This is a genomic window from Gammaproteobacteria bacterium, assembly GCA_021647245.1.
In the GTDB taxonomy this organism is placed as follows: Bacteria; Pseudomonadota; Gammaproteobacteria; order RBG-16-57-12; family RBG-16-57-12; genus JAFLJP01.
In genome coordinates this window covers 1-57,671 of sequence record JAKIVC010000010.1, presented here as the reverse complement: position 1 = coordinate 57,671, position 57,671 = coordinate 1, and the positions used below count along the sequence as shown (strand labels likewise).

The 57,671-nt window shown below is 49.2% G+C and carries 44 protein-coding genes, 1 tRNA gene and 1 riboswitch (1 of these 46 running past the window's edge); of the genes, 23 read left to right on the top strand and 22 right to left on the bottom strand.

Annotated features, from left to right (window positions below; translation table 11 throughout):
• Positions 1 to 464, top strand: partial view of an oligoribonuclease gene (orn, locus tag L3J94_04415; GenBank protein ID MCF6218000.1) — the 3' portion only. 85 nt of this gene lie to the left of the window's left edge; only the last 464 of its 549 coding nucleotides appear in the window; the start codon falls outside the window, past its left edge; its stop codon occupies positions 462 to 464.
• Positions 465 to 500: 36 nt separating this feature from the next.
• On the opposite strand, the gene L3J94_04410 is transcribed toward orn, so the two are convergent.
• Positions 501 to 1,385 (bottom strand): HDOD domain-containing protein, encoded by an 885-nt coding sequence (locus L3J94_04410; GenBank protein ID MCF6217999.1) that lies wholly within the window; start codon positions 1,383 to 1,385, stop codon positions 501 to 503.
• Positions 1,386 to 1,736: 351 nt separating this feature from the next.
• On the opposite strand from L3J94_04410, the gene parC reads away from it, so the two are divergent.
• The 6 genes from parC (at position 1,737) to ppk1 (ending at position 12,133) form a co-directional block, all read left to right on the top strand.
• Complete coding sequence (gene parC / locus L3J94_04405) at positions 1,737 to 3,986, top strand: DNA topoisomerase IV subunit A (GenBank protein MCF6217998.1); 2,250 nt, start codon at positions 1,737 to 1,739, stop codon at positions 3,984 to 3,986.
• 4 nt (positions 3,987 to 3,990) lie between these two features.
• Positions 3,991 to 5,736, top strand: coding sequence for a hypothetical protein (locus L3J94_04400; protein ID MCF6217997.1), 1,746 nt, complete (start codon positions 3,991 to 3,993; stop codon positions 5,734 to 5,736).
• 127 nt (positions 5,737 to 5,863) lie between these two features.
• Positions 5,864 to 6,748, top strand: coding sequence for a protease HtpX (htpX, locus tag L3J94_04395; protein ID MCF6217996.1), 885 nt, complete (start codon positions 5,864 to 5,866; stop codon positions 6,746 to 6,748).
• A gap of 69 nt (positions 6,749 to 6,817) precedes the next feature.
• A complete protein-coding gene (locus tag L3J94_04390; GenBank protein MCF6217995.1) occupies positions 6,818 to 7,918 on the top strand; it encodes an acetate/propionate family kinase in 1,101 nt (366 codons plus the stop codon).
• Between the two features lie 204 nt (positions 7,919 to 8,122).
• On the top strand, positions 8,123 to 10,042 hold the full coding sequence (locus tag L3J94_04385) for an ATP-binding cassette domain-containing protein (GenBank protein ID MCF6217994.1): 1,920 nt from the start codon (positions 8,123 to 8,125) through the stop codon (positions 10,040 to 10,042).
• A 12-nt stretch (positions 10,043 to 10,054) separates the two neighbouring features.
• Complete coding sequence (gene ppk1 / locus L3J94_04380) at positions 10,055 to 12,133, top strand: polyphosphate kinase 1 (GenBank protein ID MCF6217993.1); 2,079 nt, start codon at positions 10,055 to 10,057, stop codon at positions 12,131 to 12,133.
• A 14-nt stretch (positions 12,134 to 12,147) separates the two neighbouring features.
• On the opposite strand, the gene L3J94_04375 is transcribed toward ppk1, so the two are convergent.
• The gene (locus L3J94_04375; protein ID MCF6217992.1) at positions 12,148 to 13,584 is read right to left on the bottom strand and encodes a Ppx/GppA family phosphatase; all 1,437 of its coding nucleotides are present in this window, start codon (positions 13,582 to 13,584) and stop codon (positions 12,148 to 12,150) included.
• A gap of 178 nt (positions 13,585 to 13,762) precedes the next feature.
• Between L3J94_04375 and L3J94_04370 the strand changes: the two genes are divergently transcribed.
• Positions 13,763 to 14,173: a hypothetical protein gene (locus L3J94_04370; protein MCF6217991.1), complete on the top strand. Its 411-nt coding sequence runs from the start codon at positions 13,763 to 13,765 to the stop codon at positions 14,171 to 14,173.
• Positions 14,174 to 14,178: 5 nt separating this feature from the next.
• Here the strand turns inward: L3J94_04370 and L3J94_04365 are convergent, their stop codons facing one another.
• Together L3J94_04365 and L3J94_04360 are read right to left on the bottom strand one after the other, a co-directional pair.
• Positions 14,179 to 15,462, bottom strand: coding sequence for a TolC family outer membrane protein (locus tag L3J94_04365; GenBank protein ID MCF6217990.1), 1,284 nt, complete (start codon positions 15,460 to 15,462; stop codon positions 14,179 to 14,181).
• A 133-nt stretch (positions 15,463 to 15,595) separates the two neighbouring features.
• Complete coding sequence (locus L3J94_04360; protein ID MCF6217989.1) at positions 15,596 to 16,261, bottom strand: protein-L-isoaspartate O-methyltransferase; 666 nt, start codon at positions 16,259 to 16,261, stop codon at positions 15,596 to 15,598.
• Between the two features lie 326 nt (positions 16,262 to 16,587).
• Positions 16,588 to 16,685: riboswitch (TPP riboswitch) on the top strand.
• 57 nt (positions 16,686 to 16,742) lie between these two features.
• Between L3J94_04360 and thiC the strand changes: the two genes are divergently transcribed.
• Entirely contained in the window at positions 16,743 to 18,632 is a 1,890-nt protein-coding gene (gene thiC / locus L3J94_04355; protein ID MCF6217988.1) for a phosphomethylpyrimidine synthase ThiC, read from the top strand.
• 551 nt (positions 18,633 to 19,183) lie between these two features.
• Here the strand turns inward: thiC and dxs are convergent.
• From dxs to L3J94_04340, 3 genes are read right to left on the bottom strand one after another with little or no spacing between them, the layout of a single operon-like run.
• A complete protein-coding gene (dxs, locus tag L3J94_04350) occupies positions 19,184 to 21,073 on the bottom strand; it encodes a 1-deoxy-D-xylulose-5-phosphate synthase (GenBank protein ID MCF6217987.1) in 1,890 nt (629 codons plus the stop codon).
• A gap of 41 nt (positions 21,074 to 21,114) precedes the next feature.
• On the bottom strand, positions 21,115 to 22,011 hold the full coding sequence (ispA, locus tag L3J94_04345) for a (2E,6E)-farnesyl diphosphate synthase (protein ID MCF6217986.1): 897 nt from the start codon (positions 22,009 to 22,011) through the stop codon (positions 21,115 to 21,117).
• 15 nt (positions 22,012 to 22,026) lie between these two features.
• Complete coding sequence (locus L3J94_04340) at positions 22,027 to 22,272, bottom strand: exodeoxyribonuclease VII small subunit (protein MCF6217985.1); 246 nt, start codon at positions 22,270 to 22,272, stop codon at positions 22,027 to 22,029.
• 157 nt (positions 22,273 to 22,429) lie between these two features.
• Here L3J94_04340 and parE point away from each other — a divergent pair, with 157 nt between their 5' ends.
• The 12 genes from parE to L3J94_04280 all read left to right on the top strand — a co-directional run bounded on the left by parE (position 22,430) and on the right by L3J94_04280 (position 36,815).
• Entirely contained in the window at positions 22,430 to 24,313 is a 1,884-nt protein-coding gene (parE, locus tag L3J94_04335; protein ID MCF6217984.1) for a DNA topoisomerase IV subunit B, read from the top strand.
• Positions 24,314 to 24,592: 279 nt separating this feature from the next.
• Positions 24,593 to 24,967 carry a response regulator gene (locus L3J94_04330; GenBank protein ID MCF6217983.1) on the top strand — a complete coding sequence of 125 codons (375 nt, stop codon included), beginning with the start codon at positions 24,593 to 24,595 and terminating at the stop codon, positions 24,965 to 24,967.
• 55 nt (positions 24,968 to 25,022) lie between these two features.
• Positions 25,023 to 29,036: a PAS domain S-box protein gene (locus L3J94_04325; GenBank protein ID MCF6217982.1), complete on the top strand. Its 4,014-nt coding sequence runs from the start codon at positions 25,023 to 25,025 to the stop codon at positions 29,034 to 29,036.
• Positions 29,037 to 29,316: 280 nt separating this feature from the next.
• Positions 29,317 to 31,230: a threonine--tRNA ligase gene (gene thrS / locus L3J94_04320; protein ID MCF6217981.1), complete on the top strand. Its 1,914-nt coding sequence runs from the start codon at positions 29,317 to 29,319 to the stop codon at positions 31,228 to 31,230.
• Between the two features lie 21 nt (positions 31,231 to 31,251).
• Entirely contained in the window at positions 31,252 to 31,776 is a 525-nt protein-coding gene (gene infC, locus L3J94_04315; protein ID MCF6217980.1) for a translation initiation factor IF-3, read from the top strand.
• 45 nt (positions 31,777 to 31,821) lie between these two features.
• On the top strand, positions 31,822 to 32,019 hold the full coding sequence (gene rpmI, locus L3J94_04310) for a 50S ribosomal protein L35 (GenBank protein ID MCF6217979.1): 198 nt from the start codon (positions 31,822 to 31,824) through the stop codon (positions 32,017 to 32,019).
• Between the two features lie 24 nt (positions 32,020 to 32,043).
• Entirely contained in the window at positions 32,044 to 32,403 is a 360-nt protein-coding gene (rplT, locus tag L3J94_04305) for a 50S ribosomal protein L20 (GenBank protein MCF6217978.1), read from the top strand.
• A 209-nt stretch (positions 32,404 to 32,612) separates the two neighbouring features.
• Complete coding sequence (gene pheS, locus L3J94_04300; protein MCF6217977.1) at positions 32,613 to 33,629, top strand: phenylalanine--tRNA ligase subunit alpha; 1,017 nt, start codon at positions 32,613 to 32,615, stop codon at positions 33,627 to 33,629.
• A 21-nt stretch (positions 33,630 to 33,650) separates the two neighbouring features.
• A complete protein-coding gene (gene pheT / locus L3J94_04295; protein MCF6217976.1) occupies positions 33,651 to 36,026 on the top strand; it encodes a phenylalanine--tRNA ligase subunit beta in 2,376 nt (791 codons plus the stop codon).
• 5 nt (positions 36,027 to 36,031) lie between these two features.
• On the top strand, positions 36,032 to 36,331 hold the full coding sequence (gene ihfA, locus L3J94_04290; protein MCF6217975.1) for an integration host factor subunit alpha: 300 nt from the start codon (positions 36,032 to 36,034) through the stop codon (positions 36,329 to 36,331).
• Positions 36,312 to 36,668 carry a MerR family transcriptional regulator gene (locus L3J94_04285; GenBank protein ID MCF6217974.1) on the top strand — a complete coding sequence of 119 codons (357 nt, stop codon included), beginning with the start codon at positions 36,312 to 36,314 and terminating at the stop codon, positions 36,666 to 36,668. The genes ihfA and L3J94_04285 overlap by 20 nt, the downstream gene beginning before the upstream one ends.
• A 70-nt stretch (positions 36,669 to 36,738) precedes the next feature.
• Positions 36,739 to 36,815 (top strand) — tRNA-Pro (locus L3J94_04280).
• Between the two features lie 143 nt (positions 36,816 to 36,958).
• Here L3J94_04280 and L3J94_04275 read toward each other — a convergent pair.
• From L3J94_04275 to L3J94_04245, 7 genes are all read right to left on the bottom strand, one after another.
• Complete coding sequence (locus tag L3J94_04275; protein ID MCF6217973.1) at positions 36,959 to 39,673, bottom strand: ATP-binding protein; 2,715 nt, start codon at positions 39,671 to 39,673, stop codon at positions 36,959 to 36,961.
• Between the two features lies 1 nt (position 39,674).
• On the bottom strand, positions 39,675 to 40,625 hold the full coding sequence (locus tag L3J94_04270; protein ID MCF6217972.1) for a hypothetical protein: 951 nt from the start codon (positions 40,623 to 40,625) through the stop codon (positions 39,675 to 39,677).
• Positions 40,626 to 40,686: 61 nt separating this feature from the next.
• Positions 40,687 to 42,621: a TonB-dependent receptor gene (locus tag L3J94_04265; GenBank protein MCF6217971.1), complete on the bottom strand. Its 1,935-nt coding sequence runs from the start codon at positions 42,619 to 42,621 to the stop codon at positions 40,687 to 40,689.
• Between the two features lie 272 nt (positions 42,622 to 42,893).
• Entirely contained in the window at positions 42,894 to 45,698 is a 2,805-nt protein-coding gene (locus L3J94_04260) for a valine--tRNA ligase (protein MCF6217970.1), read from the bottom strand.
• Positions 45,699 to 45,726: 28 nt separating this feature from the next.
• On the bottom strand, positions 45,727 to 46,056 hold the full coding sequence (locus L3J94_04255) for a hypothetical protein (protein MCF6217969.1): 330 nt from the start codon (positions 46,054 to 46,056) through the stop codon (positions 45,727 to 45,729).
• A gap of 9 nt (positions 46,057 to 46,065) precedes the next feature.
• Positions 46,066 to 46,524: a DNA polymerase III subunit chi gene (locus L3J94_04250; GenBank protein MCF6217968.1), complete on the bottom strand. Its 459-nt coding sequence runs from the start codon at positions 46,522 to 46,524 to the stop codon at positions 46,066 to 46,068.
• Positions 46,525 to 46,532: 8 nt separating this feature from the next.
• A complete protein-coding gene (locus tag L3J94_04245; GenBank protein ID MCF6217967.1) occupies positions 46,533 to 48,005 on the bottom strand; it encodes a leucyl aminopeptidase in 1,473 nt (490 codons plus the stop codon).
• 153 nt (positions 48,006 to 48,158) lie between these two features.
• On the opposite strand from L3J94_04245, the gene lptF reads away from it, so the two are divergent.
• Positions 48,159 to 49,253, top strand: coding sequence for an LPS export ABC transporter permease LptF (gene lptF / locus L3J94_04240; protein MCF6217966.1), 1,095 nt, complete (start codon positions 48,159 to 48,161; stop codon positions 49,251 to 49,253).
• Positions 49,250 to 50,311, top strand: a complete 1,062-nt coding sequence (gene lptG / locus L3J94_04235) for an LPS export ABC transporter permease LptG (GenBank protein MCF6217965.1) — start codon at positions 49,250 to 49,252, stop codon at positions 50,309 to 50,311. The genes lptF and lptG overlap by 4 nt, the downstream gene beginning before the upstream one ends.
• Here lptG and L3J94_04230 read toward each other — a convergent pair.
• The 8 genes from L3J94_04230 to L3J94_04195 all read right to left on the bottom strand — a co-directional run bounded on the left by L3J94_04230 (position 50,291) and on the right by L3J94_04195 (position 56,707).
• Positions 50,291 to 50,773 carry an RDD family protein gene (locus L3J94_04230; GenBank protein MCF6217964.1) on the bottom strand — a complete coding sequence of 161 codons (483 nt, stop codon included), beginning with the start codon at positions 50,771 to 50,773 and terminating at the stop codon, positions 50,291 to 50,293. The two genes, lptG and L3J94_04230, sit on opposite strands and share 21 nt — an antisense overlap.
• Positions 50,774 to 50,789: 16 nt before the next feature.
• On the bottom strand, positions 50,790 to 51,605 hold the full coding sequence (gene soxA / locus L3J94_04225) for a sulfur oxidation c-type cytochrome SoxA (GenBank protein MCF6217963.1): 816 nt from the start codon (positions 51,603 to 51,605) through the stop codon (positions 50,790 to 50,792).
• Positions 51,606 to 51,653: 48 nt separating this feature from the next.
• Positions 51,654 to 51,962, bottom strand: coding sequence for a thiosulfate oxidation carrier complex protein SoxZ (gene soxZ, locus L3J94_04220; protein MCF6217962.1), 309 nt, complete (start codon positions 51,960 to 51,962; stop codon positions 51,654 to 51,656).
• 1 nt (position 51,963) lies between these two features.
• Positions 51,964 to 52,410, bottom strand: a complete 447-nt coding sequence (locus tag L3J94_04215) for a thiosulfate oxidation carrier protein SoxY (protein ID MCF6217961.1) — start codon at positions 52,408 to 52,410, stop codon at positions 51,964 to 51,966.
• Between the two features lies 1 nt (position 52,411).
• On the bottom strand, positions 52,412 to 52,747 hold the full coding sequence (gene soxX, locus L3J94_04210) for a sulfur oxidation c-type cytochrome SoxX (GenBank protein ID MCF6217960.1): 336 nt from the start codon (positions 52,745 to 52,747) through the stop codon (positions 52,412 to 52,414).
• Between the two features lie 312 nt (positions 52,748 to 53,059).
• Positions 53,060 to 53,818 carry a YdcF family protein gene (locus L3J94_04205; GenBank protein MCF6217959.1) on the bottom strand — a complete coding sequence of 253 codons (759 nt, stop codon included), beginning with the start codon at positions 53,816 to 53,818 and terminating at the stop codon, positions 53,060 to 53,062.
• An 8-nt stretch (positions 53,819 to 53,826) separates the two neighbouring features.
• Positions 53,827 to 54,747, bottom strand: coding sequence for an oxygen-dependent coproporphyrinogen oxidase (hemF, locus tag L3J94_04200; protein MCF6217958.1), 921 nt, complete (start codon positions 54,745 to 54,747; stop codon positions 53,827 to 53,829).
• Between the two features lie 1,165 nt (positions 54,748 to 55,912).
• Positions 55,913 to 56,707, bottom strand: a complete 795-nt coding sequence (locus tag L3J94_04195; protein ID MCF6217957.1) for a response regulator — start codon at positions 56,705 to 56,707, stop codon at positions 55,913 to 55,915.
• Positions 56,708 to 57,671 lie beyond the last annotated feature (964 nt).

The following is a 57,671-nucleotide window of genomic DNA, read 5'->3' as shown; positions in this document are numbered from 1 at the left end:
CAACAATCGTCACCGACACTAACTTGAAGCTATTGGCTGAAGGCCCTGTGCTGGCGATTCACCAGCCGGCTGAGGTTTTGGCGCTGATGGATGAGTGGAATCAAACCACCCATGGTAACTCAGGTTTGATCGATAGAGTTAAAGCCAGTACCACCACAGAGCAAGATGCCGTTGCAGAGACGCTCTCTTTTTTACAGCGCTACTCATCAAAAGGGTGTTCACCGATCTGTGGTAACTCAGTGGGCCAAGATCGCCGTTTTCTTTATCGCTGGATGCCCGAGCTTGAAGCCTATTTTCACTACCGTAATCTGGATGTCAGTACGCTTAAAGAGCTGGCGCGTCGCTGGCACCCGAAAATGTACAGTGGCTTGAATAAACGGGGTACCCATAAAGCGCTGGATGATATTCGCGAGTCGATTGAGGAGCTGGCTTACTATCGTAAGCACTTTCTCAAGCTGCCTTAACGCGGGCGGGGTGGCGGTGCGTGCAAAGTTCTCTATCTATGCGGCCATCTCCTTGACCATTGCCATGAACTCACTCTGTTGTGATTGAACCCGCTCGAGCACCTCTATTGCCTTCTCTTTCTCAATGCCAAGCTCTGCTAGTAGCTTCTCAGTGGAGAGTTTGGCGCTGTTATCCTGCATGCCAGGCATCTTCAGTAGACGATTGCTGAGGGCAACCAATTTTCCGTAGAGAGCATGCTCTCCGTCATAGTCGGGGAAATGGTGCTCTGCCACCGCTTGGATGATCTCTTCAGGCATATCCCAAGCGCGCATCAGCTCCATGCCGATCATGTCATGGGATATGCCAAATGAGTGCAATTCGAGGGCGCGAATTTCTGTATCCGGGTAGCGCTCTACCATCTTGTTGAGGTAAACGTACTCTTCTGGGTGTAGATGGCCAAAGAGTAGATAACCAAAGTTATGGAACAGCCCACTAAGGTAACTGATTCCACCGTTTGGTCTGTTTTTGATGCGGCACTTTGCAGCTAGCAGCTGGCTCAACTCAGCACATGCTAATGCTTGTTGCCAAATAATAGTGCGGCCAAGTGGCCCGGTATTGGTGCATTGCAGCGCCTTACCCGATGCGAGTCCAAGGCAGAAATGCAGCGCAACATTAAAGCCCATTACCAGCGCAATGGAATCACCGATACTTTTTATCCGTTCACCGTAGCCGTAGAATGACTGACGTCCGTAGCGCAGTACTTGCGCGGCCAGACTGGGGTCTTGCTCTATCACATTGATCAGCCCTTCCAGCTGCGCATTCTCGTTGTTACGCAGGGCAAGTAGCTTGCGAGCCGTCTCAGGCAGAGGCGGTAGCTGCTGGGTCTGTTGGAGCTGTTGACGGAACGAGGCGTTAAACTCCGCTTTATTGACAATTTCCACTCTGAAGTCTCTCTCCGGGGTTTGAGCAATATTTTTTAAGCGACTATTTTTAGAGTAACTTTAGGTTTATATTAAATTTTCCATGCTTTAACCTTCGTACAGAAATGTGTATGTAGCGCAAACTATAGGCCTCTGCAGCAAAACTAAAAACAGCCATTTAGCCCGCGTGGACGCAATACATCTCTTTTATTTCGCTGTGAAACCAACATCTTACACGTCACTACAGGTTCCCATCTGAGAGTTAGGGTGTTATTTCGTTTGGCATACCGCATGTTGTAGTGTTTTAATGAGGGTAATGCCTATACCTTCCAAGATAACCTGGATAGTGATAACCAAAATGAACTCAGACAGATGAACCAGATTGTTCACTATGATGAAGGTGGTGTCGAACGCCAACCACTAAAAACGTATGCTGAATCGGCTTACCTTAATTACGCGATGTACGTAATTATGGATCGAGCATTACCGAATATTGGTGATGGTCTAAAGCCGGTGCAACGGCGCATTGTTTACGCCATGTCGGAGCTGGGTTTAAAAGCGGGCGCTAAATATAAAAAATCTGCGCGTACAGTCGGCGATGTATTGGGTAAGTTTCACCCCCATGGTGATTCCGCCTGTTACGAGGCGATGGTTATTATGGCGCAGCCTTTCACATACCGCTACCCACTGGTAGACGGGCAGGGCAACTGGGGCGCTCCAGATGACCCTAAGTCGTTTGCGGCGATGCGTTATACAGAGTCACGGCTCTCCGCTTTTTCAGAGCTACTGCTAAGCGAAGTGAGCCTGGGAACGGTAGATTGGCTGCCTAACTTTGATGGTACCTTGGAGGAGCCTGCTATTCTTCCGGCGCGGGTGCCTCATGTCCTGTTAAATGGCACCACCGGTATCGCGGTGGGAATGGCGACCGATATTCCTCCCCACAATCTTCGTGAAGTGGTTGCGGCTTGCATCATGTTGCTGGAAAAACCTAAAACCACACTGGAAGAGTTGTGTGAGCATATTCAAGGGCCCGATTACCCAACCGAAGCCGAAATAATTACCCCACGAGCCGATTTGTTGAAGATGTATGCAACCGGGCATGGAAGCGTGCGTATGCGTGCCTGTTGGGAGAGAGAGCAGAGTGATCTGATTATCACCGCGCTTCCTCACCAAGTTTCTGGTGCCAAGGTGTTAGAGCAGATTGCGGCACAGATGCAGGCTAAAAAATTACCCATAGTGGAAGATCTGCGTGATGAGTCAGATCACGAAAATCCTACTCGATTGGTGATTGTGCCACGCTCAAATCGTGTCAATGCTGAGCAGTTGATGGCACACCTGTTTGCAACCACTGATCTTGAGCGTACATATCGAGCCAATATGAATGTTATTGGCTTGGATGGACGGCCTCAGGTTAAAAATTTGCGTACGATGCTGAGTGAATGGCTCAGCTTTCGTACTGTTACGGTACGCCGTCGCCTGCAGTACCGCCTGGATAAGGTGAATTCACGCCTGCATATTCTTGATGCGCTATTAATCGCATTTCTAAATATTGATGAAGTGATTCATATCATTCGCACCGAAGATAAGCCAAAGCCGGTGTTGATATCCCGTTTTAGTATTACGCCTGAGCAGGCGGAGGCTATTCTTGACCTTAAACTGCGCCACTTGGCAAAACTTGAAGAGATGAAAATTCGCGGTGAGCAGAGTGAGCTGGCAACAGAGCGGGACTTTTTAGAGAAAATTTTGGCTTCAGAGCGTCGCTTGAAGACGTTGCTGCGTAAAGAGCTTGAGTCAGATGCTGAAAAATATGGCGATGATCGCCGCTCACCGATTGTCGAGCGTAGCGCGGCTAAGGCGCTGGATGAAACCGCTCTGATCAGCTCTGAAGCGATTACCGTAGTGCTTTCAGAAAAAGGCTGGGTGCGTGCCGCGAAAGGGCATGAGGTGGAGCCTTCGTCATTAAGCTATAAGGCGGGGGATGGATTTTTGTCTGCCGCAAAAGGCAAAAGCAATCAGCAGGTATTTTTCCTGGATGACCATGGACGTAGCTATTCGCTTGCCGCCCACACCCTGCCTTCAGCGCGAGGGCAGGGCGAACCGCTGACCGGGCGCTTGAATCCAACTGAGGGTGCTCGATTTAGTCATGTGTTGATGGGCCAGAATGAGCAGCTATGTTTGGTTGCATCGGATGCGGGGTATGGCTTTGTCACTAAATTGAGCAACCTACACACCAAAAACAGAGCAGGCAAGGCGCTTATGACGCTGCCTGATGCTGCCCGGCCACTTGCTCCCCTGTTGTTTGGATCCCCTGACCTTCTGGTTGCGGCTATCACCAATGAAGGGCGGCTGCTGATCTTTCCTGTGGCAGAGCTGCCTGAACTGTCTAAAGGAAAGGGGGTTAAAATTATCAGTATTCCAGCCAATCGGGCATCCGAGCGTGAAGAGTTGCTGATTAACCTTCAATTGATCAAACAAGGTGCCACCGTTGTTATTTTTGCAGGGCAGCGCCACTGTAAGCTGAGAGGGCGTGATTTAGAGTACTACTTTGGTGAGCGGGGTCGCCGTGGCAGTAAGTTGCCCCGGGGTTTCCAGAAGGTAGATAGAGTTGAGGCTGTAGAGTAACTTTATGGCATTAGGCGTTGTAGATCGATTATTAAGTGTAAACTTTTCGGGGCGTGATGCGTTACCGCCGCGTGATCTTGCACTGCAATTTAGCCTGCCGCTGCAGCTGAGTGATAAGCGCTATCGCCCCGAACAAAATCTGAGCACGCTACAGAAAGAGTTCCGCTCTCATGGTGATACCTCTTTCATTCAACTGGAGCTGGCAATCGCACAGCTCTCGCTGCTTGTTCGTTACAAGTGTTCAATAAAAAAACGGCTGGCGATGTTAGAGCTGGTGGGTGCCGAAACATCGGCGTTAATTCGCCACATTTATATGCAATACCGGGATGAAGCGGGCGTTGTCGAGAGTAATGCACGTAAGCATAACCTAGAGCATCTCTTGGAGTTGTTGCGCTTGTTGAATACTGGATTTCAACAGGTGTTTAGCGCTCTTTATCAGCTGCCGGAATATCGTTATCAAAGGCAACGAAACACTCTGCGTATCGTTGGAATGCGAATACTTGAGCTTTTTTACGTTGAACAGCGGGTTTGCGCGCTGCGTTACCAGCTCTTCCCCCCACAAAGATGGCGGGGCTTGAATCAGGTATTTTTTGTGCTTTGGCTGTGCGGCGAAGTTGATGAACCTCTGGCGTTGATGATCGATCTGCCGTGTCACCTGCGTGGTGCGGGGCTAGTGAAGAGTAAGATCGGGCAAGCTAGATCACGTCAACTATTTGTTTTGTTACAACTTTTTGGTTTGGCTGATTGTTATGCCTGGCCCAGTGATTTTGTCCAGGTTTTGGATAGCTACATAAAACTGCTGGAGCCAGAGATAGCACTTAAACCCGATGAGGGGGGTGAGGTCCCCAGCGGCCACCTGCTGGTTTTTTCAAATTCAGGTCGCCCCCCCTTCTATCATCGAGTGGCGTTTCAAGGGGTGGCTTGTCTGATTGATATATCAGCTTTAAAACAGCAGATCAGTCGTGACGCTGCCTGCCTTAATGCCTTGACAGAGAGTGAAGCTCTGCAACAGGTTTCGGCACCACTCTCTGTTCTGAATCAAACTCAGCGGCTTACCTTTGTGGAGCTGCTGCAAAACAAACTGCAACCTCAGCAGCGACAGGATAGTCGTGACTTGATTGATGGTTACCGTGACTTCTCCATTGTTTCCGGTTTTATGAACTGCTACAAAAAACTACCCAAGAGTTGTAAAAAACCAACCAAAAAGGGCACGGTATTTGAAATTACACTTGATGCGATGCTGGATGGGCGTTCATCAGCACTGGCTGACGATAGCCGTGATATAAAAGAGGGACAGTGGTATGTCATTAATGACTGTAAAGGGGGCGTACTGGTTCGTGCTAAAGAGTCACGCTACCTGGTAGCTCTAGATGTGGGTCAGCTTGCACTCTTCAGTCAAGTGGTTGACCCGGCCGGCCCACCACAATTGGGCTGTATCTCACGTCTGTTGCGATCAGGGCAGGGGGAGGTTGCGGTGACACTGCAAAAATTGACATCACAGGCTGAAAATGTGGTGTTACAAACGGCCTCAATGCATCAGTCAGGGGAGGCAGTGCCCGCTTTTTTGGTGCGTGCGATAAGAGGGATGGGCTGGCAACTTCTGGTTCCCTCTAAATATACCGATATATTGAGTGAAAATAGGTTATTTATGCGCCGCAGTAAGCGGCTGTTTTCAGTGACGGTGATTCAGGTTGTGCGACGCCATAAGGATTACGCTCTGCTTGATATTCAATCAACCAGCAGTGATTGACCCGTCAATCCAAACAGGCTTACTCAGCGCCTCCTAAAACAGTCGCTCAACCCTTGAACTTTTTATTTTTATCCCCACCTAATGGCATCTCAGTACATATATTTAATGGTCGTTTTTGGAGTTAAAAATGAAGCGCATATTGTTATTTCTGGCAACTAACCTTGCTATTATTCTTATTTTGAGCATCACGCTTCGCCTGCTCGGTGTCGACTCCATCCTGGCTCAGAATGGCACTCTCAACCTGAATTCGTTGTTGATCTTCTCTGCGGTGTTTGGCTTTGGTGGCTCCTTCATCTCCCTGGCTATCTCCAAGTGGATGGCTAAACGGGCCACGGGTGCTCAGGTGATCACCCAGCCCAGTAATGAGATGGAAAAATGGCTGGTTGATACCGTTGCGTGTCAGGCACAGCAAGCGGGCATCGGTATGCCAGAGGTGGCGATATACGACTCACCAGAAGTGAATGCCTTTGCCACGGGAATGTCACGCAACAAAGCACTGGTAGCGGTGAGCACAGGCCTGCTCAATAACATGAGTCGTGATGAAGCTGAAGCCGTTATGGCACATGAGGTGAGTCATGTGGCGAATGGTGACATGGTTACACTCGCACTGATTCAGGGTGTGGTTAATACCTTTGTTATCTTCTTTGCCCGGATCATCGGTTACTTTGTTGATCGAGTCATTTTGAAAAATGAAAATGGTCACGGAATTGGTTTTTTTATCGCTTCATTTATTGCCGAAATTATTCTCGGTATTTTGGCCAGCACCATTGTTATGTGGTTCAGCCGACAGCGTGAATTTCGTGCCGATAATGGCGGGGCCGCGCTGGCGGGGCGTGAAAAAATGATCGCGGCACTGGAGCGTTTGCAGTTGCAGTCTGGGCAGCCCTCGCAACTGCCAGAGCAGATGGCGGCATTCGGTATCTCTGGTGGCTTGGCGACAGGTTTGAAGAGGTTGTTTATGACCCACCCACCACTGGAAGAGCGGATTGCCAGCCTGAAAGCGATGCGTTGAGCTGTTTTTTGATCAAGGGGATCTGGCTCAGGTGTTTCCTGTGGAATCAATAGACAAGCCTGAATCCTTATGCTGATTTTAACCATAAATGCCGGTAGCTCTTCACTACGTTTGAATCTATTTGAGCAGTCAGGCGTGGAGCGGGTGAGGCTGGCTGCGGCTCACTATGATGACAATGAAGCTTCACGATTAAGTGACTTTTTAGCTTCGATTGATATTATTCAGATCGGTCGGGTGGTGCACCGTGTGGTTCATGGCGGTGCAGAACTAACGACACCGACACTGATTAATGCTCGGGTAGAAAAAGAGATTGAACGACTGATTCCGCTGGCACCCCTGCATAACCCTATCGCTTTACGTTGGATAAGGGTTTGCCGTGAGCTGTTGGGTGAAAAAATCCCTCAGGTGGCTCTATTTGATAGCGGTTTTTATCAATCTCTGCCGGATGTGGCGCGTCACTACGCATTGCCACGCCAGTTGAGTGAGCGTTATGGGATTCGTCGCTATGGTTTCCATGGTCTTGCCCACCGAGCGATGTGGTTGCGCTGGTGTGAAATCAAGCCTGCATTGACGAGAGGCGGCCGGGTCATCTCGATACAGTTAGGTTCTGGTTGCTCTATCACAGCGATTAGAGATGGGCGGGTGGTTGATACCTCTATGGGCTTTTCACCGCTTGAGGGCTTGGTGATGGCAACCCGTTCGGGGGATCTTGATCCGGGGGTTGTACTGTTTTTGCAGCGTGAGGCGGGCTTGGATGTGCGGGCAGTTGAGCAGCTATTGTCTGAAGAGAGTGGCCTGTTAGGGGTATCAGGTTGCAGCGGTGATATGCGCGAATTACTGGCATCGAATAGCCCGGATGCACAGTTAGCGGTTGATCTTTACTGCTACCGCATCCGTAAATACATCGGTGCTTATCTGGCTGTGCTGGGGGGCGTGGATGGGGTGTTGATTGGCGGTGGTGTGGGTGAAAACAGTGCACGGGTGAGAGCTGAAATTATCAGTGAAATGGCGTGGCTGGGTATCACTTTGCAGGTGAGCTCCAATGAGCAGAGAGGCGGGGGTGAGCGTTGTATCAGCCTGCCAGAAAGCGCAAGTGAAGTGTGGGTGATTGCTGTGGATGAGGCGAGTGTAATGGTCGAAGAGGCATTGACGGTGTTTGAGAGTGCCTGAGCTGATAGTGCATGCCCCACTATGGCTGCTAACCCGGGCACTTCATTAATTCGCATATCACATAACATATTGATGTTACAGGTGAGTTTGTGAAGTGGCTCTGTATTCATGATGGTGAGCGATAGAGAAAATATACCCTGTGGAATCAATAGAACAAGTAAGATTGTGCATAATTCATGAACTATTCGGGTTAAACTCTGGTTTATGCTGAATTTTTCAAATATCTCTTTACGACGTGGTCCCCGTTTGCTGTTTGAACGGGTCTCTTTCATGATTCACCCCGGCCAGCGGGTGGGTGTTACCGGTGCTAATGGTACGGGTAAATCCAGTCTGTTTGCCATGGTGCGGGGTGTTCTGCATGCCGATACCGGCGATTTTAGTATGCCCAGTGGCTGGGTGGTGGCCCATGTAGCACAGGAGACGCCAACGCTGACCAGGGCGGCGATTGACGCGGTAATGGATGGTGACCACGAGTTGCGTGAGGTGCAGGCGCTGCTTGCGGCTGCCGAAGCGGCAGATGACGGTCATCAGCAGGCGCTACTGCATGGTCGACTGGATGCTATTGATGGTTATACGGCTCGCTCGCGTGCGGCGCGCTTGATGCAGGGGCTCGGTTTTACGGTGGCGCAGGAAGAGAACCCGGTACAGAGCTTTTCTGGTGGTTGGCGTATGCGTTTGAATTTGGCGCAGGCGCTGATGGCGCGCTCAGATTGCCTGCTGCTTGATGAGCCAACCAATCACTTGGATCTGGATGCGGTGATGTGGTTGCAGGAGTGGCTGACCGGTTACCGTGGCACACTACTGTTGATCTCCCATGATCGTGATTTTCTGGATAGCGTTATAAACCATGTTGCCCACCTGGAGCGTCAGGGCGTGACGTTCTATAACGGCAACTTCAGCTCATTCGAACAATATCGTGCTGAGCAGCTGACCCAACAACAATCCGCTTATGAGCGACAGCAGCGCGAAATCGCCCATGTGCGCAGCTTTGTCGACCGTTTTCGCGCCAAGGCATCCAAGGCCAAGCAGGCGCAGAGTCGCTTGAAGACGCTTGAGCGTATGGAGTTGATTGCCCAAGCACATGTTGACTCACCTTTTACGTTTAAATTTTTCCCACCAGAGAAGCTGCCAAACCCTCTGCTGACGTTAGAAGCGGCGGCTGTTGGTTATGGTGAAACACCGTTAATCGGTGATGTGGGGTTGACCATTAATCATGGCGATACCATTGGCTTGCTGGGGGCGAATGGTGCAGGTAAGTCGACACTGATTAAACTACTGGCGGGTGAGTTGCCACTGTTGGCGGGTGAGTTTCAGCCTGCCAATGATTTGCGGATTGGCTATTTTGCCCAGCATCAATTGGAACAACTACACCCTGAAGAGAGCCCACTGTTGCATATCCAGCAAGTTGCCAAAAAGCTCGGTAAGCCGTTGGGTGAACAGGAGGCGCGGGATTATCTGGGTAGCTTCGGTTTTCTGGGTGATCGTGTTAACGACCTAGTGGCCGTCTTCTCGGGGGGTGAAAAAGCGCGTCTGGTGTTAGCGATGCTGGTTTACCAGCGTCCCAATTTACTTTTGCTGGATGAGCCAACCAACCACCTGGATCTGGAGATGCGCACCGCCTTAAGCCTTGCCATACAGGATTATGTGGGAGCGGTGGTGATGGTGTCTCATGATCGTCATATGTTACGCAGTGCCTGTGACCGGCTGCTGTTGGTGGCGCACGGTAAGGTGGTTCCGTTTGATGGTGATCTTGATGATTATGCCCGCTGGTTGCAGCAGCAACGCAGTGAGGAGCGGGCCAAAGCTGCACCCGTGGGAGAGGACGAAGGCCTGGCTCAAAGCAAAAAGGCACGTCGTCAGCAGGAGGCAGAACAGCGTAAGCGACTACAACCACTGAACCGTAAAATCAAAAAACTTGAGCAGCAGCTTGAGCAGCAGAGTATTGCGCTTGGGGAGGTTGAAGCCCAATTGGCGGATGCTGGAATTTATCAGGATGGCGAAAAAGAGCGACTAAAAGAGCAGCTATTGCTGCAAAGTGCCCTGAAGTTGCAGTGCGAACAGACCGAAACAGAGTGGATGGCGGTGTGTGAAGCACTGGAGTTAGTGGCGCAGGAGGCGGTCTAGGAGGTTGTGGTAATGAGTGAAATTGATCTGAAAAATCCTGAATACTATATTAACCGGGAGTTCAGTCTGCTGGAGTTTAATCGCCGGGTGCTGGCCCAGGCAAAAGATTCCACTATCCCGTTGTTAGAGCGATTACGTTTTTTAACGATCTCCTGCACCAACCTGGATGAGTTTTTTGAGGTGCGGGTGGCGGGCCTAAAAGAGAAAGAGGCGGCTCGTTCGGTGCGTCGTGGCCCGGATAATATGTTGGCAAACGAGGTGCTCTCAGAGTTGGCAATACGCAGCCATGCGTTTGTTGATGAGCAGTACCGGGTGCTGAATGAAGAGCTGCTTCCGGCACTTAAAGAGCAGCAGATTAACTTCATTCGCCGTACCGAATGGAATGCTTCCCAGGCGAGTTGGTTGAAGCGCTACTTCCATGAGGAGCTGCAGCCGGTGTTGAGCCCGATGGGACTCGATTCGGCTCACCCCTTCCCCAAGGTGGTGAACAAGAGCCTCTGTTTTATTGTCTCGCTTACTGGTAAGGATGCTTTTGGGCGCAATAGTGGCCTGGCGGTATTGCAGGCTCCTCGTTCGGTACCACGGGTTATTCAACTGCCTGCCGATGAGACCGAAAGTGGTGAACACGACTTTGTGTTTCTCTCTTCGGTTATTCACGCTTACATGGATGAGCTGTTTCATGGCATGAATGTGCAGGGAAGTTACCAGTTTCGGGTAACACGTAACTCAGACCTGTTTGTGGATGAAGAGGAGATGCTTGATCTGAAGCGGGCAATTGAAGGTGAGCTGGCTTTGCGCCAATACGGTGATGAGGTGCGAATCGAGATTGCCGATAACTGCCCCCCGGAGATGGTGACCTTTCTACAGGAGCAGTTTCAACTCAGCGAAGATGATATCTATCTGGTCAATGGGCCGGTTAATCTGAATCGCTTGCAAAAGGTGTTTGACCTGATCAGCCGCCCTGACCTCTCTTTCCCCCCATTTACCCCGGGTATTCCCAGTCAGGTCAGCAATAAAGATAATATTTTCAATACGATCGCTAAGCGTGATGTGCTGCTGCATATGCCGTTTGATTCATTTTTGCCGGTGATTGAGCTGTTGAGTCAGGCGGCAGTTGACCCCCAAGTGCTGGCGATTAAACAGACACTTTATCGCACGGGGGCAAAGTCTACAATTGCCGATGCCTTGGTAAAGGCAGCGCTTGCGGGTAAAGAGGTGACGGTGGTGGTTGAGCTGCGGGCACGCTTTGATGAGGAGGCGAATGTTACGTTGGCGACACGCCTGCAGAAGGCCGGCGCACATGTGGTATATGGCGTGGTGGGCTATAAAACCCACGCTAAAATGATGCTGGTGATTCGCCGTGAGGGGAAGCGACTGCGTTATTACACCCACCTGGGTACTGGAAACTACCACCCGGGCACGGCGCGGGTCTATACCGATTATGGGCTATTTAGTGCCAATAAACAGGTGGGGGAAGATGTCGTGAATGTCTTTAACCAGTTAACAAGTCTTGGCAAGGTACCCAAGTTGAACAAACTGCTTCACGCACCTTTTACGCTACAAAAGACCCTTCTGGAAAAGATTGAACGTGAAGAGAAAAATGCACTGGCGGGTAAGCAGAGCCGGATTATTGCAAAAATGAACTCACTGACCGATGAGGAGGTGATTAAGGCGCTCTACCGTGCTTCTGCTGCTGGGGTGAAAATTGACCTGATTATTCGCGGTGTCTGCCGCTTGCGCCCCGGTATTCCCGGGGTTTCAGAAAATATCAGTGTACGCTCTATTATTGGCCGCTTTCTTGAGCATACCCGTGTTCACTATTTTGAGAACAACGCGACTCCAGAAGTGTTTGCGTCCAGTGCCGATTGGATGGAGCGTAATCTCTATCAGCGGGTCGAAGTCTGCTTTCCGATTGAAGCAAAAGCGTTGAGAGAGCGTATTATTAAAGACCTTAATGGCTACCTTAAGGATAACCAGCAGGCATGGAGGCTGATGCGTGATGCAAGCTATGAAAAGGTCAAGCCTGCAAAAGGAGAGTCGCCGTTTTCTATTCAGCAGAGTTTGCTGGAGAAGAAGGCGGATGTGGTGTAGATCACTCGATCTGGCTATTGGTACTCTAACGTGAATCCTGTTTTGTCCAAATAGAGCGCCTCTTGCTCCAGATCTGCCTGGGTAAGCGGGTGTTGCTCAAGCCACTTTTTTGGGAAGCTGATGTGCAGGCTGTTCTCTTTACCCTTGAGTGTGAAGTCGGCTGCAGGCTCGCTGTTGCGGCTGCGGTTAAGAATGAAGGCGAGACGTAAAATAATCGCCATCTGAGCGGTGCTTTTTTGCCAGCGCTGGGGTAGTTTTGTGATCAGCGAGGGTTGGAATTTGCGGCGATGCAGGCGGATCAGTAGTGCCAGTTTACGTTGCTCTTGCTGGCTGAACCCCGCCAGATCTGAGTGCTCAATGATATAGGCACCGTGCAGGTGGTAGTGTTTATGTGCGATGTCGAGGCCAATCTCATGGAGCTGGGCGGCCCAGTTAATCCAGTCAGGGTGGTTGGCTTTGTCCAGTGACCAGCTTTCACTGAGTTGTTTGAATATGTAGAGCGCTGATTGCGTGACACGCTTGGCCTGCTCCTGATCAATGTGATAGCGATCAACCATATTAGTGACACTGTAGGCGCGGGTATCTTCATGTTCAATACGCCCCTGCAGATCGTGAAGCAGCCCCTCACGCAAGGCGCAGTCGGAGACGATCATGCGCTCTATATGCAGCTTTTCAAAAGTGGCAAGCAGTACCAGCACCCCGCCGAGAAAGACCGGTGCACGCTCGGCGGTGAGGCCGGGAAGTGAGATTTCATCAATCTGTTCGAATGTGGCGAGTTTTTCCACCAAGCTGCGCAGCCCTTCGATCGGAATACCTTCATGGCTCCAGCCATTTTCCAACAACACGGCGCGTGTTGCGCGGATCGTACCTGATGCGCCAATGGCCTGCTTCCAACCTAACTGTTTAAGTACTTTCTTGTGTGGGGCCACCTCAAGGCTGGCGGCTAACAGTGCTTTATTGATACGTTTTTCATTGATTTTTCCCTCGGGGAAGAACTGCTGGGTGATGGATACACAGCCCATCTCCAGGCTTTCCATATAACGGGGGGCAAATGCTTTTCCCACAATCAACTCGGTGCTACCACCACCAATATCCATGACCAATCGCTGGCTGCTATCTTCGGCGATACCATGCGAAACACCCAGATAGATGAGGCGCGCCTCCTCGACACCGGTGATAATATCAATCGGATGGCCAAGCGCCTCTTCAGCGCGCAAAATAAAATCTCCCGCTTGACTGGCATTGCGCAACGTATTGGTACCCACAGCACGTACACTACCGGAGGGGAAGTCGTGTAGCCGTTGACCAAAGCGCTTTAGGCAGTCGATAGCCCGCTGTGCAACATCTGCTCTTAACTCACCTTCGCAGCTAATACCTTCAGCCAGGCGAACCATTTCACGTAGTTTATCGATGACTATCAATTGACCATTGTGCAGTCGCGCTACAATCATATGAAAGCTATTGGAACCTAGGTCGATAGCGGCGATGAACTCGGGTGGGTTGCTTTTTTGAGACAAGGAGTGATACCTGTGTGATACGAATTTTAGACCAGTCTACCTCTTTTTTACGGCGACTTGAAATGGAGGGTTAGAGTATCATTCAGGCTAAATGTCATGGAGGCGTATTGCGATGTATCAGTGTCAACATTTTGCACTTCACGAACTGCTGCCAAGGGTCGTGTATCAGCAGCGTGGAGAGAAGGGGTGGGCGTTGCTGGATGAGCGTCTTTTGGTAACGCTTGATCGGCTTCGCAAGCGCTATGGTCCGGTCACGGTGAATAATTGGTTCTGGGGTGGTGAGCGGGAGTGGAGTGGTTTGCGAACGCCTGATAGCCCGTTTTATAGCCGCTATAGTCAGCACAGTTTTGGGCGTGCTGCCGACTGCCTTTTTGGTGCGGTGACGGTGGATGAAGTGCGTGAGGATATTCTAACGCGATTGGATGAGCCGGTTTACCAGTATATCCAGAGTGTCGAGCTGGGCGTCTCATGGCTACACTTCGATGTGCGCAATGGTCATCGCGTCGAAACCTATTGGCCATAATCGGGTTAACGCAACCAGCGATTGACGGTCTGGATATCCTCTTCATTGAGTACGCCTGCGGCTTGTTTCAGTGTTAGCGTGCTGATGATAAAACCGTATTTGGCTTGTGATAGGTTACTTTTTGCGCGGAAGAGCTCGCGGCGGGCATTTAAAACGTCGACAGTGGTGCGGGTACCCACCTCCAGGCCGGCTTCACTGGCTTCAAGAGCGCTCTGGCTTGAGATAAGCGCTTGCTGAAGCGCGCTTACTTGGCTGATGGCGGCGGTGACCTCCAGAAATACGCTGCGCACCTGGCGTTCTACCGCACGGCGTTTCTGCTCATACTGCTCTTTTACGGCAGTGAGTTGATGCAGCGCCTGGCGCACTTTTGACTGAGTGCCGCCGCCTTGATAGAGCGGCACGTTCAGTTGCAGTGAGATGCTGGTTGAGGTGTTGCCCACAAAAGAGCTGAAGCTGTCATCTGAGTAGCGGTGGCTAGCATTTAGGTCGAGGGTGGGGTAGTGACCGGAGCGTGCCATTTCAACGCTCTGCTTGCTGATAGACAGTGTTTGCATCAGCGCCGCCAGTTCTTTGTTGTTCTTTTCAGCCAGTGTTAGCCAGTGAGCTGGATCATCGGGCTGTGGTCGCTGGAGCGGTATGTTGTCGGCGAGTGGGGTAATGAGATCTACAGGCTGGTTGATGATCTCTTGCAGGGCAATGCGTGCGATGGCTAAACGATTTTCGGCTACAATTTCCGTGGCGGTTACGGTATCGAAAGCCGCCTGTGATTCGTGTACATCGGTAATCGCAATCAGCCCTACATCAAAACGCTGCTTGGTCTGCTCCAGCTGTCGCTCAATGGCGGCCTTCTCTGCTTGGGCAAATTGAAGGTTATCTTGCGCTGCCAAGGTATCGAAATAGGTACTCGCCACACGGAGGATCAACGCCTGTTGAGCCGCTGAAAAGTTGGCTCCAGCCAGCACCATTTCGGCTTTTGCCTGGTTATTGGCGACATAGGTATTACGGTGGTAGAGGGGCTGATTTAGATTAAGTGCGTACCCCTTGCTGATGATGTCACGCCCCGGGCTTTCACGCCAATCTTTACCCGTGTTGGCGCTGAAGCTGATGTTCGGGCGAAATCCAGCCTTTGCCTGCACCGCGATCTCCTGACTGGCAAACCGCGAAGCCTCGGCCGATTTGAACAGTGGGTCTACCTGCTTGGCAATCTGATATATCTGTTGCAGGTTTTCACTGGCATGCAGGGAGAGGGGGAGGAGTAAAGCAATCAGTAAAAACCAATATCGGGACATTTTATTACCTCTGAATTTGGGTAAATGTTAGTGGCGAACCATCTCGCGGTCAATCGACAACTCCCTCTGATGAATGTCACCCGGTGAGGCTCTGGATAAAGCTCGATTATTAGTTTATTCTAATATTGATTTTTTACAAGATGAATTTTTCAGTTGCTTTGACCCCTTCAATGGTTGCCGTTTCAGTCTCGAAGAGCGCTTTTTGATCCCATGTGGTATTGCTGGTACGTGTGATGAGTGTCGCTTCCATGGGGGGTGACTGGCCGATAACGGCAAACATGCGGCCACCTACTTTGATGTTTTCGAGTACGGTTTGTGGTACCTGATCAGGAAATGAGGCAGTACAAGCGACGACATCAAAAGGTCCACTTTCAATGGTCTGCTCGATGACATCGGTCGTTGAGAGGGTGATGTTTTGAATATCAAGTGAGGCGAGTGCTACTTTGGCTTTTTCGATGAAATGGCTATTTTTATCAATGCTGTAGACATGCTTGGCTAACTGAGCCAAGAGTGCCGTCAGGTAGCCGGAGCCGGTGCCAATCTCCAGCACGGTCTCATCTTTCTGAATATTGAGCTCTTGCAGCAAACGCGCACTGATAAGGGGCTTATCCATCACCTGATTGTGGCCGATCTCAAGCTCGGTGTCGGCGTAGGCCAAGGCTATATAAGGATGGGGGACAAATCGCTCGCGAGGGATTTCGTGCAATACATCCAGCACCCTTGCATTCAGTACGTCCCAAGTGCGGACCTGTTGTTCTACCATATTGAAACGGGCTTGCTCTTGATTCATGCTTGTCATTATTAACCCCATAGAGATGATCATTGTGCACTGTTAGCTTGGATCTCTGCTAACGCTGGGCGAACGATTCGCCCAAAGCAACAGACCTGTAAAGATTACGGGGTTTGGGTTCTTCTGGCAAGAGTGATGACAGCCCCTAATCCCCGAGTAGAAAATCGATATGTGGAATCAATAGCTTGTGAAGTATATGCAAGCCTATCGGTGCTGGGGGCGTTGTTCTGATTTTTAGGGAAAATGTGAGGCGAGCTGTTTTATCTGGCTAATAGTTGATGATTAAGATCTGGTATTAATCGCCAAATTATCTGTTTCCTGTTAACATGCGGCGTTTGACAGGCTAGGGGTGTCACCCGCTACGGTGTACTGAGATAGACCCTTTGAACCTGATCCGGTTAATCCCGGCGTAGGGAAGCTGCTTGATTTTAGAGAATACTCTATCAATTAAGTCTTGCCTGCGCCCATACCCAATAGTTAGGTGTATGATATGAGCGCAATTCCAGAAGATTTCATCCTCAAGGCTACACAGCTTTCTGAAGAAGTCACCCAGCCATTTTCTGGCTCCAGAAAAATCTATATTGAAGGCTCGCGTTCTGATATTCGTGTGCCGATGCGTGAAATCAGCCAGGCCGTAACTCATACGGATAATGGCGTAGAAGAAAATCCACCCATAACGGTCTATGACACCTCAGGGCCGTTTACCGACCCAGATGTTACGATTGACCTGATGAAGGGGATGCCGGATGTGCGTAGCCGCTGGATTGAAGAGCGCGGTGATACCGAGTGGCTGCAAGGTCCAAGCTCTGATTATGGTCAGCAGCGTCAGAGTGCGCCTGAATTGACTCATCTGCGTTTTGAGCATATTCGCACCCCACGTCGCGCCAAGGCCGGTAAAAATGTTTCGCAAATGCACTACGCCAAACAGGGTATTGTTACACCTGAGATGGAATATATTGCGATTCGTGAAAACTGTCGCTTGCAGGAGCTAAAGGCAGACTCCCGTTACACTAAGCTGCTGCGCCAGCACGGGGGCGAGAGCTGGGGTGCCAATATTCAGGCATACATTACCCCAGAGTTTGTGCGTGATGAGGTCGCGGCAGGTCGCGCAGTTATTCCTTGTAACATCAACCACCCTGAGCTGGAGCCGATGATCATCGGTCGTAACTTCCGCACAAAAATAAACACCAATATAGGCAACTCTGCGGTCACTTCATCTATCAATGAGGAAGTTGAAAAGATGGCCTGGTCTGCTCGATGGGGTGGTGACACCCTGATGGATCTTTCAACGGGAAAAAATATTCACGAAACCCGTGAGTGGATTTTGCGTAATGCACCGATGCCGATTGGTACGGTGCCGATCTATCAGGCGTTGGAGAAAGTGAATGGTAAGGCTGAAGAGCTTAGCTGGGAGATCTTCAAAGATACCTTGATTGAGCAGGCTGAACAGGGAGTGGATTATTTCACCATCCACGCCGGTGTACTGTTGCGCTATGTGCCGCTGACGGCACACCGTGTCACGGGCATCGTCTCTCGCGGTGGCTCTATTATGGCCAAATGGTGCCTGGCGCACCATCAAGAGAACTTTCTGTATACCCACTTCAATGAAATTTGTGAAATCATGAAAGCATACGATGTCGCCTTTTCTCTGGGTGATGGCTTGCGCCCGGGTTCACTGGCGGATGCCAATGATGCTGCACAGTACGGTGAGCTGGAGACGCTGGGTGAGTTGACCAAAATTGCTTGGCAGCATGATGTGCAGGTGATGATTGAGGGGCCGGGGCATGTGCCACTACAAATGATCAAAGAGAATGTAGATAAAGAGCTGAAAGATTGCTTTGAAGCACCTTTCTATACCTTGGGGCCACTGGTTACCGATATTGCACCGGGTTATGATCACATTACCTCTGCGATTGGTGCGGCCAATATCGGTTGGTATGGCACCGCAATGCTCTGTTATGTCACTCCCAAGGAGCACCTGGGGCTGCCCAATAAAGAGGATGTACGGGTCGGTATTATCTCATACAAAATTGCCGCCCACGCTGCCGACCTTGCTAAAGGGTTTCCGGGTGTTCAGCTGCGTGATAATGCGATGTCTAAATCACGCTTTGAGTTCCGCTGGGAGGATCAGTTTAACCTTGGTTTTGATCCCGAGCGCGCTCGGGAATACCACGATGAAACTATGCCCAAAGAGGCGCACAAAGTTGCCCATTTCTGCTCGATGTGTGGTCCCAACTTTTGCTCGATGAAAATAACCCAGGATGTCCGTGAATACGCGGCTAAGCAGGGTATTACCGAAGGCCAGGCGTTGGAGAAGGGTATGCAGGAGAAGGCGATACAGTTTGTCAAAAGTGGCGCTGAAATATATAAGAACACATAGCCTAGCTTATTGAATTCACTGTGTGGCGGTCAGCTCTTTATGGGTGGTCGTTGCATTGTCAATAGCGTTCCTTTTAAACCAGCACAGTTGAATGGCATGAATTGGCTTTATGGAAGAGGGTCGGGCGGATATTGGCATGTATTTGTTTTGGTTAATTTGTTAATAATCAACTAATTGTAGGGTTACTCTTTTTTTTCACTCTTAAATTAATAAAAAAACCAATAATTTGCTAGACTCCATTTGAAATCACGCATAGATTAACCCTATGCTGTGAAGCGTATTTATATTAGTATCATGCTCATCCAGATAGGTTGTGCAGGTTGCTGGGTTTATAATAATAGAGTGATAGGAGAGAAAGTTATGATCGATGCAATTATTCCAAAAATAAGTATGACGTTAATCGTTGGTTTTACAGCCTTCGGTCTGTGGGTTATGGGTGTTGCTTATTACCACGTATTTACCGGTTAGAGAGCACTTTATAAACGCGCTTACCTTCTAGGGAGGGTAAGCGCGTTTTTTTATGCCAAAAGAAAAGATAAATTTTATGCAGTTCAGGAGAGTGAGTTGATTATACCTTGGGCATCGAGCCCACAACTGCTGAGCAGCTCTTCCCGAGTGCCGTGTTCGATATAGTGATCGGGTAGCCCCAAATTGATTACTTGGCGCTGAATATTTTGCGCGGCTAGCCACTCGTTAACGCCGCTGCCAGCACCACCTATGGTTGCATTATCTTCAAGTGTGATCAGCGTGTCATGTTGTTCAGCCAGTTGATGCAGCAGTGCTTCATCCATCGGTTTTACGAAACGCATGTTGGCGACCGTGGCATCGAGCTGTTCGGCGGCGTGGAGCGCCTCTTGCAGTAACGGGCCAAAGTTAAGGATGGCAATCCGTTTCCCCTGGCGACGAATTTCACCTTTGCCGAAGGGTAACGGTGTCAGGTTGTTGGTAGTTTCAATGCCCGGCCCGCTGCCACGGGGGTAGCGAACCACGGCGGGTGTATCCATTTGATAGCCGGTGCTCAGTAGTGCCCGGCACTCTTGTTCATCGGCTGGGGTCATGATGCTCAGATTGGGTACGCAGCGTAGAAAGCTGATGTCATAGCAGCCGGCGTGAGTGGGGCCATCAGGGCCAACAATCCCGGCGCGATCGACCGCAAACAGTACCGGCAGGTTTTGTATGGCAACATCGTGTAGTAGCTGGTCATAACCCCGTTGCAGAAAGCTGGAGTAGATGGCAACGACCGGCTTTAGCCCCTCACAGGCGAGGCCTGCTGCCAGGGTGATGGCATGTTGCTCGGCAATTCCCACGTCGATATAACGCTTGGAAAACTGTTGGCTGAACTTTACCATGCCAGAACCCTCACACATGGCGGGTGTTATGGCAATCAAGCGCTGGTCTTGTGTGGCGGTATCGCATAACCACTCACCAAAGATATCGGTGTAGCTTTTTTTGCTGCTAGCGGTCACGGTTTTTTTGCCGCTTTCACGGTCAAAAGGGGTCATGCCATGGAATTTACAGGGGTCATCTTCAGCATGCTGGTAGCCTTTCCCTTTTTTGGTGACAATATGTAGAAATTGGGGGCCACTGAGGGATTTGATGTTTTGTAGGGTGGTGACCAGGGTGTCCAGGTCGTGCCCATCCACTGGGCCAATGTAGTTAAATCCTAGCTCCTCAAACAGCGTGCCGGGCACTACCATCCCTTTCATATGCTCTTCGGTACGACGTGCCAGCTCAGAGACTGCGGGCATATTTTTAAATACTTTTTTACCGCCCTCACGCATTGATGAGTAAAACTTTCCTGAGAGAACTTTGGCAAGGTAGTTTGAGAGCCCGCCAACATTAGGTGAAATAGACATCTCGTTATCGTTGAGAATCACCAGTAGGTTAGTGTTCAGGTGACCGGCATGATTAAGTGCCTCAAATGCGATGCCCGCTGTCATGGCTCCATCACCGATAATAGCCACCGATTTACGATCACTGTTGGCATGTTGAGCGGCGACTGCCATGCCGAGTGCGGCGCTGATAGAGGTGCTGGAGTGGCCAACACCGAAGGCATCATAGGCGCTTTCGGTGCGTTTTGGAAAACCTGATAATCCGTTGCGTTTGCGAATAGTGTCCATTTGTTCGCGGCGGCCGGTGAGGATTTTATGTGGGTAGCTCTGGTGGCCTACATCCCATACAAGGCGGTCACTGGGTGTGTTGAAGACATAGTGCAGGGCAATGGTGAGTTCGATGGCACCTAGCCCGGATGAGAGGTGTCCGCCCGTCTTGCTGACAGAGTCCAGCAGAAAGTGACGCAACTCATCGGCTAATGCGGGCAGCTGGTGGGGGCTGAGTTCGCGCAGCTGCTCAGGGGTGATGATCTGTTCCAGTAGCGAGGCGTTGGCTTCACTTACATCTGCCGAAGTGCTGTCGCTGTTTTCCGTATTATTATTCGCCATTGCTCGGCGTCATCCTCTTCAAAGTGGGTGCTTCCAGTATATCAGTATTTGCGGCTAATGATGTACTCAGCAAGATCGCGCAGGGGTTCTGCCTTATCACCAAACTGGCTGAGACTCTCCAGTGCTTCTTGGTGTAGGTCGCTCATCATCTGCTTGGCTTCGTCCATTCCCACAATGGCGGGGTATGTGGCTTTGTTGGCATTGAGGTCGGACCCCTGAGGCTTGCCAAGGATTTCGGTTTCACCTTCAATATCCAAAATATCATCTTTGATTTGGAAGTTGAGGCCGATGCACTTTGCGTAGTGATCGAGGTGATTGATTGACGGGGTATCCAGACTGGGTTTGCTGTAGGCGGCGAGCATGACGCTGCTACGGATGAGCGCGCCAGTTTTGTGAATATGCATATCTTGTAGCTCGGCCAGTGTGAGTGTTTTACCGGTTGCCGCAAGATCGATTGCTTGGCCACCCACCATGCCGCGTGAGCCACTGGAGTGAGCCAGTAGTGCGCACATGCGTAAGCGTGCTGCTGAATGATTGATCATGTTGTTATCACTGGCCAAAATATGGAAGGCGAGTGCCTGGAGCCCGTCGCCGACTAAAATGGCCGTTGCTTCATTATAGGCTTTATGGCAGGTGGGTTTTCCTCGTCGCAGATCATCGTCATCCATCGCAGGTAGATCATCATGCACCAGTGAGTAGCTGTGAATAAGCTCAATAGCACAGGCGGGGCCATCCAGCTGCTCTGTGGGTATGTCCAGCACATTACCTGTTAGGTAGACCAGTAACGGGCGAACACGCTTTCCACCATTAAAAGTGGAGTAACGCATCGCCTCATGCAGGTGTGCGGGGTGGATTTTGTCACCGGGAAGCCACTGATCTAAGGCTGTTTCAACTCTGTCCCGATAGTGGGTGAAGTGGGTTTTCAGATTCACAGCCATCTACTCGCTGGGTAATTAATCAGGCGTGCTTTCGCTATCAAACGGTAGCCGTTGCGGTTGACCATTTTTCTGCATTAATATCTCCACCTTTTGTTCAGCGGCAGAGAGCAGTTGTTGGCAATTGTGTGTTAGTTCAATGCCGCGCTCGAAGCATTTGAGGGACTCTTCCAAAGTGATGTCGCCACTCTCCATCTGCTCAACAAGGGTTTCCAGCTCTTTGATTGAGCCTTCAAAGTTGAGTTTTGTGGATTTTCTTGGCACCGTAGCCTGCCTGTAAAATTTGAGGATCGGCTACCGTAACCTAGATACGATATGGGGTCAATGTTAGCTCGCGCACTCGCCTTTTCTAGGGCTAACAAAGTAATTCCCTTGTGATACGATGTGATGTAATGAGGTGGTAGAAAGGATTGAGGGCAGTATGAGCAATTATGATGCAGCGTCCATAGAGGTATTAAGCGGCCTTGAGCCCGTGCGTAAACGGCCGGGTATGTATACCCAAACCGAACGCCCCAACCACTTGGCCCAGGAGGTTATTGATAACAGCGTTGACGAGGCGATGGCGGGTCATGCAAAGTTGATTGAGGTGACCCTCTATGAAGATCAATCTGTCGAGGTGCGCGACGATGGGCGGGGAATGCCGGTAGATATTCACCCTGATGAGGGTGTTCCCGGGGTTGAGGTTATTCTGACTAAATTACATGCCGGTGGTAAGTTTTCCAACAGCCAATACCAGTTTTCAGGTGGCCTGCATGGTGTGGGTGTTTCGGTGGTCAATGCGCTCTCTACACGTCTTGATGTCTGGGTGCGCCGTGGTGGTAAAGAGCATCACATTGCCTTTGAGAGTGGTAATAAGGTTTCTGATTTGAGTGTGGTCGGTAGTGTCGGTAAACGCAATCTTGGCACGACGCTTCGTTTTTGGCCTGACCCCCAATTTTTTGACAGTGCTAAATTTTCTGTTGTTCGCTTAAAACATATGTTGCGTGCCAAGGCGGTTCTTTGCCCCGGTTTAAGGGTTAAGTTTAAACAAGAGGGGGGTGAGTCTCTCGAGTGGTATTACGAGGATGGTCTGCAAGATTACCTTCTGGATGAGCTGAAAGGGCTAGAACTATTACCTAAAGAGCCTTTTATGGGTTGCTTGTCGGGAAACCTGGAAGCGGTGGAGTGGGTTGTTTCGTGGCTGCCTGAAGGTGGCGATGGGGTGGCGGAAAGTTATGTGAACCTAGTGCCCACCGCTCAGGGAGGCACCCACGTAAATGGTCTGCGTAGCGGATTAACTGAAGCGATACGTGAATTTTGCGAGTTCCGAAACTTATTGCCACGGGGGGTTAAATTAACGCCGGATGACGTCTGGGAACGCGTCACCTATATATTGTCAGTGAAAATGGCCGATCCGCAATTTTCGGGGCAGACTAAAGAACGGCTCTCTTCTCGGGAGTGTGCGGCTTTTGTTTCTGGTGTGGTGAAAGATGCATTCAGTCTCTACCTGAATCAACACCCCGAGATAGGTGAAAATCTGGCAGATATGGCAATCAGCAACGCGCAAAAGCGGCTGCGAGCCAGCAAAAAAGTGATACGCAAAAAGGTGACCCAAGGACCCGCGCTACCCGGTAAATTGGCTGATTGCAGCTCACAGGACAGTGCCCGCACCGAACTTTTTTTGGTGGAGGGTGACTCCGCAGGTGGTTCTGCGAAGCAGGCGCGGGATAAAAACTTCCAGGCTATTATGCCGCTACGAGGAAAAATCCTTAATACGTGGGAGGTGGAGTCAAGTCAGGTGCTCGCCTCTCAGGAGGTACACGATATATCGGTTGCGATTGGTGTAGACCCGGGTTCAGATGATTTCTCCTCACTACGTTATGGGAAAATCTGTGTGCTGGCCGATGCTGACTCGGATGGAGCCCACATTGCAACGCTGCTTTGTGCGCTTTTTTTGCGTCATTTCCACTCTCTGGTGGTGGCGGGACATATCTACATCGCGATGCCTCCGTTATTCCGCATCGATATTGCAAAAGAGACCTATTACGCACTGGATGAGGCAGAGAAAAATGGCATTCTTGACCGCATTGCGGCGGAGAAAAAACGCGGCAAAGTAAATGTGATGCGATTTAAAGGGCTGGGTGAGATGAATCCGCTACAGTTAAGAGAGACAACACTCTGCCCCGATACCCGTCGGCTGGTTCAGCTGACAGTGGAATCAGGGGATGAAACTCACCAGTTGATGGATATGTTGTTGGCAAAAAAACGTGCGTCTGATCGCAAGGCGTGGCTGGAGACGCGAGGGAATTTAGCTGATCTTGGTTAACGGCGGTTTCCGTAGACAACAATTAGCTTCTCCTTATTACGATGAGCTAGGTTCAGACCGCGCCACGCCTCTTTGTGAGGTTATCTACTCTCCTTGTTTAAAGTTATCCCCTTTAGCGTCGAAATCTCTATGTAGCCTAATTCTCAAGTAGGAATACACAGACTGCGCAATCTATTGATGTCACTGTGAAAGCAATGCCTTCAATATTATATCTCTTTTCTATTTGGGGAGTAGTGGGCGTAGCGTTCTGGGCGACAGTGTTTAAAACAAGGAAAAATGATGGCAACCATATTGTTGGTAGATGATGAAGAGTCTGTTCGTGAGATGGTTTCCGAAGTTATTCGCCAATGTGGTCACAGTGTGGTTACCGCAGACTCTGTGGCAAAGGCAAAAGTGATCTTTACATCTCAGGCGATTGATTTGGTGGTGACCGATCTGGTGATGCCCGAGCAGAGCGGGATAGATCTCATTCTTGAGTTTAGGCAGATAAAGGCGGATGTGAAAGTATTGGCTATTTCCGGTGGTGGCGGTATTACCGGGCGCTTTGATTATCTGCCTATCGCCTCACTTGTAGGGGCGGGGGCTATTTTGAAAAAACCATTTTCAATTAATGAGTTCAGTAATAAGCTCGAAGAACTCCTCAGCACTCATTGAGTTGTGGCTAGTTATTTATTGATGGGCTTGAAACGGCCAGGGATGGATAATTTGAATGAGTAGACAGCATACTATTCTGGTAGTCACCAATACACAGGCTGACGTTGATGTTCTATTGGGCGGGTTGGCCGATGAGTTGAATGTTTTAGTGGCGTGTGACAGCCAGCATACATTGGATATATTAAGTAGCGGGAGAGTAGAGCTTTTGCTGCTGGATACAGCGATGCCGCAGTTGGATGGCTTTGCGCTTTGTCAAAAAATAAAATCCAACCACCTCACACGCTCAATACCGGTTATTTTTGTTCTTACCGAGTGTGATGAGGATAAGATTGATGGCCTGTTTGATGTCGGTGGTGCTGATTATGTAGCCCGGCCTGTTCGAGAAAAAACACTTTCAGCACGCATAAAAGCACACCTAACATTTGAGCGTCTTACCCCACCCCACCCCCTTCCGGGTTTCAGCGAGAATCAGCAAACACTGCAAATATTTTTTGATAACACACCCGATGGTATTTTGGTTGTTGACGACAAGGGCGAGATTGAGAAGTTTAATCAGTCGCTTCTTGCCATGTCTGGCTTTGAAGAGCGTGAGTTAATTAACGCACACTTTGATCTGCTTTTGCCGGATTGTCACAACTTACTGGCTGAGTATGAAGCTAACCATCAGAGCATCGATGGCATTATTGATGCGCGAAATATTGCGCTGGTGGCATCATCCGGGAAAGAGTTCTCAGTGGAGCTTTCTCTCTCGCATTATCGACAAGGAGAGAGCCACCACTACCTTTTCTTCCTGCGCAATAATACCGAATGGCAGATGAAAGAGGCGTTGCTGCGCAATAGTGAAGAGAAGTTGCGCACTATTATTGAAAACGCCAGTAATGTTATCTGCACCATGGATCGCCACCATCAATTCACCTTTCTCTCCCCCGCTTGGAGTGAATATCTGGGTTACTCAGTGGCGAGTGGCTTGGGTAAGTTAATGGATCAATTTATTTACGAGGATGATATTGATGCCTTTAATCGCGCACTTATTCAATACGATAATGGTGAGTTTCCCCGCTTTGAGTGCCGGTTAATACACTCATCGGGTGCACTGCGCTGGTTTATGCTCAGTGGTCGATTGGTTAAGGGGGCCGGGGATGCACAATTTTATGTCGTGGTGCTTGAAGACATTACAGAGCATAAAGCAGTGGTTCAGGCGCTGACCGAGAGCGAAGAGCGTTTCCGACTGCTATTTGAGTCTATGAGCCATGGCGTGGTGGTGATTGACGAGCAGGGCGTGCCCGTGATTACCAATCAAGCGGTTGATAACATCCTAGGGATGAGTTACCCAAGCTTAGTCAAGCAGCTGGAGTGTGGAGAGGTTGAGCTGGTTGGTGAGCAACAGCAGCCCGTCAGCCTAGAAGATTTCCCACCGAATGTGACCATGAGGAGTGGTGAGTCGCTGCATGAGCGTGTACTGGGTATTAGAACCCACGAAGATCACCAGGAGCGATGGATCTCAATGAGTGTTGTGGCTCAGGCTGGCGAGCAGGCGGGAAAGCCTGAGCGGCTGTTCATCACTTTTTCTGACATGACCGAGCGCCGCTTTGCCGAGTGTGCGGTGCAAGATTACCTCCGTTACTTGAATGTCATGGAACGAATGAATGAAGTGGGGATTCAGGCGGCCTCTGTAGATGATCTCTTGAGAAATGTTTTGCGGGAGCTGCTGCTCACCCTTGAGTGTCAAAAAGCATGGATTATCTACCCTTGTGAAGCGGAACAACAGCTGCCGTCAGTTCCCATGTTGATTGATGATCAGCAGAATGGTGGTGCAATTGAGGCCATGTTTCCGATTGATGACACAACCCGGCAGATGGTGGAGAAGTCATTCAGCTGTGCCACGCCGACCCTTTTTTCTAACGACCACGGCGAAGGGTTACCTCACTCGATTGCCAGTCAATATCAACTGGATGCTATCTTAACCATTGCCGTCTTTCCTAAAAAATCCAAACCGTGGTTGTTGTGTCTCTGTTACGGGAAAGACCAGCCGACCCCTACACAGCAGGATCGCCTGATTGTAGAGAATATTGCCAAACGGCTGGCTGACTATATAACGAGTTTTGATAATTTAACCAGCTTGCGTGAAAGTGAAGAGAGCTTGAAAGAGGCACAAACCATTGGCCAGATTGGTAACTGGTCTCATGATCTGGTGAAAGATGTGGTTTATTGGTCGGAACAGGTCTACCGCATTCTTGGAAAGGATAGCCTCTGGTTTATACCTCAATACGACGGCTTTATGGATGTTGTTCACCCGGAAGATCGTGACAAGGTTTGCCAGTACGATCAGCAGATCCGCCGTGAAGGTGGCAAGCTTGGCTACGACTTTCGCATTATTCGAGCAGATGGTGCGGTGCGTTGGGTTCACGCAGAAATCATAGCCGATACCGAGCAGGGCGCTGTGCCCAGTAAAGTGCGGGGGACCTTTCAGGACATCACTCAGAGTAAAGAGAGTGGTGAGCAGCTAAAGCAAGCAGAAAATCAGATGAGAATGATTCTTGAGTCGGCTGCCGAAGGGATTTTTGGTCTGGATAATGCGGGCAATGCAACTTTTGTAAACTCATCAGCCTCAAAGATGCTCGGCTATGCGCCAGAAGAGATAGTCGGTAAACCTGTGCACCCATTGATTCATCACAGTTATGCCAATGGCAGCGAATACCCGATCAGTGAGTGCCCCTTCAATCAGGCATTAGTTGAAGGGGGGGTTCAGCGTAATCAGCATGATATTCTGTGGCGTAAAGGGGGTGCTCACTTCCCAGTTGAATTCAGCGTAATGCCTCTTCGGAGTGGCGAATCCACCTTTGGCGCGGTGGTTACTTTTCGTGATATTAGTGAACAAATTCGTGCTGAATTAGAAAAAAAGCTGCTTCAGAATCAACTGCAGCAGGCACAGAAAATGGATGCCATTGGGCAGCTGACAGGGGGTGTTGCTCATGATTTCAACAACATGCTGGCAAGCATTCTTGGATACTCCGAACTGGCGCTACGTATTTTGTCACACTCACCGAACGAAAAGCTGGTGCGCTATGTTGAAGAGATATTTAAAGCGGGTGAGCGAGGGCGAGATCTGATTGCAAAAATGCTGGCTTTTAGTCGAGGTATTGATGACTCGAAACCGGAGCCTATTTTACTGGAACCACTACTCACAGATGTTTTGAAAATGTTGCGCTCAGTGATGCCGGCCTCCATTGCGATCACCACCGAGGTTGAGGAGGGTGTTCCGGCGGTGATGGTTGATACCATTAACCTCCAGCAAATCGTTATGAACCTTTGCATTAATGCCCGCGATGCAATGGAGGGAAAGGGTGAGCTGCATATCGTGATTCGGAAGCACCATTGCCAGGACAACTATTGTGCCTCTTGCCATGAAAACTTTGCCGGCGACTATGTGGAACTAAGGATAACGGACAGTGGTTGTGGCATTGACCAAGAGAGCCTGGTGCGTATGTTTGATCCATTTTTTACCACAAAGGAGATGGGCAAAGGCACCGGAATGGGTCTCTCAGTAGTGCACGGGGTTGTGCACAGTGCAGGTGGTCATGTCGGTGTCAGCTCATCGCCCGGAGAGGGAACCACCGTCTCAATCTATTTTCCACCCACAGCACTCCACGCGAAGGAGGAGAGTGAAGCGATTGAACTGGCCGCTGAAGAGACCTGTGTTGGAAAAATACTGGTTGTTGATGACGAACCCTCGGTGGGTGAATTTCTGCGGGAGATACTGCGTCTGTACGGATATGAGTGCGACTATCAGCCGCTCCCACTGCAAGCGCTCGAACAGATCAAAAAACAACCCGGTCACTATCAGCTTATTATCAGTGACGTCACCATGCCCGAGATGACTGGTATTGAGCTGGCCGAAGCAATTCACTCATATAAATCAAACCTCCCTGTCATTCTTTGTACCGGTTATTCCGATGTGTTAACGCCAGAAGTAGTGGATCGTATTGGCGTGCTTCGTGTACTTAAAAAACCCCTTAACAGCGTCGAGCTGTTGGAGAGTGTTGCAGATGCGTTGGGAGTTGTTTCCTGACTCCCTTCCTTTATATGGGGGAGTGAATAGGTATTAAGTGATTGATTTTACAATAAAACAAAAGCGAGTTGCTAAGCTGTCTGGGTAGGATTATTTGACACTAAATCATTTCGTCTATATTCTTGTGATCATTAAAAACTCGTTGTTTTTCGTAGCAAAAGGCGCTTGGAGGCGCTTTTTTTGTTACGTCAGTTAAATAAATATGTGGCCTCGCGGGGGGCTCTGGAGAGTAATTTCCGGGGACTATGTGTTGGGTGCCGCCGAAATTCAAGGTAACAGAATGCTTACGATAACCCTTCCGGATGGAAGTCAGCGCCAATTTGAAAGTGCATTAACAGTGATGGATGTTGCCGCTGACATCGGCCCTGGTTTGGCGAAAGCCACCTTGGCAGGCAAGGTGGGTGATAGGGTGGTTGATGCCTCTTACTTGATTGAGAGTGATGTTGCACTGAGTATTATTACCGATAAGTCGGCAGAGGCGGTGGAGGTCATTCGACACTCTACCGCTCACTTGCTGGCTCAGGCTGTGAAGATACTTCATCCTGAAATGCAGGTAACCATCGGCCCGACAATCGAAAATGGCTTCTATTATGACTTTGCCGGTGAGTATCGTTTTTCTCCGGAAGATCTGGGGAAAATAGAAAGCAAAATGAAGGAGCTGGTCAAACAAAATATCGCCATCGAGCGCAGCACTATGGTGCGTGAAGAGGCTATCGGTTTTTTCGCTGATAGAGGTGAAAACTACAAGGCTGAAATTATTGAGTCGATCCCCCATGGCGAAGTGCTTTCACTCTACAAGCAGGGTGATTTTGTTGATCTTTGTCGTGGCCCACATGTGCCCTCTACCGCGGCGCTAAAAGCTTTTAAACTAACCAAGTTGGCGGGTGCCTATTGGCGTGGTGACTCTAATAATGAGATGTTACAGCGTATTTATGGAACAGCATGGTCAAATAAGAAAGCGCTTAAAGCGTACCTCTTCCGTATTGAAGAGGCTGAAAAACGTGACCACCGTCGGATCGGCAAGCAGTTAGGGCTGTTTCACGCTCAAGAAGAAGCGCCTGGTATGATCTTCTGGCACGACAACGGCTGGAGTATCTATCGCACGGTAGAGCAGTATGTGCGCGATGCGCTGAAGGAGCACGATTACCAGGAGGTGAAAACCCCGCAGGTGGTTGATCGTAGTTTGTGGGAGAAGTCAGGCCATTGGGATAAGTTTGGCGATATGATTTTCTCTACCCACTCTGAAAATCGTGATTACGCGGTTAAGCCCATGAACTGCCCATGTCATGTGCAGATCTATAATCATAGTCTGAAAAGTTATCGCGACCTACCTTTGCGAATGGCTGAGTTTGGTTCTTGTCATCGAAATGAACCATCGGGTACGCTGCATGGCTTAATGCGTGTGCGGGCCTTTACTCAGGATGATGCGCACATTTTCTGTACGGAAGAGCAAATTCAGTCTGAAGTGTCGAGCTTTATTGATCTTTTGTACCAGGTGTATGCTGATTTTGGATTTAACGAGGTGATTATCAAGCTCTCAACACGGCCTGAAAAACGGGTTGGTGATGATGCGGTTTGGGATAAGGCTGAACATGCTTTGGAACGTGCCTTGAATGATAAGGGAATCGAATGGGACCTTCAGCCGGGTGAGGGCGCTTTTTATGGGCCAAAAATTGAATTTTCATTGAAGGATTGCCTGGATCGAGTATGGCAGTGTGGCACTATTCAGGTCGATTTCAATATGCCAGGTCGCCTGGGCGCTACCTATATTGCGGAAGATGGCAGTAAAAAAGCGCCAGTGATGTTGCACCGTGCAATTTTAGGTTCTCTGGAGCGGTTTATCGGTATTTTGATCGAGCAGTATGCCGGTGCATTTCCACTCTGGTTAGCGCCAGTGCAGGTAATGGTGATGAATATTACAGACCGCCAAGCCGAATATGCCGAAAAAATGGTCGAAATATTGAAAGAATCTGGCTTTAGAGCAAAATCGGACTTGAGAAATGAGAAGATTGGCTTTAAAATCCGCGAGCATACTCTACAGAAGGTCTCTTATTTGCTGGTTATAGGTGATAAAGAGGTGGAAGAGGGTGTGGTTGCCGTGCGTACGCGCAGCGGCGAAAATTTGGGCACCATGAAACTGGATGCCCTGATTGAAAAACTGGCTGATGAGGTAACCACTCATGGTCAAAACTAAGCTGATTCGGAGGGTTTAACTATCGCTGCAGAAAAGAAGGCGCGTATCAATGAAGATATTACCGCGCGTGAAGTCCGTTTAATTGATGCTGAAGGTGAACAGGTCGGCGTTGTACCGTTAAACGAAGCGAAAAGTCGTGCCGAAGAAGTGAGTCTGGATCTGGTGGAGATTTCGGGTAATTCCAATCCACCCGTGTGCCGTATAATGGATTACGGTAAGTTCGTTTTTGAAACGAATAAGAAAAAGCAGGCTGCTAAGAAGAAACAGAAGCAGACTCAAGTCAAGGAAGTCAAGTTTCGTCCTACGACGGAAGATGGAGACTATCAGGTTAAACTTCGCAACCTGACCCGTTTCCTGAACGATGGGGATAAAACCAAGGTCACTCTGCGTTTTCGCGGTCGTGAGATGCAACATCAGCAACTCGGCATGAATATTATGAAGCGTGTCGAAGCTGATCTTGAAGAACTCGCGAATGTGGAACAGCGTCCCAAGATGGAAGGGCGACAGATGGTCATGGTGCTATCACCCAAAAGTAATAAAAAGTAGAGCTTCGGCTCGTTGTATTAAACTTTTAAATGCGGAGATTTAGAAATGCCTAAACTCAAGTCAAATAGTGGTGCTGCCAAGCGTTTTCGCCTCACAGGTTCCGGTGGAATCAAGCGTGGCTCATCGTTTCGCCGTCATATCCTGACCAAAAAGAGCTCAAAACGAAAGCGTCATCTTCGTTCCCCAGCAACGGTTGCTTCATGTGATGTGCGCTCAGTACGTCGTATGCTGGTCGGTAGTTAATTCAGGATTAGGAGGTAGAAACAAATGCCAAGAGTAAAACGTGGTGTAACGGCACGCGCCCGTCACAAAAAAGTAATTGCCCAGGCCAAAGGTTATTATGGCCGTCGCAAGAATGTATATCGTGTTGCCAAGCAGGCAGTAACCAAGGCAGGCCAATATGCCTACCGTGATCGCCGCCAGCGTAAACGTCAGTTCCGCGCGCTATGGATTACACGTATCAACGCTGCGGCACGTACCTGTGGTTTATCGTACAGCCGTATGATCAACGGAATGAAGAAAGCAGGTATCGAGATTGATCGTAAGATTCTGGCTGATCTTGCGGTACGCAACAAAGATGCTTTCGCAGCCGTTGCAGAGCAAGCTAAGGCTGGTCTTTCCGCATAGCTTGTTATTTTGATGGTATGTTGGCGAAGAACACGCCATCAATGAATGCAAACAGAGGGGAAAGGTGAAAGCCTTTCCCTTTTTGTTGTTATGGCCCTGCCTTTTTCTATTGGGCCGCAAGGGCCTCCAACGGGTCAGGCTCTTTGTTAAGTTGTATTGAGACTCAGTCACCAAATTTTAATTTAGATAAATTTTCGGGGGTAATTGTCGTGCCGGAATTGGCAGAAGTTGTAGATCAGGCAAAACAAGCCATTGCAGATGCAGGAAACTTGCAGGCGCTGGATCAGTTGCGCGTCAACTACCTAGGTAAGAAAGGCCTATTGACCGAGCAGCTGAAGAAGCTGGGCACCTTGCCCCATGAACAGCGCCGAGAGGCGGGCCAAGAGATCAACAGGGCCAAGCAGAGTGTTCAAGCGGAGATTGAGTCTCGTCGGAAAATTTTAGAGCAGATCGAATTGGCAGCCCGCCTGGCTTCAGAAACTATTGATGTTACTCTGCCAGGACGTGGCCAGGCGTTGGGGGGGCTTCACCCCGTCACGCGCACTATGCAGCGTATTGAAGAGCTGTTTACACAGCTGGGTTACCGCATTGCAACGGGGCCAGAGATTGAGGATGATTTTCATAATTTCGAAGCATTGAATATCCCGGAAACTCACCCGGCGCGTGCGATGCACGATACATTTTACTTTGATGCACATACCTTGCTGCGTACCCACACCTCGCCAGTGCAGGTGCGAACGATGGAAAAAGAGGCACCACCCCTGCGCCTGATTGCCCCTGGACGTGTCTATCGCTGTGATTCAGATCTGACTCATACTCCGATGTTTCACCAGGTTGAAGGATTGATGGTTGATGAGTCTGCAAGTTTTGCTGATCTTAAAGGTCTGTTGATGGACTTTTTGCAGAATTTCTTTGAGAGAGAGCTGGCGGTGCGTTTTCGCCCCTCCTATTTCCCCTTCACAGAGCCATCAGCTGAGTGTGATATCCAGTGTGTAATGTGTAGTGGTAAGGGTTGTCGTGTGTGCAGTCATACGGGTTGGCTTGAGGTGTTGGGTTGCGGAATGGTACACCCAGAAGTGTTTTCACATGTGGGCATCGATAGTGAAAAGTACACAGGCTTTGCTTTTGGTATGGGTGTCGAGCGCTTGGCGATGTTGCGCTACGGTGTTAATGATCTACGCCTGTTTTTCGAAAATGATCTGCGCTTTCTGCGCCAATTTAACTAAATTCTGCCTGGGTAAAAGATTATGCGATTCAGTGAAAAGTGGTTACGCGAGTGGGTAAACCCAGCGGTTGATACCGCAACGCTAGCACACCAGGTGACAATGGCGGGTCTGGAGGTTGACTCCATTGAACCCGCAGCACCTGACTTTAACAATGTTGTTGTGGCCGAGGTGATCTCTGTGGAGAAACACCCGGATGCAGACCGCCTTAAAGTCTGCACCGTAGATGTGGGTCATGAGGCGCTTATTCAGATTGTTTGTGGTGCCAGCAATGTTGCTCAAGGGGTAAAGGTGCCTGCCGCTCTGATCGGTGCGGTATTGCCGGGTGGGTTGAAAATAAAGAAAGGGAAGCTGCGTGGGGTCGCGTCGCTTGGGATGCTCTGTTCAGCCGTAGAGATTGGTATGGCTGACCTGGCCGATGGCTTGTTGATTTTGCCGCAAGAGGCCACCGTTGGGCAGAGTATTCGTGATTTCTTTGAGCTGGATGACCCCTGTATTGATGTCGACCTAACCCCCAATCGCGGTGACTGCTTTAGTCTTCGGGGTATTGCTCGTGAAGTGGCCGTTTTGAATGGTATTCAGGTGACAGAGCCGGTCATTGAGGTGGTTTCAGCGGCAAGCGAAGCATGTTTTCCAGTGACTGTTGAGGTGCCGGCAGAGTGCCCTCGCTATGTTTGTCGGGTTGTCAGCGGAGTTGATTTGAGTGTTGAAACACCTCTGTGGATGGTCGAGCGACTGCGCCGCAGTAACATACGTTCAATCAACCCTCTGGTCGATATTACAAATTACGTGATGATTGAGCTGGGTCAGCCGATGCATGCTTTTGATCTGGCAACACTGGAGGGCGGCATTAGTGTGCGCATGGCCCGGCAGGGGGAGTGCTTACGGATGCTCGATGGTAAGGAGATTGAGCTTGATGACCGCTCTGTGGTGATTGCCGATTGCAACAAGGCTGTGGCACTGGCGGGTATTATGGGCGGAGCTGACTCCGGGGTGACTGATCAAACCCGTAATGTACTGCTCGAAAGCGCATTTTTCTCGCCGAATGCGATTGCCGGGAAAGCGCGTAGCTATGGCCTGCATACTGACTCATCTCATCGTTTTGAGCGGGGTGTCGATCCGCAACTTCAAGTTTTGGCGATGGAGCGTGCCAGCCAACTGTTACTTGAAATTTGTGGTGGTCGCCTTGGTCCGGTGAACGAAGTCGCTGACGATAGCTCTCTGCCGACAGCTTCAAATATTATGTTGCGCGGTGAGCGCATCAAGCGCGTACTGGGTATGGATATCGCTCCTGCTGAGGTCGAGCGTATTCTGGCAACATTGGGCATGCCGTGTGTCGCGGTTGACGGCGGTTGGCAGGTACAGGCACCCAGCTTTCGTTTTGATATTAATATCGAAGTCGACCTTATCGAAGAGGTTGGGCGTATTATTGGCTATGACAACCTGCCTACATCGCGCCCATCACCCACCCTGGAAATGCAACCGCAAACAGAGTTAAGGTTACCCGTGAGTCACTTGCGTCAAATTATGGTGAACCGGGGTTATCAAGAGGCGATCACTTACAGCTTTGTCGATCCTGAAATTCAGGCGATATTAACACCCGATTTAGCGGCTATGCGCTTGGTAAACCCTATCTCAAATGATATGTCGGTGATGCGGACTACTTTGTGGGCCGGGCTGCTCCCGGCATTTTCTTATAACGCGAATCGCCAGCAAACACGCATCCGCTTCTTTGAAACAGGGTGCCGTTTTGTTGAAGTGGATGGTCAGTTAAAACAGGAGCCTGTCATCGCGGGTCTGGTTTATGGCGAAGTAATGGCTGAGCAGTGGGGGGAGCCAGCGCGTCAGGTCGACTTTTTTGATGTGAAAGGGGATGTGGAGGCACTGCTATCGGCGGGTGGTATAGATGATGCGTGTTTTACCCCTCAAAAGCATCCGACACTTCACCCTGGGCAGTCGGCATCGATTTGCCGGGGTGGCGAGTCGATTGGCTGGGTGGGTAAGGTGAACCCACAAGTTGCCAAGCAGTTGGATTTGCCAGCCGAGGCTTACCTGTTCGAAATATCTCAGGAACCCTTGCTTGAGGCGCGGCTGCCGCTGTTTCATGAACTCTCTAAATTCCCATCGATTCGCCGTGATATCGCCTTGATCGTGGATGCAGATGTTTCTGTGCAAAGTGTTCAAGAATGCATTGAATCTGCCGCCCCAGTTATATTGAAAGAGTTGAAGTTGTTTGATATCTATACCGGCAAAGGTATTGATTCTGACAAGAAAAGCCTTGCTATCGCTCTGAATTTACAGGATGATTCCAAGACATTGACTGATGAGGATGTGGAAGCCGCAGTCACCAAAATCCTTAAAACCTTGTCAGAAAAGCTAAACGCTAAACTGAGAGAATAACAACAATGGCATTGACTAAGGCCGATATAGCAGAAACGCTGTTTCAAGAGCTTGGCTTGAACAAGCGTGAAGCAAAAGAGATCGTGGAGTGTTTTTTTGAAGAGATTCGAATGGCGCTTGAACGTGGTGAGCAGGTAAAACTGTCGGGTTTTGGTAATTTTGATCTGCGTGATAAAAGCCAGCGACCGGGTCGTAATCCTAAAACCGGGGAAGAGATTCCTATTACAGCACGCCGCGTGGTCACCTTTAAGGCGGGCCAAAAGTTAAAGGCGAGAGTGGAAACCTATGTTGGAAGCGTCGAATAACAGTGAGCTCCCCGTCATTCCCGGGAAACGCTATTTTACCATTGGTGAGGTGAGTGAGCTGTGTGGGGTGAAGCCACATGTATTGCGCTATTGGGAGCAAGAGTTTGACCAGCTTGAGCCGGTAAAGCGTCGCGGTAATCGACGTTACTACCAACGCCATGATGTATTGATTATTCGCCAAATCAGAGGCTTGCTCTACGAGCAGGGTTTCACTATTGGTGGCGCACGCCAGCAGTTGAAAGGTGAAAAAAATCACGCAAATAGCAGCCAGAACAGCCAGGGCATCTCATCTTTGGTGAAAGACTTGGAAGATCTGCTGAAAACCCTTAAAAGCTGAAAAAGTTATTTATCTAACAGTACAAATCGGTTAAACTCCGCGCCGAGTTAATGATGATTCAGTTCTACCTCGGGGCGTAGCGCAGCCTGGTAGCGCACCTGCCTGGGGGGCAGGTGGTCGCAGGTTCAAATCCTGCCGTCCCGACCACATTCCAAAAAGCCTGCTTTGATAGAAGCGGGCTTTTTTTATGCCTAAAACTTTTTAAGGGAGCCTTTGAATAAATCTGAGACCTTTGTACGAGTACATCCACCCTCTTTTTTCGTGCGTCCCTCTTGTGTGCATATTCCGGTTTATTCAGCTTCATTGAGGATGTCGCTGATGACAGTGAGTAGCTGATCTAGCTCATCAGGCACACGGTTGAGTTGGCTCTGTTTAAGAGTGGTTTCAAGGGTTTGTGCAGCTGCTTGCAGTGACTTTAGCCCGCAATAACTGGCTGATCCATTGAGCTTGTGAACCAGCTGTAGTAGTGCCTGGTGTTGCTGATTATCCCAGAGTGACTGTAAACACGGTTGTTGCGAGCTAAGCTCTTTTATCAACATTTGATACATCTCATCCGCGATCTTCTTTTTGCCATTAAAGTGCTGTATGAGTGCCTGATATGTCTTGTTCTGCCCTTTGGGTAGCCATTCGTTTAAACAGGTAATGAGTTTTTGTTCATCGATTGGCTTCTCAATAACCGCATCAAACCCCTGATTAACGAGTGCATTATTTGCATTGGCTAGAACATCCGCCGTGGTAGCAATAATGGGTAGATCAGGCCTTTTATGCTTAATAAGTGCCGTTGCTTCAAGACCATCCATTTCTGGCATGTGTAGATCCATAAATATAAGATCAAAGTGCGCTTTATTGCAAAGCTCTACGGCCTGTTTACCTGTTTCAGCCAGTGTTGCGCCAATCTTGAACTGTTTTAGGAGGGCGATCAAAAGTGTGCTGTTAATCGGGTTATCTTCCGCGATGAGCACATGGCTCAAGGTGAGGTTACTCACCACTTCTATCGCTATCTCTACCGCTTTAGGAGTAGGTTGAGGCTGGCCACTGACTAATTGCTGTAACGCCTGAGTAAGTGTTCTATGGGTGTATGGCTGGCTGATTGAGATGCTATTCAACTGGCAGGGGAGTCTATTTAATAGTTTTGGATTACAACTGTTAATCAATACCAGGGTTTTACATTTTGGCTGCTGGGTGTGGATTAGCTGAAGTTGTTGTGCAGTCTCACCGCTCAAGAGTTGCTGTTGCCTGCATGCGATAATGATCAGATCATACGGTTGCCTGGTTATTTTCTGGTTGAAGGTGCTCGCCGAGATCTCATGTTCGGCTTTTGCGCCTAGTGACTCCAGTGTATGGCTAAGTTTAAACAGTGTGAGCTTGTTATCAGAGTGGAGTAATACATTGAAGCCGTTCAAAAGTTTTTCTGTTGTGGGTGGGGTGGCCTTTTTATCGGGCTGGTACTCTAGTGTAACGTAGAAGGTAGCACCCTTTCCCAAGCTACTCTCAAGGGTAATGTCGCCATTCAGTAGTTCAGCGAAATGTTTAGAGATGGAAAGCCCCAGTCCAGTGCCGCCATAATCGCGGGTGGTGGTGGTATCTGCTTGCTGAAACTTTTCGAAAATAAGTTGCTGGTTTTTCTTGTCAATACCAATGCCGCTGTCGGTAACTGAAAACAGTAGTTTTTCCGGTTCATCCTCCCTCTCTTCATCGCGTGATACGCGGATTTCAATGCTCCCTTGATGGGTGAACTTAATGGCATTACTCATCAGATTGAGCAGGATGTGGTGTATTTTCTGCTCGTCACTGATGATGTTGGGAGTGACATCATCATAGATGATGTAGCTGAGAATAAGGTCTTTCTCATGGGCTGCGGGTGTCACAATGTTAATGACATTATCAATAAGGTCGTACAGGTTTACGCTGCTGTTATCGACATCGATATTGCCGCTTTCAGCTTTTGAAAAATCAAGTATATCGTTGATTATATTGAGTAATGAATGGCTGGAGCGTTGTACAATACTGATGTAGTTGCTCTGAATAGGGCTTAACTTGGTCTTTTGTAACAACTTGGCAAAACCAATCATACCATTAAGCGGGGTGCGAATTTCATGGCTCATATTGGCAAGAAACTGTGACTTTGCTCTGCTTGCATCAAGTGCAGATTGCTCCGCTACCGCCAACTTTATATTTTTATTTTTGAGTTCAGTATTGGCTTTTTTAAATGAAGAGGTCGCTTTTGTGATCTCCTGCTGCATCTTTTCATGGGAGTTGAATAGAGCATCTGACATTGAGTTGATGCCTGATTGAAGGTCACGTATTTCACCACTGCCGTCCAGAGGCGAGCGAGTAGAGAGGTCACCTTGCTCGATTTTTCGGGTGAGTGTAGATAGCTTGTGTATTGGCCTGGCGATGCGATTACTACTGATGTGAGCAATAATTGAAAAAATAATAATCGCAATGAGTGTAATGGCAATGGAGGCGATGTAGGCCTGTTGTTTTTCACTGTTAGTCGCATCTTTGGAGAGGGTGATCATGATGTAGCCAATGGCACCCTCAGGTTCATGGCTGGCTTCTTGAATATTATCGAAGTCATCGTAGACATCGATTGGACGACTGTAGATGGCAGAGAGAAAGGAGATGAAGTGCTCAGTTTCGTAATATTTACTGTTTATATTGCCATCAATAATGTGCCAATTTTCAGGTAATTGATGGGAGTTATCGCTCTCGATATCGATTAATATCTGGTGCTGTTGGTCGAGAATAGTCACATTGACCGCATGGCTTGTTTCGATGATTTTTTCTGCTATCGACTCCAGAAAATCCTGATTGCCGGTGAGAATGCCAAACTCGCAGGCGGGGCCAATATTATTTGTGAGCGTGGCACCGTAGTCGTAGTTTATCTTGCTGATGTAATTAACCTGCATTATGGAGTAGCTGATCGCCAGGATGATCGACAGCGTGATAATGGGGATAATCGAAATGGCAAGCAGCTGAGATTTTATTGAGTTGAAAATCATCTTATCTGCTTTTGGCTACTATTTTTTGTAGCAGTGTATCGGGGGCTTCGAGCGGTATTGACAGTGAGTTTGCAACTTTCTGGTTAGTGCTGACATGGAAATAGCTTGGATAACTGGCCGCAGGTAATTTTTTACTGTTTTTTATAAAGTAGGCAATTAGCTCGGCCAGCTGTTTTGAAATATCAGAAATATCACTGTGTAGAGAGCTAATAGCACCGGCTTTGGTGTATGAACGTGAAAATCCAATAATGGGAACTTCGTCTTGATAGCTGGTTAAAAAGATTGTTTTTATGGTGTGGCGGTTATAAATAGTGGGGTCTGGGATGGCGAGCAGAACATCGCTATTTTTGACTACATTATCCAACGCACTGTAGATGTCGTTGGTTTCGGATACTTTTTTACCGTTAATGGTCAGTTGCTGCTTTGTCGCTGCCTGAGTCAGTTGTTGGTAAAAGGGTTCGCTGTAGTCACTGTAGAGCAGTGAAACAGTGCGGCTGTAAGGGAGTATCTCTTTAATTAAAGCAAGGTAGCGTGCAGCGGGTTGATCGATAAAAATCGCACTGCGATGAGGCAGTGGTTTGTCTGTATAGGACATTGAGGAGGTAAACGTTGAAATGGTTGGGGTATGGGGTGTCTGTTTTTTCAACAGATTTGCCACACGATTGCCAACCGTCACAATTAAGTCATAATTCGAACTATCTTGCTGTGTGCTAAAAAAAGTATCGGCCGCATAGGTGTCGACAACAATCGTGATGGCTCTGTTTTGCAACTGCTGTTGCGTCTGTTTGACCAGTTTTTGCTGATTTTTGCTGTTCAGTTTTCCGATAAAGGCCACTTTTATTGAATCACCTGCCAGGCTGACTGCCGTGGGCAATAGCAGGCATATGGCAACCAGGGCACAGCAGAGTACCCACTTTGTGCGAGGTGATTTTTTTTGTGAAAAGGCCGTCATGGGAGTGGTTGAAACTCCTTTTTCACCCGTTGGCTATACCGGTTAATGTGGTTGCTAACCATCAGTGAAGGTCCATTGTAAATGAGATGTAGAATCGCTTGGTAAAGAGGTATCGATCATCAAAATCATAGTATTCATCCGTGAAAATGTTCTGCATGACAATAGCAACGGAGGCTTTGTTGTTGTGGATGTTGACCTCAGCAGAGACCCTTAAGTCCAGTCGATCGTAACGCTCTACCGGATCCCAACCACCAAGCCAGTTAAAACTATCAACGTAGTGGTAAGTAGCGGAGGTTGTGAGGCCGTTATTAAATATTTTTGTAACTAATAAACTCGCGCTGTGCCTGGGTGCCGAATTTGAGTAGGGGTATGGGGTTGTAATCATTACCCTGTTTTGGTGGTCAATATCTGTGTAGCTATAGGTCAGCAGGGCATTAAAGCTTTTTCTGGCGTATTCAAAACTTGCCTCGAAGCCGTTGATGGTGGCTGTCGTCATGTTATCGAAGCTTATGGCTGGGGTAATGCTATTTGTTGGCTGCCAATAGTAAGGCGTTACCAGGTTTTTCAGTTCTTCACGATATAAACGAAAGTCGAGGGTGTAGGGGTATCCTCTTCTATTTAATATGTAACCCAAATCTAAGGTGGTGACCTCTTCCGCATCCACCGTTACACCAGGCTCTATGGCAAAAAGATAGGCGCTGTTTGGCCCGAACGTCAGTATCCTCTCTGCTTGCCTCTCAAACGCAAGCGGTGCGCGGTAGGCTTGTGATACACCAAAGCGCAGCGTACTGCTCTCTGTTACTTTATAGTTGGCGGTGAGCCGGGGGGAGATTTTTTTGTCCATGGCGTTATGTGCCTCAAGCATGGCACCAAAATGAATGAGCCAATGGTGTGAGGCTCTGTATTCCAAGGTATTAAATAGGCGCTGGGTGTCAATTTTGATGGCAGCATCTGTTGAAAACCCGATGGTAGATATTAGTTTGTCTTCACGTGAGCTAACGCCAATGACACCGCGTAATTTTTCGTTCACAGTAAAGCTATACTCCACTTCAAAATCATAGCGCCGGTTGTAGACGTTATCCTCTTCATCGACAAAAAGTGCGCCATAGTATCTTTTGTAAAAAGCTTTTTTTTCTATTTTAGATTGATAGAACTGGAGTGTTAATTCATTATCAAAAGCATCTGTTTTAGACCACTCAACTTGCTGGAAATAGCGCTTGGTTTTAGTGGGAAAAAAGATGCCGGCCTGTCGATCCATTCCACTTTTATCCGTGGTACCGGCCTGATAGGTTAAGTGACTTTGGCCATTGATTTGATAATCAGCTCTATAGGTGAAAATTTGTGATGATAAAAAGTGGTCAGGTGCGTCATAGTAGTTACTTTGCTCATCTTTAAAGGTGACTCTATGGTCAAAGTTACCAAATGTTGCGCCGTGCCTGAGCGTTATACGGTTAACGGTGTTATTACCATTGATGGTGTTAAGGTGCTGCCCGACTGATTCACTGCTGTGACGGGTGATTATGTTGATAACGCCCAGAAATGAGTTCGAACCATATGTCGCGGCATTGGAGCCACGGGTGATCTCTATCCGCTCGATATTATCAATGACAAGCGGCAGTGATGACCAGTCGGGGCCACCTACATCGGGGAGGTAAACTGCACGCCCATCAATGAGAATCTGCATACGGCGGGAAAATTGATCCGACATGCCGTGATAAGCGACAACGGGTTCATCTCCAGCTTTGAAACCAACAACCATGCCCGGCACCATCTGAAAGAGCTCCGCCAGCTCGCGGGCACCGGAGTGCTTGATCCTGCTCCGATCAATGATGGTCATGGCGGTAGGGGCTTCGGTGATGGGTTGCTTAAGTCGGGATGAGGTCAGTACGATGGGTATCTCTTCAGAATAAAAATCATCTTCATCTTCGAACGCAACGACGGGTGTGCTCAGGAGCGATATGGGCAGTGTGAGGAGGGAGTAGAGTAAGCGGTTCATTAGCTCTTTACTTCTTGTAAAATAAGATCTTGTAACCTCATCAACATAACAGATAAACCATCTGTTATGTGTGTCAATAGAGACTCTTACAGTCGACATGTTGACTTGAAACTGTAGTGTTAATTAAGCACTATACGCCCTTTTTAAAGGGCGTAATATTCAATCAGAATAAGGTGTTACTCCCTATCTGTCCATCTCGATTATACTCAGCAATATAGGGGACTGCCAGGATGGTTTGTAACATCTGACAGCGTGCCCCGGTCGATTTCAGGCTAAATGGCCATGATTTTTATATGCTGCTGTTTAAGCTGTGTCAGCTGTCCCTCTATATCTTCCAGGTTGTCGCGCTCTTTTTGAACAACGGCCGCAGGGGCTTTGTCGGTAAACCCCGGGTTGGCAAGCTTGCCTTGTGCGCTTTTGATCTGTTTTTCCAGTTTTTCGATCTGTTTGTTGAGGCGTTTTAACTCGGCATCTTTATCGATTAAGCCGGCCATGGGAACCAGTAGTTTCATCTCGCCGACCAGTGAAGTGGCAGATTCGGGTGCTTGATCGGTGTCGCTTAACCAAGTGATGGACTCTGTTTTTGCTAGGATGGTGAGAAAATTCTGGTTATTTTGCAGCCGGGTTTGATCTGTAGCAGAGCCATTTTGAATCAACACCGGTAGCGGCTTGCTGGGTGCGATATTCATTCCGGAACGAATTTTACGAATGCCGACGATGAACGCCATTACCCACTGAATCTCTTCCTCGGCTGCTGTATCGATCAGACCTTTGTCGGCGAGCGGGTAACTTTGCAGCATGATAGTTTCACCACGCACACCGGCCATGGGCGCGACGCGCTGCCATATCTCTTCGGTGATGAAGGGGATGATGGGGTGGGCCAGCCGTAAGATATTTTCCAGCACCTGAATCAGGGTGTGTCGTGTACCTCGTTTGGCGGTTTCTGAGGCATCACCATTCAATATGGGCTTGGTGAGCTCCAGATACCAGTCACAGTATTCGTTCCAGACAAATTCATAGATATTTTGTGCTGCATGATCGAAACGGTAGTCTTCGATGTTGCGAGTAACATTGGCAATCACCTGATTAAGGCGCGATAGAATCCACTTATCGGCAGATGAAAGTTCAATATCACCCTCGATCTCGTGGCCCTCCAGATTCATCATCACGAAGCGCGAGGCATTCCAGAGCTTGTTGCAGAAGTTTCGGTAACCTTCAATACGGCTCATATCAAAGTTGATGTCACGGCCCGTTGAGGCTTGTGCGGCAAAGGTAAAACGCATGGCATCGGTTCCAAAGGCCGGGATGCCGTCGGCAAACTCTTTACGGGTCGCTTTCTCTATTTTGGCGGCTTCTTTGGGTTTCATCAGGCCAGTGGTACGTTTACGCACCAGTGATTCAAGGTCGATGCCGTCGATGATATCAATGGGGTCGATGACATTGCCTTTGGATTTGGACATTTTTTGTCCCTGGCTATCACGTACCAATCCGTGGATATAGATCTCCTTGAAGGGGACTTCACCGGTAAATTTCAGCCCCATCATGATCATTCGGGCAACCCAGAAAAAGATAATATCGAAGCCGGTTACCAGTACCGAGGTGGGGTGGAAGGCGGCCAGTTCGGGGGTTTTTTCGGGCCAGCCGAGAGTAGAGAAGGGCCAGAGTGCCGAGGAGAACCAGGTGTCGAGTACATCCTCATCTTGTCTGAGTGTGATGTCATTCGAAAGCCCATGTTTCTCACGCACTTCTTGTTCGTCGCGACCAACATATATCGCACCGTTGTCATCATACCAAGCTGGAATTCGATGTCCCCACCAGATTTGGCGTGAGATGCACCAGTCTTGAATGTTACGCATCCACTCGAAGTAGGTGTTTTTCCAGTTGTCGGGGACGAATTTTATATCGCCATTTTCAACCGCTTCAATGGCAGGTCCAGCCAATGCATCAACTTTTACATACCACTGGTCGGTAAGGAAGGGTTCAATAATGGTGCCAGAGCGGTCACCACGGGGAACCATCAATTTGTGGTCATCGGTCTTTTCCAGTAGCCCTTGCGCACCCAGCTCTTCCAAAACCAGCTTGCGCGCCTCGAAGCGATCCTGGCCGTGAAAGTCATCGGGAATCAGCTCGCCCAGCTCGTCATCCTTGGCGATGATTGCGGCATCAATGGTGAAGATGTTGATTAACCCGCCATTGGGCTGGTTGGTGATGCAGTTTTCATTGCGATGGTTACTCCAGACACCGTAGTCATTAAAGTCGTGGGCAGGGGTAATCTTTACACAGCCGGTACCAAATTCGGGATCCACATAGTCATCGGCAATGATCGGGATGAGACGGCCACTGAGGGGGAGCTTGATCATCTGACCAACCAGGTGCTGGTAGCGTTCATCGCCTGGGTGAATGGCAACGGCGGCATCACCCAGCATGGTTTCAGGTCGAGTGGTGGCAACCACAAGATGGCCTGAGCCATCGGCAAGTGGGTAGCGCATATGCCACATATAGCCATTTTCCTCTTCATTGAGGACTTCCAGATCTGAAACGGCGGTGTGCAGAACAGGATCCCAATTGACCAGGCGTTTGCCTCGATAGATTATTCCCTCACCGTGTAGACGAATGAACACCTCTTTGACGGCTTCGGATAAGCCATCGTCCATAGTGAAGCGTTCACGGCTCCAGTCGAGTGAGCTGCCCAGTCGGCGCAGCTGTTGGGTGATGGTATTGCCAGACTCTTTTTTCCACTCCCAGATGCGTTCGATAAATTTATCACGCCCCAGGTCGTGGCGGGTTTTCCCTTCGGCATTCAGTTGACGCTCTACCACCATTTGGGTGGCGATGCCCGCGTGGTCAGAGCCGGGCTGCCACAGAGTGTTATCGCCCTTCATGCGGTGAAAGCGAGTCAGGGTGTCCATAAGGGTGTCTTGGAAGGCGTGGCCCATGTGCAGGCTGCCAGTGACATTGGGTGGTGGAATCATGATGCAATAGGGATTTTTTCCCCCTTGGGGTTTGAAGTAACCATTCTCTTCCCAGGTTTGATACCAGCGCTGCTCGATAGAGTGGGGTGTGTAAGTCTTTTCCATTACGTTTTAGATACCTGGTTTTTAGGTGTTAATTATGTGATGCCTTTATTGCACTGCTGATGATCTCTGGTAGTTGCTCAGAAATCTGTTGTTGCAGTGCCAAGGTGATCTGTTGTTCTGCTTCACTGACGATGGCAGGTAAAATATCACTCACCTTTTGTGCCAGTAAATGGGTTATTTGCTCTGAGAGCTCTGCCTGGAGAGTGGCAGGGATCTCAATCCCCTCAAATAGGGTGTTCTCCAACGCATCCTGATCAATCATTTCGTTCAAGATGGGGATGGCGATTTTATCTTGCTCCAGAATAAAAGTATCCACTGGCTCTTGTAGCGTCGGCAGATCTTCTGGTTTTTCATTCATGGAGGCTGCCTACAGGGTTATATTGTGGCTATTCAGTGGGTAACCACGGTCGCGATAGAAGCGAAAGCGTTCACGTGCCAGCAACTTCTGCTCCTCATCACAGCCAACCACTTCGACTACCCGTACAAAGCGGCTAAAAAACAGCGGCACCTCTCCGGCAAGGTTAATCAATAGGTCAAAATCCAAGGGTGGTTCACGGTCGTAGCCTATCATGACTTGAGCTTGATCCTCTTCGTTAAGCAGTTGGCAGTGAGGGATAAAACTCTCCTCTCTAAAGCGCCATAATAGATCATCGATCAGCTGCGATTGAGCCTGATCAGTTGTGTGAATATAGGTGTAATGCCCCTTATGATACGCTTTTTCGGCTAATCGACAGGTGAGTAGCGTCAAACCGTCATCAGGCGGGTTTTTTAATATATAGAAATCAACTTGGGTCATAAAGGTTTCAAAGAGTGCGGTGACTCCCAAGTGGCTCCTTATTGTGCATCGCAGTGGTCAATCAGGTACTGCATGAGCAGGGGGACGGGTCGCCCGGTGGCCCCTTTTTTTGCGCCGCTGATCCAGGCGGTACCGGCAATATCCAGATGAGCCCAGGGGTACTCTTCGGCAAAACGGGATAAGAAACAGGCGGCGGTAATGGAACCCGCCTCGCGGCCACCAATGTTTTGCATATCGGCAAATGGGCTCTTGAGTTGCTCCTGATACTCATCCCAGATCGGTAACTGCCAGGCACGGTCACCGCACTTCTGGCCTGCATCCAGCAAGGCATCTGCCAGTGGCTGGTTATTTGCCATTAAGCCAGATGTCTTACCCCCAAGCGCAATAATACAGGCACCGGTCAGGGTGGCAATATCAATAACTGCTGCCGGGTTGAATTTTCGGATATAGGTGAGCGCGTCGCAGAGAATCAGGCGACCCTCGGCATCGGTGTTCAGTATCTCAATGGTCAGCCCAGACATTGAGGTGACAATGTCTCCGGGTTTATTGGCGTCTCCATCAGGCATGTTCTCACTGCTCGGGATGACCGCAACCAGGTTGATTGGCAGTTTTAATTCAGCAACCGCTTGAATAACACCAAATACGCTGGCGGCACCGCACATGTCGTATTTCATCTCATCCATTTGTGGCCCAGGTTTTAGTGAGATACCGCCAGAATCAAAGGTAAGCCCCTTGCCCACCAGAGCGATGGGCGCATCACCCTTATGACCACCGCTGTATTGCATCACAATCAGTTTGGCTGGCTGGCGGCTACCGCGGGAGACCGAAAGCAGCGAACCCATGCCGAGTTCCTCCATGGCCGCTTCATCTAGTATTTTGCTCTTGATACGGCTGAATTTTTGATCCAGCTGTTGCGCCTGCTCTGCCAGATAGCCAGGGGTGCAAATGTTTCCTGGAAGATCGCCAAGCTCTTTGGCAAATGCCACACCGTGAGCCGTTGCCGTACCTTGGGCCACGGCAATTTTATCTCGGGTGGAGAGGTGGATATGTTTTAACGCAACGGCGTGCTTCTCTTCACTTTTGAATCGGTTAAGGGTGTAGAGCGTGGCATAACTGACTTCAACCTGCTGACGAATATTCCAGTTGCTATCCTTGCCGGCTACCGTAACCTCCGTGAGGAAATAATAGGCATCGCTGGCAGGGCCCTCTTTGAGCACTGCAATAGCGGCCGCGACACCCTCGATAAACTGCTTGGCGGTGGTCGCCTCTTTTTTGCCCATGCCAATCAGTAAAATTCTTTCGGCATCAACACCGTGCAGGCCGGTGAGTAACAACGCTTTACCCGCAGTACCTTTGGCATCACCCCGGTCTATTAACTTTGTAATGTAACCATTACACGCTTTATTGATGGCTTCAGCGCTGGCTGAGAGTTGCTTATCTTCAAATAAGGCGATGATAATACAACCCGTTTTAACCGCATCGGGTTGGGCGATTTTGGCCTGAAATTTCATGACGATCCTTTTTTGCATCTCTCAGAATAGAGAACAGAGTGAAAGTTTTGTGATTTAATGGGTGCAAGATTATCATATTGTGGTTTTTTTAGAACCATCACGACCTGTATTGATGCCCACAACCTACTCTGAACACTCTAATTGAGTCTTATTTTGATCATTAAACGATATCTTTGGAGAGAGCTGCTATTCACCTTTGGTGCCGTATTTTTGGTGCTGGTCTTGATCATGGCGGGGCACACCTTTGTGCGCTATATGGGGTTTGTGGCAGAAGGGCGTGTTTCTGCTGATATGGTGTTGCAGCTGTTTGGTATTAAGCTGGTCAAGGCGATGGGGCAGCTGCTGCCTTTTGCATGGTTTATTTCGGTGACGTTAACCTTTGGCAGGCTCTATAAAGATAATGAAATGACCATCTTTTCTGCGGTTGGGTTACCCAGTATCGGCGTGTTGCGCCTGGTGATGGGGCCAACCCTGCTTTGTGCGGCACTGGTGGCGCTGTTTACTTTTTATCTCGACCCGCTGAATCAGGAGCACTACTACAAACTGACGGATCAGGCGGCAACGCAGTCGGAAATGAGTGCGATTACGGCGGGCCGGTTTAACACCATCAAGGGGAGTGACCGGGTTTTCTACGTCGAGAGCATCTCAGACGATAAGCAAGAGATGTACAATATTTTCATTCAGGGTGGAAGTGATGGTGCCCTAGATGTTTTCAGCGCGCCCCGTGCGCGTCAAATGGTCGACCGTGAAAGCGGAGACCGTTATCTGGTCTTACAGGATGGTTACCGCTTTGAGCGTGACCCGGTGAGTGGTGATCTGTTGCGCTACGAATATGAAGAGGCTTCAATTCGTATTGAGCAACCCGAGGTGACCAGCTCATCCCGCAAGCGTCGTGCCTATCCAACCGAACAGCTCTGGCTGTCTGATGACCCAAAAGATAGCGCAGAGCTGCATTGGCGATTAGCGATGCCCCTCTCTGTGCTGCTGCTCTCTCTACTGGCTGTGTTATTAAGCTATACCACTCCGAGGGAGGGGCGATTTGGCAAGCTATTTATCGCGCTGCTGGCCTACATTGTTTACAGCAACCTATTGGGAATGGGCAAGAGCTGGGTTGCCGCAGGTAAGGTGGACCCGCTGATCGGCCTCTGGTGGATCCACCTACTTGCAGTATTGCTGGTTATCACGCTGTATGTGTGGCGTTACGGTGGTTATGAGCTGTTGCCACAGCGCTTTAGGCGACGCAAATGAGGTTGCTTGATCGGTACATTGCAAATGCCATTATTGGCGGAGTTGCCATTACACTTTTTGTGTTACTGGCACTGTTTGCCTTCATCGGTTTTATTGATGAGCTGGATGCGGTTGGGCGTGGTAATTATGGTCTGTGGCAAGCGATACAATATCTCTTTTTAAGCCTGATTCCCGTTGCCTACCAGCTCTTTCCCATTGCCGCGCTGGTGGGTTGTATTATGGGACTGGGGGGATTGGCGAGCCATGGTGAGTTAATTGCGATGCGTGCTGCCGGTGTCTCACTCAATCGCTTGCTCTGGTCGGTCAGTAAAGTGGGGCTGCTGATGGTGTTTGTCGTGCTGCTGCTGGGTGAGGGAGTGGCTCCCTATGCCGAGGCGTCGGCTCAAAAATTACGCAGTGAGGCGATTACCGGCAAGATTTCGCTACAGGGTGAACAGGGAATGTGGGCAAAAGATGAGCAGGAGTTCATCCGGGTTCGGGATATTATAATGGCTGATCAGCTGGCCAACCTTACCATCTATCAATTTTCTGAAAACAACCAGCTCCTGAGTGCCACCACAGTGGCACGGGCGCTCTATGAAGAGGGTCAATGGCAACTGCAGGATGTTGAAGTGGTCAGCTTTACCGGTGGGGCAGCGGTCAGCAAACGAGCACAGCAGACGTGGCAGACCTCCCTCGATCCGGAGATGATCGAGGTGGTACAGCTTGACCCAGATTCACAGTCGATGTGGGGGTTGTACCAATACATCAACTATCTACAGGAGAATGCGATTGCTTCCGGGCGCTATGAAATGGCATTTTGGGGTAAAGTCGTCACGCCACTGGTAACATTGCTAATGATGCTGCTGGCGGTTCCCTTTGTGATGGGTTCGTTGCGTGCCATCAGCATCTCACAGCGCATATTTGTGGGTACGCTGGTTGGTTTGGGGTTTCACCTGTTCAACCAGGCGAGCAACTATGTGGGGCTGGTATTTGGGTTCAATGCCCCCTTGAGTGCGTTGCTACCCGCTATTATCGTCTCTATTGTTGCCGGGTTATTAATTCGCCGCCTGCGTTGAGTTCTCTTTTTTCTTATCTTTCTTATCTTTCTTAGGCACTAAAATAATTTGAGTTCCCGAGAGCCGGTCGTGCCACGAAAGACCCTCTTTATCAAACAGAATCCACAGATAGCCAAGACCCAGCGGTAGCCACGAGAGCAGTGAGCCCACAAAGCGGTACAGGGCTGTTTTCCAGTCAAGGCTGTGGCCACTCATGGTGACCACTTTAGCGCGCCAACTTTTTAGGCCCAGGGTCTGGCCACCACGATTCCAGCACCATGCGTAATAGAGATAGACACTGAATAACAGATAGCCCCTAAAGAGCCAATCCCCTGATGTGACGACCTCACCACTGCGTGCCAGCAGCATGATGATGCCCACCAGAAACAGTAAGCCGACAATGGCAAACGAATCGTAGAGTAAAACGAGCAGCAAGCGGGGTAGTTTAATACGTTGAGGTGTAACGGCGGTTTTACTCTTCATGGTCGGCTTCTAATGATTACTTGATACTGGGAGCGTTGAGGGGCAGCGTATTATTGACGTAAAAGAGATAAAACTCTAGATTACGCAGCGCTTCACTCTGCAACGGAAAGGGTTTTGCACGGGTGTAGCTAAGGCACTTATTGAAATGTTCGTGCAGTGTGGTAACAGTGTCACTGGCTTTGTCATAGCGCGGCATGCGTAGCGGAAGCCCCAAGGCAGGGGGAATCAGCTGCTCACCATAGCGTTGGTTTGAAAAATCGATATGGCAGTGGGCGCAGGCCATATCCAGCTGGCCGCGACGGGAGAAAAAGAAGCGTTGTCCTTTGTTAAACGCCTCTTCAGCTGCCGGGTCGTTGGGCATGATCACATTGGTAATATTTCTTCGAGAGCTCTCCATCATATAAAGCTGGAGGCTTTTCATTTCTGCTTGATCATAGGCGTAAGCCGATTCACCGTTCTCCTCGCGACATGCGTTGATCTCTGTTGCCAAGGTTTTAACCTGGCCGCTTAAGACATCGAAATAGGGGAAGTCGCTGGCAATGCCAAGGCCATTACTACGAAAACAGTAACGATAGCCATGCCCATTGGAAAACGTGTCGGAGAGTCGTTTTTTTCCTTGTTGCGCATACTGGCTGTAGGGAGGAAGACCTGATGCTGTGACGGTGTTGCTCAGCGGGTGGTACTCCTCAGCATAACTTTGGAGTGACAGTGCAGGTGATTTTTTTAAAAAGTAGCTTTGTAGTTGCTGCTGGTGCTCTTTTGGGCTTGCCTGGCTGCTTAAGGCCACGGAGATGCACACTAAAAATAGGATAACAATATGAGATCTTTGCACCAAAGACTCCCTCTGTTTTAACGGCGTTATCATGGGGAAATGAGTGGGCTAGTGAATTTCAGCAGTCTGGTCATCTCTATTCCCTTGGTTATCAACCCAGCTTATTTTTATCATATCACCTGGGGTGCCTCCCTTGAATCGAAATGTGAAATAAGGGTTTTCCGCAACGGCGATGCCGAGTTGAGCCATTATTACCTGCTGTTTTTTATAAAAACAGCGTAACTCCTGGATGAAAATTTCCTCGGATTTTATGTTGGGCTGGCATTTTCCAGACTGCATCGGGTGTCGTACCAAAAGCCTGACTTCGGTGAAGTCTCCCTTCTGCTTAGCACGGATGGTGATACTCGATCTGTTCATTTTAAATACACCCCCCCTCGATGATTTTTATCTCTTTTTGTTGAGAGTAGAGGCCGTGGCTGGTTTTGATTACGGCGGTTACCGCACTGCCTCGAGAGAGCTTAAGGCGTGTTGCAACATATGGCATACCCAACGGGTCAAAATAAAAGGTGGCGGCCAGTGGCGGTCGGTTTTCAGCTACAAACAGGCTGATGCTCTGCACATCGCTCAGGGTTGTGCTGATGATTACGGGGATGCTCTCACCACTCTCGACACGCTTATCCAACTTCATATTGATCTTATCACTTGGCTGTCGTATTTCGTCGCCATAAAGTGCTACCAGTGCCTCTCCAATAGTACGAGCCGCAAACGCCTGTTTTGGCCACGCTGCAAATAGATTGTGGGGGAGTACTGCCAGGGGGAGGAGCGCGGCAATGCGCTTAATGAACTGACGACGAGAAAACGACATATTAGAGTTGGTAAATGAATTCGCTGATTTCAATGATTTCACTCTCCGTTAAAATACGATGGCGACCATAAGGGGGCATAATTGTATTGGGGTTGCTCAATGCCGGGTCACGAATAAAGGCCTGTAGCTGTTTTATATCAGGGAATTTTTGCGCTATCGCTTGAATGCTAGGGCCAATAGTACCGCTGTTTTGCGCACCGGGAAGCACATGACATGCGTGGCAATGACCCTTATTGCTATCCAGCGCCAACTGCTGGCCAACGCTACTCTCCGCATACACTGCCCCACCACAGAGAGACAACCATAAGCCCAGCAGTACCTGTTTGTGATTGATCATTGATGACACCTTTTTGAAATGGCATGAATAGATTACCCGATATCCTTGCTAACTCATTACCTTGTTTTTTGTACCCAATCGGTCACATCTGCCCTCTATGTGCCTCTTTCTGTGCAAGCGTGTCTCGATGTGAGGAAAAATCTAAATACGCTGAAGAGTTACGCTTTTCTACTTCACTTGTCGCTTCTCACATGCCACACAGGTATCGGTTTAAACAGTGACGGCTTTAAAGTTGTCACTGGGCCGGCTGCCATCCTGCTTATTATCAAGCCTGCGTGGCGGGAGGCCGATTATTTTATGATGAGGCGGTTGTTAATGTCTGATCTTATACCAGATAATCCCTAGCCATTCATGCAGCGCTTTGCGGCTGTTGTGCAACGCGTAAGAGGAGGGGCTGATCTGCATAAACCAGGGGTGCTCACTTTGTGTGGGCATGGTTGGGGCGGGTATTACGTTAATGCCTAGTTTTTCGAAGATTTCGACAGCGCGAGGCATGTGGCGGCTGGTGGTGACTAAAAAGACGTGATCGATGCCCAGGCTGTTGAGTATCTCTTTAGTATAACGTGCATTCTCTGCGGTGGTTTTACTGCTCTCTTCACGCACTACATCTTGGATATTGAAATCGCTGTTCAGCGAGTCGGCCATCACCTGTGCCAGTGTTTTCCCTCCCTGATCATGGACATCACCACCGGTAACAATAACCGGAAGTTGGGTCTGGCGGTGAATATAGGCGCCATAACGCAGGCGTACCAGAGTTTCTCGACCTACGGTGTCATCGTTGTATTCGGTTGCGTTACGGTATCGATCAGCAGAGAGAATGACAATAGCGGAAGCATTATAATGAGAAAGTGTGCCGGGTTCTAACGTGGGATAGATGTCGAGTGATTGATTTAAAAAATTAGCTACCAGGGGCGTACTCAGCAGATAGCCGAAAGTTAAGCTACTCCACAAGATGGTGCGAGCAGCTTTAGGGGCGCGTTTTAATAAAAACAGGCCGAGGGCGAAACCGAGCAGTATCACCCCCGGTGGGAAAATGATGTTCTTAATAATATAAGTTACAGACAGCTCCATGGTGGGTGTTATTCATTAACCCAGTCGCGAGGCTTCAGGTAGTCATCGTAGAGTTCGGCTTCGGCTGTGCCCGGCTCGGGATGCCAGTTATAGCGCCACTTTACCAGGGGAGGGAGCGACATCAGGATCGACTCGGTGCGGCCTCCCGTTTGCAGGCCGAAGAGCGTACCTCGGTCGAAAACAAGATTGAACTCCACATAACGACCCCGGCGGTAGAGTTGGAAATCACGTTCTCGCTCACCAAAGGGGGTCTCTTTGCGGCGGGCAACAATGGGGCGGTAAGCTTCGAGGTAGCTATCACCGATGCTCTTCATAATATTGAAGCAACGATCAAAACCCCCTTCGTTCAGGTCATCAAAAAATAGCCCACCAATACCCCGAGGCTCATCGCGGTGCTTGAGGTAGAAATAGTCATCGCACCAGGATTTTAGCTGGGGATAGAGTGTGTGGCCAAAGGGGTCGCAAGCGTGTTTGGCCTTTTGGTGCCAAGCTTTGCAATCCTCCTTGTTGCCATAGTATGGGGTCAGGTCAAAACCACCACCAAACCACCAGATGGGCGCTTCGCCCTCTTTTCGTGCGATAAAAAAGCGCACGTTGGCGTGTGATGTGGGCACATAAGGGTTGTTGGGGTGAATGACCAGCGAGACACCCATCGCTTCAAAGTCTCGTCCCGCCAGCTCAGGGCGGTGGGCGGTGGCTGAGGCGGGTAGCTGACCGCCAGAAACATGTGAAAAGTTAATGCCAGCCTGTTCAAATGCTTTGCCATCAGTAAGCACCCGGGTGCGACCACCGCCACCGAGGCCCGTCTCGCGGCTCCAGTTATCTTCAAAGAAACTGGCTTGACCATCTTCGGCCTCAATACCCGCGCAGATGCGATCTTGCAGGCCGAGGAGGTAGCTTTTTACTTGGTTAATGTCGGGCGCGCTCATGTAGATCCTTACCGTTCTTTCGAGAGTACTTGATTGGGCTGATAGGGTACCGAAAATGGAGTGGGATTGCGAGTGGTGAGAGTGCGTTAAATGCCGCAGATGCGAGTTATATCACGCGCATTAGGGTTTTGGCTTTATTTTAACTTATTGTTATTAAGGCATATTTATAGTTGGCATGACTATTGTATAGTATATATTGTCACCAGGTAATGTGCCCCTATGGCGAAAGCCAACACATTACCGAATGATAAGATTTATTGCGTTAGCAATGATTCTTCTCCTACTTATTTAAGGTCGTCTGCTACCCCCGTAGCACGCGGCCTTTTTTTTATCCGTAACCTCAACATCCTCATTTATCCCAGTAAACGGCGGACTTTCGATCATTTTTTCCTTGCGCAAGTGAAAGCCATCTCTCCTAGGAGGCTGTCGGACTGAGGTGATCGTAGCGAGGGAAAGCCATTTTGAGTCCATTTTTTTGATTGTTTGAGGCGAATATTGAGCATATTCAACGAAAATGATCGGAGAAAGGGGCCTGAATGGCTTTTCCGCAGTCGATTCACCCTAAGCCCGACAGCCTCCTAGGTGCTCCCCCCTATAAATTATCTTAGTTTTATGGGGTTAATGTGATTATACCGCAGTAAATCACCGTGTTATTTGTATGGCTATAACATGATGTATTTGTTTGTTTTTTTGTTAAATGCCGCACAAATGTGGCATATGGCGCGGTGCTGATTATCCATTAAACAAGTAACTTATTGAATTACTGGGTTATTTGTTTTTGGCACGCAGATTGTAATAGGTATAGTAACTTCAGGCGGACCCCTTTTCCTCCTTGGCGTATGCCACTCTTTCCGTCTGAAGTTGGGTTGTTAGTAGTAACGACTCTCCTCCTACTTACTAATTATTAGTATAAGGCCAGTAGCTCCCCCCCTTTTTTGCTACTGGCCATTTTTTTTGTCTACTTTATTCCCTGATGCCCACCCTATAGACCCTTCGTCGCTACTAGGAGGCTGTCGGGCTTAGGTGATCGTAGCGAGGGAAAGCTATTTTGAGTCCATTTTTTTGATCGTTTGAGGCGAATATTGAGCATATTCAACGAAAATGATCGGAGAAATGGGCCTGAATGGCTTTTCCGCAGTAGATTCACCCTAAGTCCGACAGCCTCCTAGCTAAAAGCATTTTGTATAAGCTGCTTAACAACTTGAGGATCGAAAGGCTTATCGCAAATGCCTGAAACACCGGATTGCTGTACTGCACTCAGTCGGGTGCCACTCTCTTCGCTGGTGACCATCAAAATCGGGATGGAGCGCTGGCTGCTGTGTTGGCGGATGTAGCGGGTGAGCTGCTCGCCATCCATTTCAGGCATGTTGTAATCGGTGACAACCAGATCGAAATAGGTGTCATTGAGCATCTTTGCCGCTTCAACGCCGTTATTGGCAGTAGTGATGCTTTCAATACCCAGGTTGGTCAGCACCCGTGAGATATGGCGACGTGCGGTGGCACTGTCGTCGACAACCAGCACGGCCAGATTGTCCACATCGATATCAGCTAAGGCATCTTCATCAACAACAATATGATCGAGGGTAGAGTAGAGTGCCCGTTTCAGGTCTGCCACTGCAAAAGGTTTGGGGAGAATGGCGACCACGCCGGCTTGGCGAAGCGGATCAAGCTCGGCAAACGAGGTTTCACTAGAGACCAGCATAAAGGGGATATCTTGCAGCCGTTGATGGCTGCGCATGGTTTGAACCAGTTTGGTGGCAGTGCTGTCGGGAAGGTACATACTGCTGACAACCAAGTCGGGTTGATTATCGAGCATATAACGCAGTGCCGAGGCCGCATTACCGACCACTTCAATCTTATTTAATTGCAGCGCGCTTAATCGCTCGCATAAAATTTTTGCCTGGGTATGGGAGGGCTCGACAATCAGTAGAGACAGGTCGTCTATTTTGAGTGATTCCATGCATGACCCCGTTATCAGTTTATCACCCTTAGATCGACCCGCACGGCAACACCTTTAGCCCCACGTTCAAGCTGTAGAAACCACTCCAAATAACGCAAAATGGCATCAAAGCATAAGGATTGCGCCAATGCCAAACTTCATCCTCCCATAACTACCGCCAAGCGATCATGACTGCCCTCAATTCTGAAGGTCAGCGACAGCCCGGCCCTCGCGGGTTGGCCCTTGCCATTCGCTAGTCGTTATCGTCTACTAACAACACGGTGTTCGACGGTGATCTTCCTACAGAGGACTTTCACCCCATTAGTTCATGCCCATGCTGGGCGTACACAAGGCGCTCGTTCGGACGCAAACTGCGCTGCGCTTCGTTTGCGCCGCACAGCTTGGTCGTTAGCTGAAATAAATATCCTCAATTTGGGAGCTAGCTTCCCCTTAATAATCCCCAAGAGCACAAGGAGCACGGCGAGCACAGCTGAGCACCACGAAACCGTGAGCACTGCGGAAAATCTATAACCTATTGAATTTGATGCCTAGTTAACTGAGATAGTTTGTAAATATAATTATTTTAGCGGCTTTGTGACTATTAACTAATTGAATAACAAGGGAAAAAGTATAAACTTATTCCTAAGTTGGCTTGATTATGTTTACACCAAAGTGTGCAGCCTCCAAAACTCTACCTTTTAGCCAACCCTCATTTATATAAAGGGCTTAGGTATGAATTTAAAACAAAAACATAAGGGGTCAATAAAAAAATTAAGCATGCAATAGATTGCTAAATACATTATGTACAGACTTGACCCCTTAACGACCCCTTAACACGCTTCACATACCAACGGCAAACAGTTTTCTTAACACCCTGTTTTTGAATGTATTCAATATATCGATCCCAGAATCGGGCAACGGCATGATCGATTATTGACTTGGACTTGTGATTATCCATATGTTAGCGTCCCTGCCATATAGGTGG

Excerpts from the sequence above, each read along its gene's own strand:
- thiC (MCF6217988.1), top strand. The coding sequence starts at position 16,743 with ATGAGCGCAATTCCAGAAGATTTCATCCTCAAGGCTACACAGCTTTCT.
- L3J94_04390 (MCF6217995.1), top strand. The coding sequence starts at position 6,818 with ATGCTGATTTTAACCATAAATGCCGGTAGCTCTTCACTACGTTTGAAT.
- lptG (MCF6217965.1), top strand. The coding sequence starts at position 49,250 with ATGAGGTTGCTTGATCGGTACATTGCAAATGCCATTATTGGCGGAGTT.
- pheT (MCF6217976.1), top strand. The coding sequence starts at position 33,651 with ATGCGATTCAGTGAAAAGTGGTTACGCGAGTGGGTAAACCCAGCGGTT.
- L3J94_04255 (MCF6217969.1), bottom strand. The coding sequence starts at position 46,056 with ATGAATGAAAAACCAGAAGATCTGCCGACGCTACAAGAGCCAGTGGAT.
- L3J94_04285 (MCF6217974.1), top strand. The coding sequence starts at position 36,312 with ATGTTGGAAGCGTCGAATAACAGTGAGCTCCCCGTCATTCCCGGGAAA.
- rplT (MCF6217978.1), top strand. The coding sequence starts at position 32,044 with ATGCCAAGAGTAAAACGTGGTGTAACGGCACGCGCCCGTCACAAAAAA.
- L3J94_04400 (MCF6217997.1), top strand. The coding sequence starts at position 3,991 with ATGGCATTAGGCGTTGTAGATCGATTATTAAGTGTAAACTTTTCGGGG.
- L3J94_04195 (MCF6217957.1), bottom strand. The coding sequence starts at position 56,707 with ATGGAATCACTCAAAATAGACGACCTGTCTCTACTGATTGTCGAGCCC.
- L3J94_04330 (MCF6217983.1), top strand. The coding sequence starts at position 24,593 with ATGGCAACCATATTGTTGGTAGATGATGAAGAGTCTGTTCGTGAGATG.
- dxs (MCF6217987.1), bottom strand. The coding sequence starts at position 21,073 with ATGGCGAATAATAATACGGAAAACAGCGACAGCACTTCGGCAGATGTA.
- L3J94_04215 (MCF6217961.1), bottom strand. The coding sequence starts at position 52,410 with ATGTCGTTTTCTCGTCGTCAGTTCATTAAGCGCATTGCCGCGCTCCTC.
- L3J94_04275 (MCF6217973.1), bottom strand. The coding sequence starts at position 39,673 with ATGATTTTCAACTCAATAAAATCTCAGCTGCTTGCCATTTCGATTATC.
- L3J94_04265 (MCF6217971.1), bottom strand. The coding sequence starts at position 42,621 with ATGAACCGCTTACTCTACTCCCTCCTCACACTGCCCATATCGCTCCTG.
- ihfA (MCF6217975.1), top strand. The coding sequence starts at position 36,032 with ATGGCATTGACTAAGGCCGATATAGCAGAAACGCTGTTTCAAGAGCTT.
- hemF (MCF6217958.1), bottom strand. The coding sequence starts at position 54,747 with ATGAGCGCGCCCGACATTAACCAAGTAAAAAGCTACCTCCTCGGCCTG.
- L3J94_04385 (MCF6217994.1), top strand. The coding sequence starts at position 8,123 with ATGCTGAATTTTTCAAATATCTCTTTACGACGTGGTCCCCGTTTGCTG.
- ppk1 (MCF6217993.1), top strand. The coding sequence starts at position 10,055 with ATGAGTGAAATTGATCTGAAAAATCCTGAATACTATATTAACCGGGAG.
- thrS (MCF6217981.1), top strand. The coding sequence starts at position 29,317 with ATGCTTACGATAACCCTTCCGGATGGAAGTCAGCGCCAATTTGAAAGT.
- parC (MCF6217998.1), top strand. The coding sequence starts at position 1,737 with ATGAACCAGATTGTTCACTATGATGAAGGTGGTGTCGAACGCCAACCA.
- L3J94_04360 (MCF6217989.1), bottom strand. The coding sequence starts at position 16,261 with ATGACAAGCATGAATCAAGAGCAAGCCCGTTTCAATATGGTAGAACAA.
- L3J94_04270 (MCF6217972.1), bottom strand. The coding sequence starts at position 40,625 with ATGACGGCCTTTTCACAAAAAAAATCACCTCGCACAAAGTGGGTACTC.
- L3J94_04365 (MCF6217990.1), bottom strand. The coding sequence starts at position 15,462 with ATGTCCCGATATTGGTTTTTACTGATTGCTTTACTCCTCCCCCTCTCC.
- L3J94_04375 (MCF6217992.1), bottom strand. The coding sequence starts at position 13,584 with ATGATTGTAGCGCGACTGCACAATGGTCAATTGATAGTCATCGATAAA.
- L3J94_04325 (MCF6217982.1), top strand. The coding sequence starts at position 25,023 with ATGAGTAGACAGCATACTATTCTGGTAGTCACCAATACACAGGCTGAC.
- L3J94_04260 (MCF6217970.1), bottom strand. The coding sequence starts at position 45,698 with ATGGAAAAGACTTACACACCCCACTCTATCGAGCAGCGCTGGTATCAA.
- L3J94_04370 (MCF6217991.1), top strand. The coding sequence starts at position 13,763 with ATGTATCAGTGTCAACATTTTGCACTTCACGAACTGCTGCCAAGGGTC.
- L3J94_04205 (MCF6217959.1), bottom strand. The coding sequence starts at position 53,818 with ATGGAGCTGTCTGTAACTTATATTATTAAGAACATCATTTTCCCACCG.
- htpX (MCF6217996.1), top strand. The coding sequence starts at position 5,864 with ATGAAGCGCATATTGTTATTTCTGGCAACTAACCTTGCTATTATTCTT.
- L3J94_04230 (MCF6217964.1), bottom strand. The coding sequence starts at position 50,773 with ATGAAGAGTAAAACCGCCGTTACACCTCAACGTATTAAACTACCCCGC.
- rpmI (MCF6217979.1), top strand. The coding sequence starts at position 31,822 with ATGCCTAAACTCAAGTCAAATAGTGGTGCTGCCAAGCGTTTTCGCCTC.
- soxX (MCF6217960.1), bottom strand. The coding sequence starts at position 52,747 with ATGATCAATCACAAACAGGTACTGCTGGGCTTATGGTTGTCTCTCTGT.
- parE (MCF6217984.1), top strand. The coding sequence starts at position 22,430 with ATGAGCAATTATGATGCAGCGTCCATAGAGGTATTAAGCGGCCTTGAG.
- L3J94_04245 (MCF6217967.1), bottom strand. The coding sequence starts at position 48,005 with ATGAAATTTCAGGCCAAAATCGCCCAACCCGATGCGGTTAAAACGGGT.
- soxZ (MCF6217962.1), bottom strand. The coding sequence starts at position 51,962 with ATGAACAGATCGAGTATCACCATCCGTGCTAAGCAGAAGGGAGACTTC.
- ispA (MCF6217986.1), bottom strand. The coding sequence starts at position 22,011 with ATGGCTGTGAATCTGAAAACCCACTTCACCCACTATCGGGACAGAGTT.